The 54,888-nt window shown below is 73.0% G+C and carries 58 protein-coding genes, 1 tRNA gene and 6 pseudogenes; 41 read left to right on the plus strand and 24 right to left on the minus strand.

All coding sequences use genetic code 11. From position 1 onward, the window contains the following. Positions 1 to 498 (plus strand): annotated as a pseudogene (locus MCAG_RS17980) (DNA-3-methyladenine glycosylase I); the annotation flags it as partial. 13 nt (positions 499 to 511) lie between these two features. Further along, positions 512 to 1,159 carry a hypothetical protein gene (locus tag MCAG_RS17985; RefSeq protein WP_007074402.1) on the plus strand — a complete coding sequence of 216 codons (648 nt, stop codon included), beginning with the start codon at positions 512 to 514 and terminating at the stop codon, positions 1,157 to 1,159. A 179-nt stretch (positions 1,160 to 1,338) separates the two neighbouring features. On the opposite strand, the gene MCAG_RS17990 is transcribed toward MCAG_RS17985, so the two are convergent. Both MCAG_RS17990 and MCAG_RS17995 read right to left on the minus strand, forming a co-directional pair. Beyond that, the gene (locus tag MCAG_RS17990) at positions 1,339 to 2,130 is read right to left on the minus strand and encodes an enoyl-CoA hydratase/isomerase family protein (protein ID WP_007074403.1); all 792 of its coding nucleotides are present in this window, start codon (positions 2,128 to 2,130) and stop codon (positions 1,339 to 1,341) included. A 1-nt stretch (position 2,131) separates the two neighbouring features. Continuing rightward, positions 2,132 to 2,944, minus strand: coding sequence for a PaaX family transcriptional regulator C-terminal domain-containing protein (locus tag MCAG_RS17995; protein ID WP_007074404.1), 813 nt, complete (start codon positions 2,942 to 2,944; stop codon positions 2,132 to 2,134). Between the two features lie 190 nt (positions 2,945 to 3,134). Between MCAG_RS17995 and MCAG_RS31060 the strand changes: the two genes are divergently transcribed. Both MCAG_RS31060 and MCAG_RS18000 read left to right on the plus strand, forming a co-directional pair. Beyond that, a complete protein-coding gene (locus MCAG_RS31060; RefSeq protein WP_007455245.1) occupies positions 3,135 to 3,302 on the plus strand; it encodes a DUF3117 domain-containing protein in 168 nt (55 codons plus the stop codon). 143 nt (positions 3,303 to 3,445) lie between these two features. Next, positions 3,446 to 4,921 (plus strand): M17 family metallopeptidase, encoded by a 1,476-nt coding sequence (locus MCAG_RS18000; protein ID WP_007074406.1) that lies wholly within the window; start codon positions 3,446 to 3,448, stop codon positions 4,919 to 4,921. A gap of 1 nt (position 4,922) precedes the next feature. Here the strand turns inward: MCAG_RS18000 and MCAG_RS18005 are convergent, their stop codons facing one another. After that, positions 4,923 to 5,573 carry an O-methyltransferase gene (locus tag MCAG_RS18005; protein ID WP_255349016.1) on the minus strand — a complete coding sequence of 217 codons (651 nt, stop codon included), beginning with the start codon at positions 5,571 to 5,573 and terminating at the stop codon, positions 4,923 to 4,925. 240 nt (positions 5,574 to 5,813) lie between these two features. On the opposite strand from MCAG_RS18005, the gene MCAG_RS18010 reads away from it, so the two are divergent. Continuing rightward, positions 5,814 to 7,163 carry a S1C family serine protease gene (locus tag MCAG_RS18010; protein WP_198141754.1) on the plus strand — a complete coding sequence of 450 codons (1,350 nt, stop codon included), beginning with the start codon at positions 5,814 to 5,816 and terminating at the stop codon, positions 7,161 to 7,163. A gap of 70 nt (positions 7,164 to 7,233) precedes the next feature. Next, positions 7,234 to 7,665: a hypothetical protein gene (locus tag MCAG_RS18015; protein ID WP_007074409.1), complete on the plus strand. Its 432-nt coding sequence runs from the start codon at positions 7,234 to 7,236 to the stop codon at positions 7,663 to 7,665. A gap of 109 nt (positions 7,666 to 7,774) precedes the next feature. On the opposite strand, the gene MCAG_RS18020 is transcribed toward MCAG_RS18015, so the two are convergent. The 3 genes from MCAG_RS18020 to MCAG_RS18030 all read right to left on the minus strand — a co-directional run bounded on the left by MCAG_RS18020 (position 7,775) and on the right by MCAG_RS18030 (position 11,019). Further along, positions 7,775 to 8,923 carry an Mrp/NBP35 family ATP-binding protein gene (locus MCAG_RS18020; RefSeq protein ID WP_007074410.1) on the minus strand — a complete coding sequence of 383 codons (1,149 nt, stop codon included), beginning with the start codon at positions 8,921 to 8,923 and terminating at the stop codon, positions 7,775 to 7,777. Positions 8,924 to 9,122: 199 nt separating this feature from the next. Then, positions 9,123 to 9,740: a DUF1003 domain-containing protein gene (locus tag MCAG_RS18025; protein ID WP_007074411.1), complete on the minus strand. Its 618-nt coding sequence runs from the start codon at positions 9,738 to 9,740 to the stop codon at positions 9,123 to 9,125. Then, a complete protein-coding gene (locus MCAG_RS18030) occupies positions 9,733 to 11,019 on the minus strand; it encodes a magnesium transporter MgtE N-terminal domain-containing protein (protein WP_007074412.1) in 1,287 nt (428 codons plus the stop codon). The genes MCAG_RS18025 and MCAG_RS18030 overlap by 8 nt, the downstream gene beginning before the upstream one ends. Before the next feature lie 33 nt (positions 11,020 to 11,052). Here MCAG_RS18030 and MCAG_RS18035 point away from each other — a divergent pair, with 33 nt between their 5' ends. Further along, on the plus strand, positions 11,053 to 11,922 hold the full coding sequence (locus MCAG_RS18035) for a PhzF family phenazine biosynthesis protein (protein ID WP_007074413.1): 870 nt from the start codon (positions 11,053 to 11,055) through the stop codon (positions 11,920 to 11,922). Positions 11,923 to 12,136: 214 nt separating this feature from the next. Continuing rightward, a pseudogene (locus MCAG_RS18040) lies at positions 12,137 to 12,636 on the plus strand (hypothetical protein). Between the two features lie 42 nt (positions 12,637 to 12,678). On the opposite strand, the gene MCAG_RS18045 reads toward MCAG_RS18040, so the two are convergent. Continuing rightward, the gene (locus MCAG_RS18045) at positions 12,679 to 13,377 is read right to left on the minus strand and encodes an HAD family hydrolase (RefSeq protein WP_036374033.1); all 699 of its coding nucleotides are present in this window, start codon (positions 13,375 to 13,377) and stop codon (positions 12,679 to 12,681) included. Positions 13,378 to 13,477: 100 nt separating this feature from the next. On the opposite strand from MCAG_RS18045, the gene MCAG_RS18050 reads away from it, so the two are divergent. After that, positions 13,478 to 14,533 (plus strand): DMT family transporter, encoded by a 1,056-nt coding sequence (locus MCAG_RS18050; protein ID WP_050778003.1) that lies wholly within the window; start codon positions 13,478 to 13,480, stop codon positions 14,531 to 14,533. Here MCAG_RS18050 and MCAG_RS18055 read toward each other — a convergent pair. Further along, on the minus strand, positions 14,428 to 15,252 hold the full coding sequence (locus MCAG_RS18055) for an SDR family NAD(P)-dependent oxidoreductase (protein ID WP_083802306.1): 825 nt from the start codon (positions 15,250 to 15,252) through the stop codon (positions 14,428 to 14,430). The genes MCAG_RS18050 and MCAG_RS18055 overlap by 106 nt on opposite strands. 146 nt (positions 15,253 to 15,398) lie before the next feature. On the opposite strand from MCAG_RS18055, the gene MCAG_RS18060 reads away from it, so the two are divergent. Further along, a complete protein-coding gene (locus MCAG_RS18060) occupies positions 15,399 to 16,355 on the plus strand; it encodes a CoA ester lyase (RefSeq protein ID WP_007074418.1) in 957 nt (318 codons plus the stop codon). 67 nt (positions 16,356 to 16,422) lie between these two features. Here MCAG_RS18060 and MCAG_RS18065 read toward each other — a convergent pair whose 3' ends face one another. Continuing rightward, positions 16,423 to 16,938, minus strand: a complete 516-nt coding sequence (locus MCAG_RS18065) for a DUF4190 domain-containing protein (protein WP_007074419.1) — start codon at positions 16,936 to 16,938, stop codon at positions 16,423 to 16,425. A 187-nt stretch (positions 16,939 to 17,125) separates the two neighbouring features. On the opposite strand from MCAG_RS18065, the gene MCAG_RS18070 reads away from it, so the two are divergent. Then, entirely contained in the window at positions 17,126 to 17,962 is an 837-nt protein-coding gene (locus MCAG_RS18070; protein WP_198141755.1) for an SDR family NAD(P)-dependent oxidoreductase, read from the plus strand. Positions 17,963 to 18,018: 56 nt separating this feature from the next. Here the strand turns inward: MCAG_RS18070 and MCAG_RS18075 are convergent, their stop codons facing one another. Then, on the minus strand, positions 18,019 to 18,435 hold the full coding sequence (locus MCAG_RS18075) for a DUF4190 domain-containing protein (protein ID WP_007074421.1): 417 nt from the start codon (positions 18,433 to 18,435) through the stop codon (positions 18,019 to 18,021). Positions 18,436 to 18,608: 173 nt separating this feature from the next. On the opposite strand from MCAG_RS18075, the gene MCAG_RS18080 reads away from it, so the two are divergent. Next, positions 18,609 to 19,805: an acyl-CoA dehydrogenase family protein gene (locus MCAG_RS18080; RefSeq protein ID WP_007074422.1), complete on the plus strand. Its 1,197-nt coding sequence runs from the start codon at positions 18,609 to 18,611 to the stop codon at positions 19,803 to 19,805. Between the two features lie 103 nt (positions 19,806 to 19,908). Here MCAG_RS18080 and MCAG_RS18085 read toward each other — a convergent pair whose 3' ends face one another. Together MCAG_RS18085 and MCAG_RS18090 are read right to left on the minus strand one after the other, a co-directional pair. Beyond that, entirely contained in the window at positions 19,909 to 20,316 is a 408-nt protein-coding gene (locus MCAG_RS18085; protein ID WP_007074423.1) for a CoA-binding protein, read from the minus strand. 26 nt (positions 20,317 to 20,342) lie between these two features. Continuing rightward, positions 20,343 to 21,389, minus strand: coding sequence for an Rv2578c family radical SAM protein (locus MCAG_RS18090; protein ID WP_007074424.1), 1,047 nt, complete (start codon positions 21,387 to 21,389; stop codon positions 20,343 to 20,345). A 91-nt stretch (positions 21,390 to 21,480) separates the two neighbouring features. On the opposite strand from MCAG_RS18090, the gene MCAG_RS18095 reads away from it, so the two are divergent. Further along, entirely contained in the window at positions 21,481 to 21,861 is a 381-nt protein-coding gene (locus MCAG_RS18095; protein WP_007074425.1) for a thiol-disulfide oxidoreductase DCC family protein, read from the plus strand. Positions 21,862 to 22,042: 181 nt separating this feature from the next. Here the strand turns inward: MCAG_RS18095 and MCAG_RS18100 are convergent, their stop codons facing one another. The 3 genes from MCAG_RS18100 to trxA all read right to left on the minus strand — a co-directional run bounded on the left by MCAG_RS18100 (position 22,043) and on the right by trxA (position 23,989). Then, the gene (locus tag MCAG_RS18100) at positions 22,043 to 22,996 is read right to left on the minus strand and encodes an HTTM domain-containing protein (RefSeq protein ID WP_036374039.1); all 954 of its coding nucleotides are present in this window, start codon (positions 22,994 to 22,996) and stop codon (positions 22,043 to 22,045) included. Then, positions 22,993 to 23,433 carry a hypothetical protein gene (locus tag MCAG_RS18105; protein ID WP_007074427.1) on the minus strand — a complete coding sequence of 147 codons (441 nt, stop codon included), beginning with the start codon at positions 23,431 to 23,433 and terminating at the stop codon, positions 22,993 to 22,995. Before MCAG_RS18105 ends, MCAG_RS18100 begins: the two co-directional genes overlap by 4 nt. A gap of 193 nt (positions 23,434 to 23,626) precedes the next feature. After that, positions 23,627 to 23,989: a thioredoxin gene (gene trxA / locus MCAG_RS18110; RefSeq protein ID WP_007074428.1), complete on the minus strand. Its 363-nt coding sequence runs from the start codon at positions 23,987 to 23,989 to the stop codon at positions 23,627 to 23,629. 546 nt (positions 23,990 to 24,535) lie between these two features. Here trxA and MCAG_RS18115 point away from each other — a divergent pair. From MCAG_RS18115 to MCAG_RS18160, 11 genes are all read left to right on the plus strand, one after another. Then, a complete protein-coding gene (locus MCAG_RS18115) occupies positions 24,536 to 25,051 on the plus strand; it encodes a MaoC family dehydratase (RefSeq protein WP_036374042.1) in 516 nt (171 codons plus the stop codon). A gap of 73 nt (positions 25,052 to 25,124) precedes the next feature. Beyond that, entirely contained in the window at positions 25,125 to 25,652 is a 528-nt protein-coding gene (locus MCAG_RS18120) for a hypothetical protein (RefSeq protein ID WP_007074430.1), read from the plus strand. A 67-nt stretch (positions 25,653 to 25,719) separates the two neighbouring features. Next, positions 25,720 to 26,343, plus strand: coding sequence for an RNA methyltransferase (locus MCAG_RS18125; RefSeq protein WP_036374044.1), 624 nt, complete (start codon positions 25,720 to 25,722; stop codon positions 26,341 to 26,343). A gap of 177 nt (positions 26,344 to 26,520) precedes the next feature. Then, positions 26,521 to 27,204, plus strand: a complete 684-nt coding sequence (locus MCAG_RS18130; protein WP_369751369.1) for a DUF6758 family protein — start codon at positions 26,521 to 26,523, stop codon at positions 27,202 to 27,204. 133 nt (positions 27,205 to 27,337) lie between these two features. Continuing rightward, on the plus strand, positions 27,338 to 27,496 hold the full coding sequence (locus tag MCAG_RS33760; RefSeq protein ID WP_165878125.1) for a hypothetical protein: 159 nt from the start codon (positions 27,338 to 27,340) through the stop codon (positions 27,494 to 27,496). Positions 27,497 to 27,502: 6 nt separating this feature from the next. Continuing rightward, positions 27,503 to 28,381, plus strand: coding sequence for a PH domain-containing protein (locus tag MCAG_RS18135; RefSeq protein ID WP_007074433.1), 879 nt, complete (start codon positions 27,503 to 27,505; stop codon positions 28,379 to 28,381). A gap of 106 nt (positions 28,382 to 28,487) precedes the next feature. Further along, on the plus strand, positions 28,488 to 29,333 hold the full coding sequence (locus MCAG_RS34975; protein WP_007074434.1) for a SigE family RNA polymerase sigma factor: 846 nt from the start codon (positions 28,488 to 28,490) through the stop codon (positions 29,331 to 29,333). Between the two features lie 56 nt (positions 29,334 to 29,389). After that, positions 29,390 to 30,622: a hypothetical protein gene (locus tag MCAG_RS18145; RefSeq protein WP_050778004.1), complete on the plus strand. Its 1,233-nt coding sequence runs from the start codon at positions 29,390 to 29,392 to the stop codon at positions 30,620 to 30,622. A 171-nt stretch (positions 30,623 to 30,793) separates the two neighbouring features. Further along, positions 30,794 to 31,675, plus strand: coding sequence for a PHP domain-containing protein (locus MCAG_RS18150; protein WP_036374046.1), 882 nt, complete (start codon positions 30,794 to 30,796; stop codon positions 31,673 to 31,675). Positions 31,676 to 31,707: 32 nt separating this feature from the next. Then, positions 31,708 to 32,322, plus strand: a complete 615-nt coding sequence (locus MCAG_RS18155; RefSeq protein WP_007074437.1) for a MarC family protein — start codon at positions 31,708 to 31,710, stop codon at positions 32,320 to 32,322. A gap of 242 nt (positions 32,323 to 32,564) precedes the next feature. Then, positions 32,565 to 33,386: a PD-(D/E)XK nuclease family protein gene (locus MCAG_RS18160; RefSeq protein WP_007074438.1), complete on the plus strand. Its 822-nt coding sequence runs from the start codon at positions 32,565 to 32,567 to the stop codon at positions 33,384 to 33,386. Between the two features lie 29 nt (positions 33,387 to 33,415). Here MCAG_RS18160 and MCAG_RS18165 read toward each other — a convergent pair whose 3' ends face one another. After that, positions 33,416 to 34,267, minus strand: coding sequence for an oxygenase MpaB family protein (locus MCAG_RS18165; protein WP_007074439.1), 852 nt, complete (start codon positions 34,265 to 34,267; stop codon positions 33,416 to 33,418). Positions 34,268 to 34,321: 54 nt separating this feature from the next. Next, positions 34,322 to 34,750, minus strand: a complete 429-nt coding sequence (locus MCAG_RS18170) for a Fur family transcriptional regulator (RefSeq protein ID WP_007074440.1) — start codon at positions 34,748 to 34,750, stop codon at positions 34,322 to 34,324. Positions 34,751 to 34,960: 210 nt separating this feature from the next. Between MCAG_RS18170 and MCAG_RS18175 the strand changes: the two genes are divergently transcribed. Then, positions 34,961 to 35,443 carry a DUF2231 domain-containing protein gene (locus MCAG_RS18175; RefSeq protein WP_036374052.1) on the plus strand — a complete coding sequence of 161 codons (483 nt, stop codon included), beginning with the start codon at positions 34,961 to 34,963 and terminating at the stop codon, positions 35,441 to 35,443. 21 nt (positions 35,444 to 35,464) lie between these two features. On the opposite strand, the gene MCAG_RS18180 is transcribed toward MCAG_RS18175, so the two are convergent. Further along, the gene (locus MCAG_RS18180; RefSeq protein WP_007074442.1) at positions 35,465 to 35,821 is read right to left on the minus strand and encodes a hypothetical protein; all 357 of its coding nucleotides are present in this window, start codon (positions 35,819 to 35,821) and stop codon (positions 35,465 to 35,467) included. Positions 35,822 to 35,887: 66 nt separating this feature from the next. Between MCAG_RS18180 and MCAG_RS33765 the strand changes: the two genes are divergently transcribed. Then, on the plus strand, positions 35,888 to 36,073 hold the full coding sequence (locus MCAG_RS33765; protein WP_036377433.1) for a hypothetical protein: 186 nt from the start codon (positions 35,888 to 35,890) through the stop codon (positions 36,071 to 36,073). Positions 36,074 to 36,135: 62 nt separating this feature from the next. Here the strand turns inward: MCAG_RS33765 and MCAG_RS18190 are convergent, their stop codons facing one another. From MCAG_RS18190 to MCAG_RS18200, 3 genes are all read right to left on the minus strand, one after another. After that, entirely contained in the window at positions 36,136 to 36,648 is a 513-nt protein-coding gene (locus tag MCAG_RS18190; RefSeq protein WP_036374055.1) for a hypothetical protein, read from the minus strand. A 158-nt stretch (positions 36,649 to 36,806) separates the two neighbouring features. Continuing rightward, complete coding sequence (locus MCAG_RS18195; RefSeq protein WP_007074444.1) at positions 36,807 to 37,229, minus strand: FmdB family zinc ribbon protein; 423 nt, start codon at positions 37,227 to 37,229, stop codon at positions 36,807 to 36,809. Between the two features lie 18 nt (positions 37,230 to 37,247). Beyond that, positions 37,248 to 37,934, minus strand: coding sequence for a 5-formyltetrahydrofolate cyclo-ligase (locus MCAG_RS18200; RefSeq protein WP_083802307.1), 687 nt, complete (start codon positions 37,932 to 37,934; stop codon positions 37,248 to 37,250). Between the two features lie 83 nt (positions 37,935 to 38,017). On the opposite strand from MCAG_RS18200, the pseudogene MCAG_RS18205 reads away from it, so the two are divergent. From MCAG_RS18205 to MCAG_RS18230, 6 genes and pseudogenes are all read left to right on the plus strand, one after another. Continuing rightward, positions 38,018 to 40,295: pseudogene (locus MCAG_RS18205) on the plus strand (diguanylate cyclase). Positions 40,296 to 40,304: 9 nt separating this feature from the next. Then, the gene (locus tag MCAG_RS18210; protein WP_007074447.1) at positions 40,305 to 41,306 is read left to right on the plus strand and encodes a UTP--glucose-1-phosphate uridylyltransferase; all 1,002 of its coding nucleotides are present in this window, start codon (positions 40,305 to 40,307) and stop codon (positions 41,304 to 41,306) included. Beyond that, entirely contained in the window at positions 41,303 to 42,616 is a 1,314-nt protein-coding gene (glp, locus tag MCAG_RS18215) for a gephyrin-like molybdotransferase Glp (RefSeq protein ID WP_007074448.1), read from the plus strand. The genes MCAG_RS18210 and glp overlap by 4 nt, the downstream gene beginning before the upstream one ends. Positions 42,617 to 42,710: 94 nt before the next feature. Then, the gene (locus MCAG_RS18220) at positions 42,711 to 43,319 is read left to right on the plus strand and encodes a GNAT family N-acetyltransferase (protein ID WP_050778203.1); all 609 of its coding nucleotides are present in this window, start codon (positions 42,711 to 42,713) and stop codon (positions 43,317 to 43,319) included. Positions 43,320 to 43,498: 179 nt separating this feature from the next. Then, entirely contained in the window at positions 43,499 to 44,287 is a 789-nt protein-coding gene (locus MCAG_RS18225; protein ID WP_198141579.1) for a hypothetical protein, read from the plus strand. Positions 44,288 to 44,563: 276 nt separating this feature from the next. Then, positions 44,564 to 44,637: transfer RNA gene (locus MCAG_RS18230), tRNA-Ala, on the plus strand. Positions 44,638 to 44,715: 78 nt separating this feature from the next. Here MCAG_RS18230 and MCAG_RS35760 read toward each other — a convergent pair. Next, entirely contained in the window at positions 44,716 to 44,847 is a 132-nt protein-coding gene (locus tag MCAG_RS35760) for a hypothetical protein (RefSeq protein ID WP_255348996.1), read from the minus strand. A 396-nt stretch (positions 44,848 to 45,243) separates the two neighbouring features. Between MCAG_RS35760 and MCAG_RS18235 the strand changes: the two are divergent. Beyond that, positions 45,244 to 45,899 (plus strand): annotated as a pseudogene (locus tag MCAG_RS18235) (C39 family peptidase). Positions 45,900 to 46,037: 138 nt separating this feature from the next. Here MCAG_RS18235 and MCAG_RS18240 read toward each other — a convergent pair. Beyond that, positions 46,038 to 46,940, minus strand: a complete 903-nt coding sequence (locus tag MCAG_RS18240; protein WP_036374063.1) for an AraC family transcriptional regulator — start codon at positions 46,938 to 46,940, stop codon at positions 46,038 to 46,040. Between the two features lie 100 nt (positions 46,941 to 47,040). Between MCAG_RS18240 and MCAG_RS18245 the strand changes: the two genes are divergently transcribed. From MCAG_RS18245 to MCAG_RS18260, 4 genes are all read left to right on the plus strand, one after another. Continuing rightward, positions 47,041 to 47,661 carry a DsbA family protein gene (locus MCAG_RS18245; RefSeq protein ID WP_036374066.1) on the plus strand — a complete coding sequence of 207 codons (621 nt, stop codon included), beginning with the start codon at positions 47,041 to 47,043 and terminating at the stop codon, positions 47,659 to 47,661. Positions 47,662 to 47,704: 43 nt separating this feature from the next. Next, entirely contained in the window at positions 47,705 to 48,355 is a 651-nt protein-coding gene (locus tag MCAG_RS18250; protein ID WP_007074455.1) for an NAD(P)-dependent oxidoreductase, read from the plus strand. A 476-nt stretch (positions 48,356 to 48,831) separates the two neighbouring features. Further along, positions 48,832 to 49,584: a MerR family transcriptional regulator gene (locus MCAG_RS18255; RefSeq protein ID WP_007074456.1), complete on the plus strand. Its 753-nt coding sequence runs from the start codon at positions 48,832 to 48,834 to the stop codon at positions 49,582 to 49,584. Next, positions 49,581 to 50,327, plus strand: coding sequence for a hypothetical protein (locus tag MCAG_RS18260; RefSeq protein ID WP_007074457.1), 747 nt, complete (start codon positions 49,581 to 49,583; stop codon positions 50,325 to 50,327). The genes MCAG_RS18255 and MCAG_RS18260 overlap by 4 nt, the downstream gene beginning before the upstream one ends. A gap of 105 nt (positions 50,328 to 50,432) precedes the next feature. On the opposite strand, the pseudogene MCAG_RS32690 reads toward MCAG_RS18260, so the two are convergent. After that, a pseudogene (locus MCAG_RS32690) lies at positions 50,433 to 50,633 on the minus strand (Tn3 family transposase); the annotation flags it as partial. 5 nt (positions 50,634 to 50,638) lie between these two features. Here MCAG_RS32690 and MCAG_RS35765 point away from each other — a divergent pair. From MCAG_RS35765 to MCAG_RS18270, 4 genes and pseudogenes are all read left to right on the plus strand, one after another. Continuing rightward, the gene (locus MCAG_RS35765) at positions 50,639 to 50,917 is read left to right on the plus strand and encodes a low temperature requirement protein A (RefSeq protein WP_050778005.1); all 279 of its coding nucleotides are present in this window, start codon (positions 50,639 to 50,641) and stop codon (positions 50,915 to 50,917) included. Continuing rightward, positions 50,914 to 51,156, plus strand: a pseudogene (locus tag MCAG_RS36295) (low temperature requirement protein A); the annotation flags it as partial. The gene MCAG_RS35765 and the pseudogene MCAG_RS36295, both read left to right, overlap by 4 nt. 31 nt (positions 51,157 to 51,187) lie before the next feature. Next, positions 51,188 to 51,553, plus strand: coding sequence for a low temperature requirement protein A (locus MCAG_RS36300; protein ID WP_157548119.1), 366 nt, complete (start codon positions 51,188 to 51,190; stop codon positions 51,551 to 51,553). Positions 51,554 to 51,917: 364 nt separating this feature from the next. Then, entirely contained in the window at positions 51,918 to 54,317 is a 2,400-nt protein-coding gene (locus tag MCAG_RS18270) for a non-reducing end alpha-L-arabinofuranosidase family hydrolase (protein WP_036374068.1), read from the plus strand. Positions 54,318 to 54,888: the final 571 nt, after the last annotated feature.

Here is a 54,888-nt window from a genome sequence, read left to right on the forward strand (position 1 = left end):
CCGGGAGTGGGGGCGAGGCCTGCGCGGCGACGACGCGCTCTACGAGCGGATGACCCTGGAGGCGTCCAGTCGGGGCTGTCCTGGCTGACCATCCTGCGCAAGCGCCCCGCGTTCCGGCTCGCCTTCGACGACTTCCGGATCGAGGCCGTGGCGACCTACGGCGAGGCCGACGTGAGCCGGCTGCTGGCCGACGCCGGCATCGTGCGCAACCGGGCCAAGATCGAGGCGGCGATCGCCAACGCCCGGGCCGCCCTGGAACTGCCCGAGGGGCTCTCCGCCCTGCTCTGGTCGTTCGCGCCGCCGCCCCGGGCCGCCCGGCCGACGTCGTTCGCCGAGGTGCCGGCGCTGACCCCGGAGTCGACCGCGCTGGCCAAGGCGCTGAAGAAGCGGGGGTTCCGATTCGTCGGCCCCACCACGGCGTACGCGCTCATGCAGGCCACCGGCATGGTCGACGACCACCTGGCCGGCTGCCACGTCACCGGTTCGTCCCCGGCGTGATGGGATTGACCCCATGACCGACACCGACGACCGCACCGGCACGGTCCCCGGCCGGTTCGACGGCGGGCGGGGCGCCGCCGCCTGGGCCGTGCTCCTCCCGCCGGGCCGGTACGACGCCGAGCGGCTCGTCCACCACGACACGCTGGAGCTGACCGGGCTTGACACCCCCGCCGGGGCCACCGACCCCACCGGCCCCCGGCCGGGCGACCCGGTGGTCGTGCTGACCGAGGGGCCGCTGCGGCTGGTGGCGGTGGGTCGGGTCGCCCGGCCCACCGCCGAGCGCCGGGAGGACCCGGACGACCCGCAGTCCGACCCGGTCTCCGGCGCGTTCGTGGTCGCGTACACCCGGCGGGCCTTCGACGAGCCGGTGCCGGCCGAAGGGCTGGCCCTCGACGGGCCGGTCACCGCGCTTTCCGCCGACGCCTACCGGGCGCTGCTCGGCCTGCTCGGGCCGCCGCCGGCCCGACGGTCCTGGCTGGTCAGCCTGGATCTCCCGATCGAGGCGGCCACCCCGGCGGAGGCCGTCCGGCTGTTCTGGTCGTACGTGCGGGACCTCGGCCCCCGCGAGCTGCCCACCTTCGTCTCGCCGTCGCACGACGAGCTGGCGATGCAGGCGTTCGTCCTGGGTGCCGAGTCGAACCAGGACCCGGAGGAGGACTAGTCGATCCACGCCGGCCCTCCACGCACCGGGCCGCGGCCGAGTCCGGCGGGCCCCGCGCGGCGTTCCGGCCGGTCACCGCCACGGAGGCGGCCGCGCTGCGGGCCCCGGCGAGCAGCGGCGGCGGCTCGCTCGATCCGGCCGGAATGCGATTCGGTGTCCCGCTTGTCTAATGGCTGCGTTCAGCGTCCCTCGAAGACGGGTTTCTGCTTGTTGACGAAGGCCATGGTGGCGGCCCGGTGGTCGGCGGTCGCCCCGCAGATCGACTGGGCCTGCGCCTCCGCGGCCAGGGCGTCGGCGAGGGTGCCGGCGTCGGCGATGGAGAGCTGCCGCTTGATCGCCCCGTACGCGACGGTCGGGCCGGCGGCGAGCCGGGCGGCCAGCTCCTGCGCGGTCGGCAGCACCTGCTCGTCGTCGTCGACCAGGCGGGTCAGCAGGCCAAGCCGGCTGGCCTCGTCAGCGCTGACCGGCTCGGCGAGCATCAGCAGCTCGACGGCCTTGGCGTGGCCGACCAGCCGGGGCAGGGTCCACGAGGCGCCGGTGTCGGCGGCGAGTCCCACCCCGGCGAAGGCCATCAGGAAACGGGTCTTCGGCCCACCGACGCGGAAGTCGGCCAGGAAGGCCAGCGACGCCCCGGCCCCGGCGGCCATGCCCCGCACGGCGGCGACCACCGGCTTCGGCAGGTTGGCCAGCCGGGCGGCGATCGGGTTGTAGTGGGTTCGGACGGTGTCCAGCGGGTTCGCGCCGGGTGACTCCAGGACCTGCACGTGCTCGCGCAGATCCTGGCCGGCGCTGAACGAACCGCCCGCCCCGGCGAGCACCACGGCCCGGCAGGACCGGTCGGACTCCAGGGCGGCCAGGGTGTCCCGGAGCGCCTCCTTGAGCGCCACGTCGAGCGCGTTCATCGCCGTCGGGCGGTTCAGGGTCAGGGTGACGACGGCGTCGGTGTGGTCGACGAGCAGCGGCTCGGTCACGTCAGACGACCCTTCTTTCGCGGTTGGTGGCGTCGAGGCAACGCTCGACGTACCGGTCGGCGGCCGGCCGCAGCCGGGCCGCGTGCCGGTCGAAGAAACTGGCGGCGGCGGTGCCAGGCCAACGCTCGGGCAGCAGCGCCGGGGGGAGCTGCGGGTCCCGGAACAGGAAGGTACGCCACGCGTGCACGAGCCGGAACCGGGCCGCGTACGCCTCCTCGTCGTCGCTGCGCACCGTGACCGCCGCCAGCAGCGGACGCTGCTCGGCGACGAACCGTTCGTAGGCGTGCCCGATCTCTGTGAGGTCCCAGGCCCGGCGGACCACGCCCATCGCGCCGGGGGTGCCGCCGGCGTGCGCGGCGTTGAACCGCTCGTACCGCACGCCGGCATCTTCGAGCAGGACGTCGACGTCCTCCGCCGGGCGAGTGGCCACCCAGGTCTGCTCGTCGAGCGCGCCGTAGCCGAGGAAGCTCAGGTTGGCGGCGAGCCGCTGCCGCTCCCGGCGGGAGGCGGGGTTCTCCAGGAGGAGCATGTCGAACCGTCCGTCCCAGCTGACCCGGCCGGTCCGGTAGATCCGGGCGGCTGTCTCGTCGAGTCGCCTGGCGGCTTTCGGTGTGATCGAATAGCCCGGACCCGAGGCCAGCCGGAGCGGGTCGAGCCAGCCCTGGCGGACCATCCGACTGACCGCCGTGCGCACCGCCGGTGGGGCGATCCCCAGCGGCGCGAGCAACTTGACCAGGGCGGCGACCGGTGCGCGGCCACCCCGGGGTCGGAGGTGGTCGCCGTACAGGTCGAAGAGTGCCGACCGTGCCTGCATGACCGCACATTGTGACAGGCGTCCTCAAGATAAGCTAGGTCCTGTTACATCAATGCCGCTTCGGTTTGGGTCCGGCGGTGTTCATCAGGGAAAATCGTTGGTCGACACCGCCGCGCACGTTGCGGTGGGTGATGGCGAAGAGGCTGTGGGGCAACCCACCGACCCTGTTGCAGGTCTGAGGGGAGACAACATGGCGGCGATGAAGCCGCGGACGGGCGACGGTCCGCTGGAAGTCACCAAGGAGGGCCGGGGCATCGTCATGCGGGTCCCGCTGGAGGGTGGTGGCCGGCTCGTCGTCGAGATGACTCCCGACGAGGCCAACGCGCTCGGTGACGCACTGAAGGCAGCCGCCGGCTGACCGAGGAACGGTCCGGGCGGCGGCTGTCGCGCGGGCGCTTCATAAATCCCTGAGCCACCGGCCCCGCCGGTGGCTCAGGGCCTTTACCCTGGGCTCGCTCGCGTCCGGGCCCCTCTTCCGACCCTCTTGGAGGTCGTACCAGCGTGCTTGCCATCCGCCTGGTGGGCGGGCCCGAACGGTCCGACGCCCTGGCCCTGCCCCTCCGATCCGCCCGGGCGACCGAGGACGGGGCCACCCGGGCCACGCTCGCGTCCGGCCTGCCGGCGCTCGCCGACGACGTGTTGGCCGAGGCCGCCGCCCTCGTCCCGGCGACCCGGGCCACCGGGCGGGCCGGCGAGGCGCACGTCCACTTGCGGCCGGGGCGCACTCCGGGCCGGCTGCTGCTGGCCGGGACCGGTGAGGGCGACGAGCCAGGCTGGCGGGCGGCGGGGGCCTCGCTGGCCCGGGCGGCGTCCGGTGAGACGCATCTCACGATCATGATACCGGTCGATGCGTCGGTCGATGTGGTGCGCGGGCTCGTCGAGGGGCTGCTGCTGGCGTCGTACCGGTTCCGGCTCACCGAGGCCGGCGAGGCCCCGGCGCTGACCGGCGTCGACCTCGCGGTCGGCGACCCGGCCGGGTACGCGGACACGGTCGAACGGGCCGAGGTCACCGCCCGGATGACCCACCTCGCCCGGGACCTGACCAACACCCCGTCCTCGGTGAAGAACCCGCAGTGGTTCGCCGAGCAGGTCGAGGCTGCCGTGGCCGGCCAACCCGATCTGCGCCTGCGGGTCCGACAGCCCGACGAGCTGGCCGCCGAGGGCTTCGGCGGCATCCTCGCCGTCGGCGGCGGTTCCGCCAGCGGCCCGCGCCTGGTCGAGCTGGACTGGCACCCCGCCGAGGCGCGCACCCACGTCGTCCTGGTCGGCAAGGGGATCACCTTCGACACCGGGGGGATCTCGATCAAGCCGGTGCCCGCGATGAAGCTGATGCGCAAGGACATGGCCGGTGCCGCCGCCGTCGTCGCCGCCACCCTGGGCGCGGCGGCCCTGCGACTGCCCGTCCGGATCACCACCCTCGCGCCGCTGGCGGAGAACGCGGTAAGCGGTTCGGCGTTCCGCCCCGGCGACGTCGTCACCCACTACGGCGGCGTGACCAGCGAGACCACCAACTCCGACGCCGAGGGGCGACTGGTGCTCGCCGATGCGCTGGCGTACGCGGTGGCCGAGCTGAAGCCCGATCTGCTGATCGACCTGGCGACCCTGACCGGGGCGAACATGGTGGCACTCGGCAAGCGCACCGGCGCGCTCTACTCCGACAACGACGAGCTGGCCGCCGGCCTGCTCGCCGCAATCGACGCGGCCGGCGAGTCGGCCTGGCGGATGCCGCTGCCGGCCGACTACGTCGAGTACCTCGGCAGTGACGTGGCCGACCTGTACAGCGCCCCGAACCAGGGCGGCGGCTCGGTGCTGGCCGCGCTCTACCTGCGCGAGTTCACCGGCGACCTGCGGCAGCGCTGGCTGCACGTCGACATGTCCGCGCCCTCGTGGGCCGACGGCGACGCCGCCGAGCTGACCCGGGGCGCCACCGGTTGGGGGGTGCGCGGCCTGCTGCGCTGGCTGACCACCCTCGGGTGACTCAGCACTTCACGGCGGCGAGCAGGCCGTGACCGACCGAGAGCAGCGCCGGCGTCCAGTTCTCGGACTCCCGGATCGCCTTGATCGTCTCCCGGGTGGTCACCGTCTCGACGTCCCGGGCCGCCGGGTCGCCGATCCGGCCGTCGGCCAGGGTGCCGTGCAGGGCGAGCACCCCGCCGGGGCGCAGCAGCCGTAGCGCCGCGTCCACGCAGGAGCTGAAGCTGGTGGCCTCGGCGTCGACGAACACCATGTCGTACGCGCCGTCGGCGAGCCGGGGCAGGACGTCCAGCGCCCGACCGGTGATGATCCGGGTGCGCCCGGCGGGGAAGCCCGCCTCGGCGAAGATCCGGCGGGCGATCCGCTGGTGCTCCACCTCGACGTCGATGGTGGTGAGGACGCCGTCGGCGCGCATGCCGCGCAGCAGCCACACCCCGCTCACCCCCGTGCCGGTGCCGATCTCCACCACCGCCCGCGCGCTCCCGGCGGCGGCGAGCAGCCGCAACGCCGCCCCGGTGCCCGGGGTCACCGCGTCGAGGCCCACCTCGCGGGCGAGACTGCGGGCGGTCCGCAGCACGAGGTCCTCGGTGACGTACGACTCGGCGAACTGCGACGCCGGGGTCGTCGAGCTGCCGGAACTGGCGGCCGTGGCGATGGGACACCTCCGTCGGGGGCGGGTTGGCGGTATGAGCCTAGAGGCGGGAGCGGATGGACGCAGCCGCGAGTCCGGTGCCGGACGATCACGGTGGAATCCGCCCGGCCGGGCGGTTCCCACCGAACGGTCACGCACCGCAACCACTGACTGCACTAGCGGCATTCGTGTAATCCTGGAGGCGGTATCCCCGTCGTCGGACCGGCCAGCCCTGCCGGCCCCGGGGCGTGGGGCCGGGGACGACTGGGAGGCACCGACGTGACCGACGGCTGGGACTGGCGCCAGCCCGGGGGAGCTCCGACTCCGGCGGCACCGCCGGGGGCCGGTGCGCCGCCGGCCGGGCCGTCGACGGCGTCCGACGGCGCCCACCGGGGCTCCCCGACTTCGCCCTGGTGGTCCGATGCGCTCGCCGACCCGTGGCGCGACCCGTACGCCCCGGCCGCCGTGGTCGTGCCCGGCCCCGTCGACGGCGCGGCGGAGCCGGAGCCGGTCGTCGACCCGGACGCGCCGGGCCGGCCGCCGCTGCGCCAGCTCCTGCTCATCCCGCTGATCACCGCGCTGCTCGCCGGGACCCTCGGCGGTGCCCTGGGGTACGCCTTCGCGGTGCGCGGCGGCGCGGCCGGCGGCCCGGCGCTCGGCGCCGGTTCCGCCGAGGCCCCGGCGCTGGCCCAGCGCAAGCCGGAGTCGCTGGCCGGGGTCGCCGAGCGCGTCCTGCCCAGCGTGGTGACTGTCCGGGTGGCCAGCATGAGCGGGACGAGCGAGGGCTCCGGCTTCATCGTCAGCGCCGACGGGCACGTGGTCACCAACGACCACGTCGTCGCCGGGGGCAACGGCAAGGCGACGGTGGTGTTCAACGACGGCAGCACCGCTGGCGCGAGCGTCGTCGGCCAGGACCCGGAGTCCGACCTTGCGGTGATCAAGGTGTCCTCCGCCACGGGCCTGCGGCCGGTGGAGTTCGGCGACTCCGACGCCCTCGCGGTCGGCGACCCGGTGCTGGCCATCGGCTCGCCGCTGTCCCTGGCCAACACGGTGACCGCCGGCATCGTGAGCGCCCTGGACCGGACGATGCAGGCCGGTGAGCCGGGCGGTCCCACCCGCTACTACGCGGCCATCCAGACCGACGCCGCGGTCAACCACGGCAACTCCGGCGGCCCGCTGGTGGACTCGGCCGGCCGGGTGATCGGGGTCAACTCGACGATCAAGTCGCTGGTGGCCGACGGGCAGGAGGCCGGCAACATCGGACTCGCCTTCGCCATCCCGATCAACCAGGCCAAGCGGGTCACCCAGGACATCATCGGCACCGGCAAGGCCCGCCGTACGGTGATCGGCGCGCAGGTCGGCGGTGCCGGCGGGTCCAGCGGCGGCGCCGGCGGCGTACGCCTGGCGTCGGTGGAGCCGTCGGGCCCGGCGGCCGGGGCCGGGCTCCGGGCGGGCGACGTGATCCTGCGGCTCAACGGCCGCCCGATGACCGACCCGACCGACCTGATCGCCCTGGTCCGCAAGTTCGCCCCGGGATCCGTGGTGACGGTGGAGTACCGGCGCGGGGCGAGCCGGCAGAACGCCTCGGTGACCCTCGCCGCAGACGCCAAGTGAGAGCCGGCCGGCCCTCCCCGACCAGCCGTCACGTGCGTAGTCTTGGCCTGACCGACGAGGAGGCCCAGCGGTGTTCGAGAACCTCAACTGGTGGGAGATCGGTGCGCTGCTGCTCCTGGCGCTGCTGATCTTCGGTGACCGGCTGCCCAACGTCATCAGCGACGGGCTGCGGATGGTGCGCAACCTGCGCGCCATGGCCCGCAACGCGACCGGCGACCTGAGCCGCGAGCTGGGCACCGACATCCAGCTGGAGGATCTGCACCCGAAGGCGTTCATCCGTAAGCACCTGCTCAGCGAGGAGGACGAGCAGGCGATCCGGAAGCCGCTACAGGGTGTCTACGACAGCCTGCGCTCCGACGTCACCGGCGTGCACGACGACCTCAAGGACGTGGCCCGGTCGGCCGACCTGCGGGCGAGGACCCCCGGCGCGGCCACGGCCACCTCCGGCGGCGCGGCCATGGCCCCCGCCCCCCGCACGGCCAGCTACGACGACGCCACCTGAGCCCGCCGCCCGCCCCGCGTACGCCTGATGGGGCAGCGCGCCGGAAACGGCGGGGGCGGCGCCCCCGCGTTCGGAGCGCCGCCCCGCCGTACGCCGACAGGCGGCCCGGTCAGCGGCCGGCGGGCTTGAGGCCGAGCGGCTTGCCGAGCAAAGACTCCCGCCGCACCGCGAGCCGGTCGGCGACCTGACCGAGGGCCCTCGCGGCCGGCGACTCCGGCTCGGCCAGCACGATCGGGTTACCGGCGTCACCGGCCTCCCGGACCCGGGTGTCCAGCGGGATCTGGCCGAGCAGCGGCACCTGGGCCCCGATCGTCCGGGTCAGCGACTCGGCGACCATCTCGCCGCCGCCGGAGCCGAAGATCTCCATCCGGGAACCGTCCGGCAGCTCCAGCCAGGACATGTTCTCGATCACGCCGACCACCCGCTGGTGGGTCTGGAGCGCGATCGCGCCGGCCCGCTCGGCCACCTCGGCCGCGGCGGCCTGCGGTGTGGTGACCACCAGGATCTCCGCGTTCGGCAGTAGCTGGGCCAGCGAGATGGCCACGTCGCCGGTGCCCGGGGGCAGGTCGAGCAGGAGCACGTCCAGGTCGCCCCAGTAGACGTCGGCGAGGAACTGCTGCAACGCCCGGTGCAGCATCGGGCCGCGCCACACCACGGCCGCGTTGCCCGAGGTGAACATGCCGATCGAGATGACCTTCACGCCGTGCGACTGCGGCGGCATGATCATGTCTTCCACCCGGGTGGGGCGGCCGTCCGTGCCGAGCATCCGGGGCACCGAGTGGCCGTAGATGTCCGCGTCGACCACGCCCACGCTCAGGCCCCGGGCGGCCAGCGCGGCGGCCAGGTTCACCGTGACGCTGGACTTGCCGACGCCGCCCTTGCCACTGGCGACCGCGTACACGCGGGTGCGGGAGCCGGGCTGGGCGAACGGGATCACCGGTTCCTCCGTGGCGGAGCCGCCGCGCAGCTTCGCCTGGAGGCCCTGGCGCTGCTCGGGACTCATCACCCCGAACTCGATCTCCACCCCGGTCACCCCGGGCACCGCGCCAACGGCGGCGGTGATGTCGGCGCGCAGCTTGTCCTTCAGCGGGCAGCCGGCCACGGTGAGCAGCAGCTCGACCCGGACCACCCCGTCGTCGCCGACCTGGGCGGAGCGGACCATGCCGAGGTCGGTGATGGGCCGGCGGATCTCCGGGTCGTCGACGGTGGCCAGGGCGGCCTGGACGGCGTCCTCGACGGTGCTGACGGGTGCTGACATGCCCGCAATGCTACGTCGGGGGTGATAGGTGCCGGCCGCCGGCGGCCCGGTGTGAGCGAGTCGATGGCGGCGGCCCGGCCGGTCAGTGCGGCCCGGCCGGTCAGTGCGGCCCGGCCGGTCAGTGCGGCCCGGCCGGTCAGTGCGGCCCGGCCGGTCAGTGCGGCCCGACCGGGCTCGTCGCCGCATCGAAAACGGGTGGTCAGCGCGGGCCGGCCGGCCCCTCCGGCCGGCCGGCCCGGGCGATGTCGCCATCCATCTCGTCGAGGGGCTCGTCGAGGTGTGGCCCGCCGCGCGGCGACGGCCGTCCCTGCTGCCGGCGTTCCAGCTTCTGTCGGCGCTGGGCGGCCTCGTCCAGTTCCTCGGCCAGGCGGGCGAGCTCCGTGCGGAGGAAGTCCCGCGTCGCCACCTCGCCCAGCGCGATCCGCAGCGCGGCGACCTCCCGGGCCAGGTACTCGGTGTCCGCCTTCTGCATACCCGCGCGCCGCCGGTCCTCCTCCAGCGCCACCCGGTCCCGGTCGGTCTGTCGGTTCTGCGCGAGCAGGATAAGCGGCGCCGCGTAGGACGCCTGGAGGGAGAGCACCAGGGTCAGGAACGTGAAGGTGTACGGGTCGAAGCGCAGGTTCGCCGGGGCCAGGGTGTTCCAGCCGAACCAGGCGGCGATCACCACCGTCATGTAGACGATGAAGTTCGCCGTGCCCATGCCCCGGGCGATCCCCTCGGACCAACGGCCGAACGCCTCCGGATCGAACCGGGGCAGCTTCACGCCCCGGGGCTCGCGAGGCTGGTCCAGCCGCTCGGCCCGCCGCTGCTCACTCATTGGCGCCGTCCAGCACCTCGTGCGCGGGCGCCGGGGCGGTCGGGGCGTCCCGGTCGCGCCAGTCGCGCGGCAGCGAGTGGTCCAGCACGTCGTCGACGGTGACCGCGCCGACGAGCCGGTTGTTGCGGTCCACGACCGGCATGGCGACCAGGTCGTAGGTGGCCATCCGGCGGGTGATCTCCGGCAGCGGGGTGGCCGGGCGCAGCGGGTCGATGTCGTTGACCACCACCCCGCCGAGTAGGTCGGCCGGGGGCTCCCGGAGCAGCCGCTGGAAGTGCACCATGCCCAGGTACCGGCCGGTCGGGGTGGTCAGCGGCGCGCGGGCCACGAAGACCTGCGCGGCCACCGCAGGGGAGAGCTGCTCCTCCCGGATTCGGGCCAGGGCCTCGGCGACCGTGGCGTCCGGCGGCAGGATCACCGGCTCCGAGGTCATCACGCTGCCCGCCGTCCCCGACGAGTACTTCAGCAACTGGCGTACGGGGTCGGCCTCGTCCGGCTCCATCAGGTCCAGCAGCACGTCCTGCTCGGTCGGGGGCAACTCGTTGAGCAGGTCGGCGGCGTCGTCCGGGTCCATCTCCTCCAGCACGTCCGCGGCCCGTTCCCGGTCCAGCGCGGCGAGGATCTCCACCTGGTCGTGCTCGGGCAGCTCGCTGAGCACGTCGGCCAGCCGCTCGTCGTCCAGCGCCGCCGCCACCTCGTTGCGCCGGCTGTCCGGCAGGTCCTGGAGGACATTGGCCAGGTCGGCCGGGCGCATGTCCTCCAGGACGGCGAGCAGGTTCGCCGTACCCCGGTTCTCGCCGATGTCACTGAGACCGCGTACCCGGTCCCACTCGACCTGGTGCAGGTGGCCGCGGCGGGTGAGCCGACCGGTGTGCTCGCGGACGGCGACGCGGGCCAGTGACCACTCGCCGCCCCGGCTGCGCTCCATGGCCACGTCGACCACCGACCCGGGCTGGCCGCCGGGGTCGAGCTGCACGCGCCGGTCCAGCAGCTCCTGGAGCACCAGCAGCTCGTTGGGGCGCTTTTCGAACCGGCGTAGGTTGAGCGTGCCGCTGCCGAGCACCACCGCCTCGGCGTCGATGCTGGTGATCCGGTTGATGGACAGGAAGATCCTCCGGCGCATCGGCATCTCCGCGACCAGCCCCACCACCTCCGGCGGGCGCTGGGTGGGCCGCAGCCGGGCCACCGCGTCGCGCACCCGACCCACCTGGTCACCGTTGGGGTCGAAGACGGCGACTCCGGCGAGTCGGGCGATGTAGACCCGGTTCGGCGTGCTCACGGCCACCAGCCTAAGCGCCTACTGTCTATCAACATGTCGACCTTGGCCTACGAGATCGTGGACGTCTTCACCGACCGCCCGTTCGCCGGCAATCCGCTGGCTGTGGTGTTCGGCGCCGAAGGGCTGGCCACCGAACAGATGCAGTCGCTCGCGCTGGAGTTCAACCTGTCCGAGACGGTGTTCGTGCTGCCGCCCACCCAGGTCGGGGCCACCTACCGGGCGCGGATCTTCACTCCCACCGACGAGCTGCCGTTCGCCGGCCACCCTAGCGTCGGCGCGGCGGTGACCGCGAGCCGCCGGGGGATGTTCGGTGTGGGGCAGGTCACCCAGGAGTGCGGGGTCGGCGTGCTGCCGATCGAGGTCACCGCGACGAGCGCGACGCTGACCGGCGGTGTGCCCACGCTCGGCCCCGAGCTGGACCTGGAGCCGCTGCTGGAAGTGGTCGGCCTCGCCGTCGCCGACCACGCCGGCCCGCCGCCCCGGGTCGCCGGGTGCGGGCTGGAGTTCCCGTTCCTGCCGGTGCGGGGGGAGGCGGTGGCCCGCGCCCGGGTCGACTCGGGCGCGGCGCAGCGGTACGGCATCGAGCACGTCAGCATCTTCTCCTGGGACGCCGACTCGCAAACCGCGCATGCCCGGGTCTTCGTCCCCGGGCACGGCGTGCCGGAGGACCCGGCGACCGGATCGGCCGCCCTCGGGCTCGGCGTGTGGTTGGTCGCCAGTGGGCTGCTCCCCGGCGAGGGCCGCTCCTCCTACACCGTCCGGCAGGGCGCCGAACTGCGCCGTCCGTCCGTGCTGGCCTGCACGGTCACCGCCGTCGGCGGCGCGGCGGTCGGCGCGACCGTGAGCGGCGACGTGATGTCGGTGGCGCGCGGCGAGATCGCCGTCCCACCCTTCGTGGGCTAGGTGCAAGGAAGGGCCCTGTTAACGCCTGCGGTAGAGAAGGGCACCCCTCTCACCGCCTCGGAGCGCGGGCCGGCGCACCTCGGAGCGCGTACCGGCGGGCGTACGGCTCGGAGCGCGCACCGGCCGGCCGACCGGCGTACGGTCGCGTGGGCCGGCAGCAGTGCGGGAGGATGCGCAGGTGACTGACGAGGTGGACGAGCGGGTCGGCACGCCGCTGCTCGACGAGGCGGTGAAGCTGGTCGACGAGGCGGTGAAGAAGGCCGCCGTGGCCTGGGTGGGCGTTGTGGGCGGGCCGGGACGGGCGCTGTGGTGCGTACCGTCGGAGGGGTCGCTGCTGGTCGTGAGCGGCCCCGGCGAGCAGGCCGCGCCCGGGCTCGCGGAGCGACCGAGGCGCGGGTGACCCTGGCGCGGCGATCACGGCGGGCGGATCGTCACCTGGCCCGCCCGGTGACCCGGCTGGCCCCCGGTACCGAAGAGTGGACGGCCCTGGCCCCGACGGTGGCGGCCAAGCGGCTCAACGCGCCCGGCCCCACGGCCGATCTGGTGGCCCGGTGGGTCACCGACGGCTGCGCCCTGGTCCGGCTCACCCCGGCCGGCGATCCGGCCGCCGGCGACCGGTTGCCGGACGCCTCGCTCGCCGAGCCACCCCGGGCGGCCCCGGTGGTCCGGGCCACCCGCAGGCCGTTCCGGCTGCACCGCGTCCGGCGCCGCTGACGGGCCCGAGCCGGCCGCGCCGCGCGCTGCGGCGACCGGGGGTCAGACCGGTTCGGCGACCGGTTCCACCAGGTCGAGGACGTCGCTGAGCGAACCCAGCTCCGGCCCGTCCCAGGCCGGTTCGGCGTTGAAGACCATGTGCTCGACAAGGTCCGGGGCGGCCAGCCGCACCGCCGTCATGCCGGCCCGCCGCGCGCCCGTGAGCTCCTGGCTGCCGCCGTCGCCGACGTACAGGCAGTCGCCCGGGGACAGCCCGAGCGGGCGACACGCCGAGAGGTAGAGCGCCGGATCGGGCTTGCAGCGGCCAAGCTGCACCGAGAACACCCGCACGTCGAGCAGTGGGGCCACGGCCAGCTCCGGCAGGAACGCCGGCAACTCGTGGGTGCAGTCGCTGACCAGGCCGGTGCGTAGCCCCCGCTGGCGCAGCGCCGCCAGCACGGGCACCGCCTCGTCGCGCAGCCGGGTGTCCGCGCGGATCGCCCGGTGCCGGGAAGCGACCGCCGCACGCAGCGCGCTCTTCGGCGGGTGTACGCCGGCCTGCGCGCATACCCAGCGCAGGGTCGCCTCGGCGTCGCCGAACCGGCCGCTGGCCCGCTGGTAGTAGCTGCGGTCGAGCACGTCGACGAGCGCGTCGACCGGGCAACCGAGCAGCTCGGCGGTGGACCGGTGAGCCGTGCCACGTTGCACGGAACAGGTGAGCGTGCCGAAGAAGTCGAACAGCACCGCGCGAAAGACGGGCATGGGGAAGTGCCTCCGGACGTCGAGGGGGAGGGCCGCCGGCGGAAATTCCATGATCGTAACCGAGTGCTGACGTTCCGTGTCGACGGGTGTCATGTGAGGATTGCTTCCCGTGTCCGTACCTCAGCACCACCGCCCGGTGGACCCGCTGACCGGCGGGGTCGTCGCCCTGGCCGTTCTCGCGGTCTCGTCGTCCGCGCCGCTGATCGCCTTCGCCGCCGCGCCGGCCCTGGCCATCGCCTTCTGGCGGAACCTGCTCTCGGTCGGTGCGCTCGTCCCGTTCGCGTTGACCCGGCGGCGGGTCGAGTTCCGGGCGCTGACCCGGCGGGGCGCCGACCGTGACGGGAGCCCGCCGGTGGGCGCGGGTCGCCGCGAGGGTTGGTACTGCGTGCTGTCCGGGGTGGCGCTGGCCGCCCACTTCGCCACCTGGATGCCGAGCATCCGGCTCACCTCAGTCGCCGCCGCCGCGGCCCTGGTCGCCACCCAGCCGGTCTGGCAGGGGCTGATCGCCCGAGGTCAGGGCCGCCGGCTGCCGCCGGCCGTGTGGGTCGGCATCGGGGTGGCGGTCGGCGGGGCGGCCCTCGCCTCCGGGGCCGACTTCGTCGCCTCCGGGCGGGCGTTCGCCGGTGACCTGCTCGCGGTGGCCGGCGGCCTCTTCGCGGCGGTCTACACCGCCCTCGGCGAGCGGGCCCGGATCGCCATCAGCACCACCACCTACACCACCATCTGCTACGGGGTGTGTGCGCTGATCCTGCTGGCCGTCTGCCTGGTCGGCGGGGTGCCGCTGGGCGGGTACGACACCAACACCTGGCTGGCGATCCTCGGCCTGGTGGCGGGTGCCCAACTGCTGGGCCACTCGATGTTCAACTACGCGCTGCGGCGGATCTCCGCGACCACGGTCAGCGTGCTGATCCTGCTGGAGGCGCCCGGCGCGGCCCTGATCGCCTGGGCCTGGCTCGGCCAGCTACCCCGGGCCGGCGCGGTGCCCGGGCTCGCGCTGATCCTGGTCGGCGTCGCCGTGGTGGTGCTCGGCGGAGCCCGGACCGGCCGCCGTCACGGCTCGACGCCGACCGCCTTCGCGCTGGCCGTCCAGAGTCGGGCGGCGAGCTGGGGGTCGCTGGCCTTGCGCATCGGTCGGCGGAGCCGGCGGTCACTGTAGTAGCCGCCGTCGACCAGCCGGGCCGGGTCCTGGTTGGCCAGCCAGACCAGGGTCTCCGCGCCCTTCTCGGGGCTGCGGAACGGCAGGACCCGCAGGCCGAATGCGACCAGCGGGCTGTCCGCGCCGAAACGGGTCCGCACCACGCCGGGGTGGAAGCAGTACGCCGGGATGTCCGGCCAGCGCCGGGCCGCCTCGGCGGTGAACAGGATGTTCGCCTGCTTGCTGGTGCCGTACGCGCGTATCCGCCCGTAGTCACGCAGGGCGGCGTTGAGATCGTCGGGGTCGAGCGCGCCGCTGCGGTGCGCGCCGGAGGCGGTCACCACCAGCCGACCCACCCGGTCCCGCAGCAGGGTGCTGAGCAGGAACGGGGCCAAATGGTTGGCCTGCATGGAGAGCTCGAACCCGTCGACCGTGGTCACCGGACGCAGCACGATCGCGCCGGCGTTGTTGGCCAGCACGTCGATCCGGTCGTACGCGGCGCGCAGCCGCTCGGCCAGCCCGCGCACGTCGTCGAGGACCGCGAAGTCGGCCCGGAACAGCTCGGGCCGCTCGCCGCTGGCCTCCCGTACCCGCTCGCCGGCGGCCCGGAGCCGGGCCGGGTCCCGCCCGACCAGCACGACCTCGTCGCCCCGGCGGGCGAGGTCCACGGCGGCGGCCAGCCCGATGCCGGAGCTGGCCCCGGTCACGACCACGATCCGCCGCCCAGTGAGATCTTCCACAGGCCCATTCACCCCAGTCACGGCACGAGGTTACCGTGGCGTCACAAACGCCTTTGCGATCGTTAAGTTCTCCGGTTGTCGTACCAGTGGCGTCTTTCCTGCGGGTGGCGTCGGCCCGCCCGCCGGATGCCGGAAGGAGCGCACCCATGACCGCCGCCGGTCGTCCCCGCCGGTCCTGCCTCGCCGTGCCGGGCTCCAGCGTCAAGATGCTCGGCAAGGCCCAGGGCCTTTCCGCCGACCAGGTCTTCCTCGACCTGGAGGACGCCGTCGCCCCGCTGGCCAAGCCGGACGCGCGCAAGAACGTCGTGGCCGCGCTCAACGAGGGCGACTGGGCCGGCAAGACCCGGGTGGTCCGGGTCAACGACCTCACCACCCCGTGGACGTACCGGGACGTGATCGACATCGTCGAGGGGGCCGGCGCGAACCTGGACTGCGTCATGCTGCCGAAGGTGCAGAACGCCGCCCAGGTGCAGTGGCTGGACCTGACGCTCACCCAGCTGGAGAAGGCCCTCGGCCTGACGGTCGGCCGGATCGGCATCGAGGCGCAGATCGAGAACGCCGCCGGCCTGGTCAACGTCGATGCCATCGCCGCCGCCTCGCCCCGGGTCGAGACCATCATCTTCGGCCCGGCAGACTTCATGGCCTCGATCAACATGAGGTCGCTGGTGGTCGGCGGGCTCATCCCGGACTACCCGGGTGACCCGTACCACTACATCCTGATGCGCATCCTGATGGCCGCCCGGATGTACGACAAGCAGGCCATCGACGGCCCGTTCCTACAGATCCGGGACACCGACGCGTTCCGCGAGGTGGCGAAGCGCTCGGCCGCGCTGGGCTTCGACGGCAAGTGGGTGCTGCACCCCGGCCAGATCGACGCCGCGAACGAGGTCTACTCGCCGGCCCAGGCCGACTACGACCACGCCGAGCTGATCCTCGACGCGTACGAGCACTACACCTCCGAGGCCGGCGGCAGGCTCGGCGCGGTGATGCTCGGCGACGAGATGATCGACGAGGCGTCCCGCAAGATGGCTCTGGTGATCGCGGCCAAGGGCCGGGCGGCCGGGATGACCCGCACGTCGAGCTTCACGCCTCCCGCGGAGTGAGGGCCGTCTGCGGGATTGGGAGCCGCCGGGGCCGGTGCCGCCCCGGGCCGGGGCGGCACCGGGCGGGTCAGTAGCCGCTGCTGCCGGTGTCCATGGTGATAGCGAGGACGATCATCACCACGTAGAAGGTGATCAGCAGCACCAGCAGGCCGGTGAGGATCCAGCCGACGATGATGGCCGCCTGCGCCATCCCCGCGCCGCCCTCGCCGGTCTCGCGGATCTGCTTGCGGGCCACGTGCCCGAGGATCGCGCCGATCGGCGCGGTGATGCAGGAGGCGACCCCGACGAGGGCGAGCACCAGCGCCGCGACCGCCATCCCGTTGGTCCTTTGCGCCGGCGGGTACCCGTACCCCGGGTAGCCCGGCGCCGGGTAGCCGGCCGGGGCGTAGCCGGGTACGGCGTACGGGCCGGCGACCGGCGCGGCCTGCTCCATCTTCATCCCCGCGTACGGGTCGACGGGCGCGGGCGCGTACGGGTCGCCGCCGGTGGGCTGCCCGCTCACCGGCAGGGTCGGGTCGACCGGCGGCGTGGACGGCTGGGACCAGGGGTCGTTCGGGCCGCCGGCCGGTGGGGGGTATGTCATGGATTCTCTCCGCGTCTCGTCGAGGGTGCGCGGTCAGGGTAGCCAGGGTGGCCCAAAACGCAGCACCGTTACCGGGTGCCGCGTTGCCCGGGGCGGGACGAACCGGCAGGATCGCGGCATGGCAATCGACGCGCGCGCCGCAGACCGTTCCGGCAGCCGACCGCGACGGGACGTGAGCCGCCCCGGCCTGGCTCGGCGCAGCCGCTCCGCCGCCGGCACCGGCCCGACCGACCAGGACGCCCCGGTGCCGCTGGCGGACCCGGTCACCATGCGGCTCGACGGCAGGGTCGCCCTGGTCACCGGCGCGGGCAGCCCCGACGGCATCGGGTACGCCACCGCCCGCCGGCTGGCGGACCTGGGCGCCCGGGTAGCCATCGTCTCCACCACCCGGCGCATCCACGAGCGGGCCGGCGAGCTGGGGGTGACCGGATTCGTCGCCGACCTCACCGACGAGTCGGAGGTCGGCGCGCTCGCCGACGCGGTGACCGAGCAGCTCGGCGACGTCGAGGTGCTGGTCAACAACGCCGGCCTGGCGAGCCGGGCCAGCCCGGAGGTGCTGCGCCCGGTGGCCCAGCTCAGCTACGACGAGTGGCGCGGCGAGATCGACCGGAACCTGACCACCGCGTTCCTGTGCAGCCGGGCGTTCATCGGCGGGATGGCCGAGCGCGGCTGGGGGCGGATCGTCAACCTCGCGGCAACGGCCGGCCCGGTGAACGCGCTGCCCACGGAGGCGGCGTACGCGGCGGCGAAGGCGGGAGTAGTGGGCCTGACCCGGGCACTGGCGATGGAGATGATCGCCGACGGGGTGACGGTGAACTCGGTGGCCCCCGGCACCATCCACACGGCGGCGTCCACAGTGGCGGAGATCCGGCAGGGCCTCGGCACGCCGGTGGGCCGCCCCGGCACCCCGGACGAGGTGGCCGCCGCGATCACCTTCCTCTGCTCGCCGGCCGCGTCGTACATCACCGGGCAGATGCTGGTGGTCGACGGCGGCAACAGCGTCCGCGAGGCGCAGTTCCGCTGACTGTCTCCCCCGGGGAATCCGCTGTCGGCTCCCGGGAAAGATCGGCTCCCGGGAAATCAGTTGTAGGAGCTGCCGTCCATGGAGCGGCCCCAGATCGCCAGCCCGATCCAGCCGCAGCAGGCGACCAGGCCGACCACGGTGAAGACGTAGCTGAGGATCAGCCCCCAGGTGGCGAGCTGGTCACCCTCCTCCCCGGTGCGCTGGATCTGCCGCTTGGCCACGTGGCCGAGCACGATTCCGGCCGGCGCGAAGACGAACGCGAAGACCAGCGACAGCACGGCGAGGACGTTCGTGCCCCGGCCCTGCCCCGACGGGCCGTACTGGCCGTAGCCCGGGGGCGGGCCGTACTGCCCGTACTGCTCCTGGCCCGAGGGTGGGCCGTACTGCCCCTGGCTCTGGGACGGGCCGTGCTGGCCGGGCGGCGGCTCGTACGGCGACGGCGGCTGGTCCGGCTCCTGCGGTGGATAACTCATCCGGCACCTTCCGCTACCCGTCGTGACCTGGCCTATCGCGGACGCTACCCGCAGCGGTGAACCTTTTCACAGCGGTTGTGTGGACTGGTCGCCTTGGCGTCGTCGCCCACGCGGCCGATACTGACCGAGCGTTCAGTTACCCATGAGTAATGCGCTTGTCCCCGGAGGCTGAGATGGCTCGACTCGCCCAGACGCCCGGCCTGACCGACGTACAGCGGTCGATCCTGCAAACCGTCCGGGAGTTCGCCGACAAGGAGATCATCCCGCACGCGCAGCGGCTGGAACACGCCGACGAGTATCCCACCGACATCCTCGACGGAATGCGCGAGATGGGGCTGTTCGGCCTCACCATCGACGAGGAGTTCGGCGGGCTCGGCGAGTCACTGCTGACGTACGCCCTGGTGGTCGAGGAGCTGTCCCGGGGCTGGATGTCGATCTCCGGCATCGTCAACACGCACTTCATCGTGGCGTACCTGATCTCCCAGCACGGCTCCGCCGAGCAGAAGGCCCGGCTGCTGCCCCGGATGGCCACCGGCGAGGTGCGCGGCGCGTTCTCCATGTCGGAGCCGGAGTGCGGCTCCGACGTCTCGGCGATCAGGTCGAGGGCGGTCCGCGCCGGCGACAACTACGTGCTCGACGGCCAGAAGATGTGGCTGACCAACGGTGCGTACTCCTCGGTGGTCGCCACCCTGGTCAGGACGGACACCGGCGCCGAATCCGTGTACGGCAACATGAGCACCTTCCTGCTGGAGAAGGAGCCGGGCTTCGGCGAGACCGCCCCCGGCCTGACCATCCCCGGCCGGATCGACAAGATGGGCTACAAGGGCGTCGAGACCACCGAGATGGTGCTCGACGGCGTCACCGTCCCCGCCTCCACCGTGCTCGGCGGTGCGGAGCAGGTCGGCCGTGGCTTCTACCAGATGATGGACGGCATAGAGGTGGGCCGGGTCAACGTCGCCGCCCGTGCCTGCGGCATCTCGATCCGCGCCTTCGAGCTGGCCGTCGCGTACGCCCAGCAGCGCAGAACCTTCGGCCAGCCGCTCGCGAAGCACCAGGCGATCGCGTTCAAGCTCGCCGAGATGGGCACGAAGATCGAGGCCGCGCATGCCCTCATGGTCAACGCCGCCCGGCTCAAGGACGCCGGCCAGCGCAACGACGTCGAGGCCGGGATGGCCAAGCTGCTCGCCTCCGAGTACTGCGTCGAGGTCGTCCAGGAGGCGTTCCGCATCCACGGCGGCTACGGCTACTCCAAGGAGTACGAGATCGAGCGGCTGATGCGGGAGGCCCCGTTCCTGCTCATCGGCGAGGGCACCTCGGAGATCCAGAAGACCATCATCTCCCGCGGCCTCCTGCGCGACTACAAGCTCTGACGGTGCAAGGAAGGGCCCCCTGTTAACGCTTTCGGTATAGGAAGGGGCCCCTGCAAACCAGCACGCCCACACCCGAGCCGACGCCGGCCGGCGGGAGCGGCAGTCAGCCGAGGCGGCTCAGGTTGGCGGCGGCCCGCTCGATGATCAGGCACCGGTCCTCGACGTAGTCGACACCGGCCTCCTCGGCGATCCGGCGCGCCTCGAGCGAGACGATCCCGAGCTGCAACCAGACCGCGGGCGCGCCGATGGCCACCGCCTCGCGGACCACCTCGACGGCGTCTCGGGCCGGACGGAACACGTTCACCAGGTCCACCGGGTGCGGGATGTCGGCCAGGGACGCGTACGCCCGCTCGCCGAACAGCTCGTCGACCGTCGGGTTGACCGGGATGATCCGCCAGCCGTACCGCTGCATCCGCGCCGGCACTCGGTGCGCGGGCTTGCCGGGGTCGCGGGACGCGCCCACGACGGCGATCACGGCGGCTTCGGCGAGGATCTGCTGGGCGCTGCGCACCCCGCGACTCTAGCCGGCCGCCCGGCTCAGAGCAGGGTGAGCTGCTCGGCGGGCGGCGCGACCGGCTTCGCGACCGGCCGCCGGTGGTCGCCCGCTTCGGGGCGGATCAGCCCGTGCCGGCGGGCGGCGATGCGCACCCGGGCGGCGAGTTCCCGCTGGTACGCCTGCGGCGCGTACGCACCCGCCCGGTAGAGCTCCCGGTAGCGGGGGACGAGGTGCGGGTGCTCCCGGCCGAGCCAGCGCGCGTACCACTCGCGGGCACCGGGGCGCAGGTGCAGGGCCAGCGGCGTCACGCTGGCCGCCCCGGCGGCGGCGATCGCCGAGACGGTGGCGTCGATCGACGCGTCGTCGTCGGAGAGGCCGGGCAGGATCGGGGCCATCAGCACGCCGACGGAGAAACCGGCGTCGGTCAGCGCCCGGACGGCCGCCAGCCGGCGGCGCGGGCTCGGGGTGCCCGGCTCCACCGCCCGCCACAGCGCCTCGTCGAGGAACCCCACCGAGTACGCCAGGCCGACCTGGGTCACCTCGGCGGCGCGGCGCAGCAGCGGCAGGTCCCGCAGCAGGAGCGTGCCCTTGGTCAGGATCGAGAACGGGTTCGCGAAGTCGCGCAGCGCCGCGATGATCTGCGGCATGAGCTGGTATTTCCCCTCGGCGCGCTGGTAGCAGTCCACGTTGGTGCCCATCGCCACGGGTGCCCCACGCCACCGGGGCGCGGCCAGCTCCCGGCGCACCAACTCGCCCGCGTTGACCTTGACGATCACCTGCCGGTCGAAGTCCGCCCCGTCGTCGAGGTCGAGATAGGTGTGCGTGTTGCGGGCGTAGCAGTAGACGCAGGCATGCGAACAGCCCCGATACGGGTTGATCGTCCACTCGAAGGGAACGCGGGACGCGCCCGGCACCCGGTTGATGATCGACTTGGCCCGCACCTCGTGGAAGGTCATCCCCGCGAAGCCCGGGGTGTCGAAGGTGCGGGTGATTGCGCCGGGCAGCGCCAGCGGCAGGGGTGGAGCCGCCGGCGCTGCCCGCTCGGAACCGGCCTCGTCCGGGGGAGCGGAGAGGTTGCCCCAGCGCATGACCCACATTCGAACACATGTACGAACGGCGCGCAAGTGACCTGCCGGACACCGGTGTGCGGCGGGCCGCGGCCGGGGGGAGGATGGCAGCATGGAGAGGTCGACCTTCGTCTACGACGGCGACTGCGCGTTCTGCACGAGGTGCGCGGAGTTCATCGAGCGCCGCATCCCCACCCGGGCGCGCGTGCTGCCCTGGCAGTTCGCCGACCTCGACGCGCTGGGCCTGAGGGAGGCCGAGTGCGAGGAGGCGGTGCAGTGGGTCGGTGCGGACGGCTCCCGGGCCGCCGGGCCGGACGCGATCGCGAAGCTGCTCGGTGAAAGCGGATTCCTCTGGCGGGTCGCCGGGTCCGCCCTGCGCTTTCCGCCCGCCCGCGCGGTGGCTTGGCCCGCGTACCGCTGGGTTGCCCGCAACCGCCACCGGCTGCCAGGTGGCACGGCCGCCTGCGCCGTGCCCTCGGCCCGCCGGGACTGACCTCTCACATCGCCCCCGAGCGCGGCGAGCAGCCGTTCCAACGAGGGCCGTCCGTCGCGAGACGGCAGTCCCCACACCTCGACCAGTCCCGCGCGACGCAACCCGTCGGTTAGCACCCGGACGGCATCCGCCGGCAGGTCCAGGTCGGTGGCGATGTGGCGGGAACGCGCGGAGGACGCCCCTACGGCTGGGGCAGCGGCGCGGGGCGGAGGTCGTCGCCACCAGTTGCGAGGGGCTGATCGTCGAGCTGGCCGGGCCGCCCCGGCGTAGTCGCCCCGGCGGGCCGCCCCGGCGGATCGCCCCGGCGTAGTCGCCCCGCGCCTGCCTGCCGCAGCCAGCCGACCGGGCGTATCCGCTCCAGCGGCAGGAAGCTGGCCATCGCCACCAGGTGCGGGGCGAACGAGATGGTGATCATCGCCATGGTGACCAGGTGGAACGAGTAGAAGAAGCCGACCATGGCCAGCCGCCAGCGTGCCGGCAGCACGAAGACCACCGGGCTGAGCAGCTCGAAGGCGAGGATGCCGAACTGCGCCACGAGCAGCAGGTACGGCACGCCGGCGATCAGGTCGGCCAGGTCGGTGCCGCGCCGGATGATCGCCTTGGCGAGCACCGAACCGGTGGCCCAGTCGAGGCCTCCGAACCGGAACTTGGCGAAGGCGGCCAGGAAGTACGTGCAGATCACTGCGATCTGGGTGACCCGCAGGGCCCAGCCGCCGGCCTCGGTGCGGGTCGGGTCGCCGTGCCGGGCCCGGCCGGCGGTGGGCAGCGCGGCGAGCGCGACGAGCAGGCCGAACCGGTCGTGGTCGACCTTGCCGTAGCTCATCGCGATGATCATCCACTCCAGGTAGAGCGCGAAGACCGACCAGCCGAGCAGGCGGTGGGCCCGGCCGGTCGCGGCGAGCAGGGCGAGGACCAGCAGCACCCAGAAGATCACGCTGACCAGCGCCGGGGTGGGGGTCGGCAGCGGGAGCACCCGCCCGACGAGCAGCGGCTGGTAGAGGTCGCCGGGCACGCTCGCGCGGGCGCGTACCCAGGGGGTGAAGACCACCAGGTCGGCGGCGACGAACAGGTAGACCAGGGTGCGGAAGGCGGCCACCCGGCCCCGGGGGACCGCCTCGGTGAGCCAGCGGGTCACCCGTCGGCCCGCCAGCTCACCACGGTCTCGTCGGTCCAGCGCCCGGTCGGCCGGCCGGTCTCGATGCCGTACCAGCGGATCACGATGCGCACCTCGACCAGCGCGGCGGCGTCGGGGTGACGTTCGGCGTACGCGTCGGCGACCTGGCGCAGCCGGGCCGGATCCTCGACGTACCGGCTCTGCTGGCCCTCGATCTCGGCCCGGCGGATGCCGGTGGCGTCCTGGCCGAGGTCGACCACGGCGCCGGTGCGGTCGACGCCCTCGATGCGGGTGTCGGGGGCGGGGGCGTCCGGCGGGTCGGACGTGGAGTACATCCGGAACGGCCCGAACGGGAAGTCGTCGTCGGTGCCCCAGGCGGTGCCGGCGAGCAGCACGGCGAGGCCGAGCGCGGTGGCGCCCAGGCGGGCCCCCCGGCCCCGGCGGGTCAGCGTCTCCATCGGTTCACGACGGTACGGGATGGAGGGGCCGCGTCGGGTCCCTCCATCGGCCGGCGTGCCCCGGCCGCACCGGTTACGTGGGGACGGTGACGCGGCGACGGCCGGACCCGTCGTGGGTCCGGCCGTCGGCCGGCTCGGCGCTTGGTGCCTGTGGCCGGCGCGGTGCCTGCGCGCAGTGCTGGTGGCTCGGTGCTCAGTGCTGGTGCTCGGCCAGCTTCTTGCGCACGTCGTCCATGTCGAGGCCCTGGACCTGCTCGATGAGGTTCTCCAGTGCCGACTCGGGCAGCGCCCCAGGCTGGGCGAAGACGATCACGCCGTCCCGGATCGCCATGATCGTCGGGATCGAGCGGATGTCGAACTTCGCGCCGAGCTCCTGCTGGGCCTCGGTGTCGACCTTGCCGAAGACGATGTCCGGGTGCTTCTCCGAGGAGCGCTCGTAGACGGGGGCGAACCGCTTGCACGGGCCGCACCACTCCGCCCAGAAGTCGACGAGGACGATGCCGTCGCCGCCCGTCACCTCGTCGAAGTTCGCCGTGGTCAGCTCAACGGTTGCCATGTGGACTCTCCGATCACCGCGGAATCACCTACGCCTCCTGGAACCAGGACGGAGCCCGTCGAATTCCCGGGCGTCCGTCCCCGAAACCCGGCGGGGCCAGGGACGGGGCGCCAGCGCATCGACCTTCGTCTGTTGACAGCGTGCGTGCACGTGCACATGCATGACGCATTTGCGTGACCAGCCGTAATGGGAGCGTTTCCACAGCTAGCGCCCCTGATTGCTGATCAACTTCGATGATTTGATGCCTGACAAGCACCGATTCGACCTGTGGAGATCGCCCCGACACCCATTGATCGTCACTCTTCGTATTGTTACGAAAAGATAAATGTGACGTCGGTCTCTGTTGGTCGGGCGTCCCCGTGCGGCAGAATCTTCCCCATCAGAGCGTGGGCGGCGGGTGCCGGGGAGGGCCCCGCCGCTCATTGCGTCTCCCCCCGGGTGTGCGGCCGGTGTGGCATTTCCGCGGCAGGCCCGACCCCGGCGTCGCCTTAACCCTCGATAAGGCATGCTGGCCCGAACTCCGTCGCCGCCGTGAAGGGGACACCGATGCAGTTCGGCCGCTACTACGAGGAGTTCGAGGTCGGCGCGGTCTACCGGCACTGGCCGGGCAAAACCGTCACCGAGTACGACGACCACCTCTTCTGCCTGCTCACCATGAACCACCACCCCCTGCACCTCGACGCGCACTACGCCGAGTCGGCGAGCCAGTTCGGGCGCAACGTCGTGGTCGGCAACTACGTCTACTCCCTGCTGCTCGGCCTCTCCGTGCCCGACGTCAGTGGCAAGGCCATCGCGAACCTTGAGGTCGAGTCGCTGCGGCACGTCGCACCGACCTTCCACGGCGACACCATCTACGGCGAGACCACCGTCCTGGACAAGCGTGAGTCCGAGTCGAAGCCGGACCGGGGCGTCGTGTCGGTGGAGACCCGCGGCTACAAGCAGGACGGCACCATGGTCTGCGTCTTCCGCCGCCGGGTGATGGTCCCCAAGCGGGCGTACGCCGCCACGACCGTCGCAGCGGGCGTCGACCCGGAGCGGCCGAGCTTCCCCGAGCCGCGCTGACTCCTTCCGTGCGCCGTCCCGTCCTTTCCGGCGCCGTTGCGGCGAAGGGGCCCGGCGTGCCGGACGGGGCCATATGCTGGCGCCGGAGGTCCCCATGAGCCACTCCGTCGCCGGAGAGCCGCCCTCTGCCGGCCGCCGCGCCGTACCGTTGACCACCGCCGTCTACTCCGCCGCCGAGTGGGACCTGCTGACCGGCCTCCCCGGCCGAGTGCTCGTGGCCGCCGCCGCGCCCGCCCCTGGCGACCCGTCCCGGGGCGTCGCCGCCGGGCTGGCCGGCCTGGACGCCGTGGCCGCCGGTCGCGCCTCCGACAGCGACCTGGTCCGCGCCGTGGTCGCCGCCATCTACGCGCGGCACGACGGGACGGCCGCACCGGCCGACCGGCTCACCGACCCGGTCGACCTGCTGGCCGCCTGCCGGGCCACGGTCCGGCTGCTGCGCCAGCGGGCCGACCCCGCCGACTCGGCCGCGTACCGGCAGTGGGTGCAGTCGGTGGCGGCCCGGGTCCGCCGGGCTGCCGCCGGGGCCCCGGCGGGCATGGCCGCCACGCCGGCCGACCTGCGCTTCCTGGACCGGCTCGGCGGCGCCCTAGACCTGGGCTGACCCGCCCGACCAGGCGGCCCGGCCCGCCGCGCCCGGCGGGCCGGGGTGTCCGTACGCTCTGCAGACCGTGACCGGTGACCAGCTCGACGTCGGCGTGGGACCGTGGATCGGCGATCCCCCGGACGATCCGCGCTACGACCCGGAGTTGCTCGCCGGGGGCGACCGGCGCAACGTCGTGGACCGCTACCGGTACTGGCGGCGCGAGGCCGTGGTGGCCGACCTCGACCGACGCCGGCACGACTTCCACGTGGCGATCGAGAACTGGCAGCACGACCTCAACATCGGCACCGTGGTCCGCAACGCCAACGCCTTCCTCGCCGCCGAGGTGCACATCGTCGGGCGGCGACGGTGGAACCGGCGGGGTGCCATGGTGACCGACCGGTACCAGCACGTCCGGCACCACGAGACGATCGAGGAGTTCGCTGCTTGGGCGGCGGGCCGGAACCTGCCGGTGGTGGGCATCGACAACCTGCCCGGCTCCCGCCCGCTGGAGACGACGAGCCTGCCGCGCCGCTGCGCGCTGCTCTTCGGCCAGGAGGGTCCGGGGTTGTCCGACGCCGCGCGGGCCGCCTGCGACCAGCTCTTCTCCATCGCCCAGTACGGCTCCACCCGGTCGATCAACGCCGGGGTGGCCAGCGGCATCGCCATGCACGCCTGGATCCGCGCCCACGCCGGCCCGCCGCCCGCCTGACCGTCCGCTGCTGATCGCCCGCCCCTGACCAACCGCCCGCCCGTGACCGCCGACCCCTGACGGTCCGGCCCTGACCGCCCGCGGCGTGGCGGCGGGGCACCGCGACCAGCCGGGGAATTGGCAGCTCGACTTGACTATGGGGCTAGCCGGGGCGACGGTGGAAACGTGAGTGTCGTGGTGAGTTGCCCCAGGTGTGGTGGATCCGTCCGGGAGCCGGGCCTGATGCACACGGAGTGGCGGTGCCTGCGCTGTGGACCCGTGCCGCCGCTGCACGTGCCCGAGCACATCGGAGCGGAGATCGTGGCCAGCGTGGTCCACCGGGTAGCCGCCACCGGGCCCGCCGACGGCCCCGTCACGCCGGTCTGGTGCCCGTGGCCGCTGCCGCCCGGCTGGACCCTCACCGGCATGGCGTACGCCGGTGACGACCGCACCGGAGTGCGCGCCACCGCCGTGGCCCTCACCGGGCCCGAGCCGCTAGGCGGCGGCCCGGCCGACCTGGTGTTCGTGGCCGAGGAGCCGGGCGTGGGGCTGGGCACCCGGTTCGCCGGGATGGCGGGCCCCGACCCGGGCCCGCAACTCGCCGAGGCGCTGGAGGATCCCGGCCCCGGGCATCCCGGGCATGTCGGGCAGGCCAGGATCCGCGCCGCCGGCCACCCGACTCCACTGTGGCTCGTGAATTCTCCGACGGATCGAAGCGCGTACGCCGGCGAGGCTCGGGGAATGTGGCTTCATGCGATAGCCTGGCCGGCGAGCGCGGGACATCTGCTCGCCGAGGACGTGGAACTGCACGACCTCACCGAGTGGATGCCGTCCGAGCTCGTGTACGGCGCTCCGTCTCCGTACCTGCACGGGAAGGCCTGACAAGCGGACAAGCTTGGCGAGTCTCCCGTTCTGTCGGAGAACGGACGCAGAGATTCACTGTACGACACCTTACTGATACTCTGGGTGCCGCTGCGGTAAATGGACCCGGCGCCGCGCGAGAGGATGGCCCGCCATGGTCAAGAAGGTCCTCACCTGGGCCGGTATCGCATTCTTGATCTTCTTTGTTGCGTACCGGCCGAACTCCGCCGCAGACGTCTTCAAGTCGATCGGCGGCGGCATCATGGACATCGCCCAGGGGTTCGGCGACTTCTTCACCAGCCTCATCGCCTAGCCGCCGATGGGAAGCCCCTCCGGTCCGCCGTTCGACCCCGACGACCCAGACCGGGAGCGCCGGGATCGAGACACGGAGCCGATTCCCCGAATCCGGCCCGAGGACGGGCCGGCCTCCGGCCAGGGGCCGGGCTTCTCCAGTGGTCCCCCCTTTTCGGACGATGTCGGCTACGGCGACGGCCCCTTCGCGGGCCAGGCGCGCTCCGGGCGGGCCTGGGTCCGTGACCCGGAGGCCGACTACCAGCCGCCGCAGATCTCCGAGGACGAGCTCGCCGGGCTGCGGGTCGACGCCTCCGGGATGCCGCTCGGTCCCCGGCGGGTCCTGCCGCTGGAGGACGAGCCCAGCTCCCTGGTGGCGCGCTACCTCTTCCCCACCGAGCGGTACCGGGGGGAGTGGAAGCGGCACTGGATCCACCTGACCACGCCGATCCTCGTGGGCATCGGGGCGACCTTCGTCCTCGGCTATCTCTCCGGCTTCCTCGCCGGGCGGGACGTGAGTGCGCTGACCACCGTCGCGGTGCTGCTCTGGTTCGCCGTGATGGGGTGGGTGGCCTGGAAGGTCGCCGACTGGTGGTACGACCGGTTCATCCTGACCAACAAGCGGGTCATGGTGGTCACCGGCATCATCACCCGCAAGGTGGCGATGATGCCGCTCGCCCGGGTCACCGACATGAAGTACGAGCAGAGCCCCGCCGGTCGTGCCCTGAACTACGGCACGTTCGTGCTGGAGTCCGCCGGCCAGGACCAGGCGCTTCGGGAGATCAAGAACCTGCCCAACCCGAACGAGCTCTACCTGCGCGTCGTCGAGGAGATGTACGAGCCGCAGGCGGTCGAGGCCCGGTTGGGCAAGGAGGCGGACGAGGCCAAGGCCGACGACGGGGCGTGAAGCTTTCCGTCCGAACATCGGAGGAACGCCGCACCTTTTGCCGTCGCCCCGCCCCGCCCCGGCATGAAAACCTGCCATGCAGGCACGGGGGTGCGGGAGGTGAGCGGTGGCCGCGAAAGACCCGCTGGAGGAGGAGTTCCGCGAATTCGTCGCGGCCCGCTCCGGAGCGCTATTGCGCACCGCGTACCTCCTCACCGGCGACTGGGCCACGGCAGAGGACCTGCTCCAGACGGCGCTGACCAAGACGTACCTGGCCTGCAGGCGGCTCGGCGGCATCGAGGCGATCGAGCCGTACGCCCGCCGTGTCATGGTCAACACGTCGACGAGTTGGTGGCGGCGGCGCTGGCACGGTGAGCGGCCGACCGAGGTGCTGCCGGAGCGGGCCGCAGTCGACGAGATCGAGCAGCAGCTCGACCGGGACGTGCTCTGGCGGCAGCTCAGGGCGTTGCCCAGCCGGCAGCGGGCAGTGCTGGTGCTGCGCTTCTACGAGGACATGTCGGAGGCACAGACCGCCGCGCTGCTGGAGATCTCTCCCGGCACGGTGAAGAGCCAGACCTCCCGGGCGCTGGCCACCTTGCGCCGGCGGCTGGGCGACCAGGCGGCCCTGGGCCTGGCCGACGGCCGGGCGCAAACGCGGCCCGAGGGACGGGTGGAGGAACGCCCCGAGGGGCGGGCGGGCAACCCGTCCGCCGGCCGGGCCCGGACGAGAGCCGGGGACGTACCCCGCCACCCCGACCGGCGCGCCGCCGCGCCGCGTCCCGCCTCGGCGGCGATGCCCGACGTGCCGCGTCCCGGCCGGACGGCGGCGACCGACACGCCCGCGCCGAGCGGGTCCGGTCCCCGTCCCGCCCCGGCGACGCCGCGACGGCCGGCCCCGGCCGTCGGCGGCCCCCCGGCAGGTGACACCCCGCTCGTGGTGCCGGCTGAGGCCGTCGGCGCGGAGCGGAGGTGAGTGCGGTGCCCGGCCCCGCTGACAACCGGACGGCCGTTCCCGCGCGTCCAACAGGCATGACGGCGGACCAACTGGAGCGCGCGATCCGGGAGACCCTCTCCCGGCAGGCCGCCGTGCCGCGCCCGTGCACCGTCGACCCGGCCGGCCTGGCCATCCGGCGGGCCACCCGGACGCGCCGCCGCCGGTTGTTCACCGGCACCGCCCTGGCGGGTATGGCCACGGTGCTGGTCAGCGTCGGCATGGTGCAGCTCAGTCCGCAGGCGGGTCACCCCACCCCACCGACGGTGGTGCTCGGCGACCCGCGCGACTCCTCCTGGCCGGCTCCGGAACCGGTGCCGAGCCCGTCGGGTGGAACGTCGCGACCGTCCCTTGGGCCGGCCGGCGCCGCGGTGGACCTGGTCGTCAACGGAACGCTCTACACCAGCGGTAAGACGGGCATTCCCCTCGGGGTGGTCGTCGCCGACCGAGCTCAGCGCGTACCGGATCGGGGCGGCTGGCTGGTGGTGGGCGCGCCCACCGTCGCCGGCCGGGCTCTGCTGTCCGTGCACCCCGACGGCAGCACGCGGGTGCTGCTCGCCGGCGCGGAGGCGATCGCCGTCGCCCCCGACGGGGGCCAGGTGGCCTGGCGCGACGGCGACCGGCTCTCCATCGGCGGCATCGTCGGCGACCAGCTCGTCGCGGTCGCCGGCACGTCGGCACCCGGCGCGGCCGTCCCGGTCGGCTTCGCCGGCAACTCCGTCCTGGTGCGCCGCGATCCGGCCCGACCCGGGTACGCGCTCTGGCACCCGTCCGTGGGCGGGCTCCCCGCCGACGGCTGGCGCGACGTCATCGCCGTCCACGGGGCGCTGCCGGACGGCCGGCTCGTCGGCATGGTCCCCACCGGTACGCCCCGACGCCCCTGCCTGGCACTGCTCGACCCCAACCGCGCGCTGGCCACGATCCGTACCGCCTGCGGCCCGAACCTCAGCCCCGACGGGCCCGGTGGGGTCTCCACCGACGGCCGCTGGCTGCTGGTGAACGGCCGTACCGGCTCGTCCGGCCCCGTCGGGACGCTCCTGATCGACCTGGCCACCCTCGACGGGACGCCGGCCGCCCGCCCCGCCGGCCCGGCGTTGGCCGGCGCGGTGTCCTGGACGCCGGCGGGCACCGCCTGGTACGTCGACGCGCGGGGCGGGCTGGTGCGGGTGCGGCCCGACCGGGTGGTCGCCGGCGAGCGGGCTGCCGCCAGCCCGGTGACCGGCGTCGAGCCGACCGGCCGGCCGGTCGTCGTCACCGACCCGGCCCCCTGACCGGCGCCGAGCCCTCGCCACCGCGACCGGGACAGCGGCCCGCCGGTCGGCCGGATGCCGCAGCGGGGTCGGCGGGTCTGACCGGCGGGGGGGGCGGCGGGTCTGGCCGGCGGGGGGTCGGCGAGCACGCTCGGCGGGGGCGGTGGGCGGCCCGGCGGGTAGCGTCGGGCGATGACCACCCGCGAGGTGCCGGCCGCCACCCGGATCGACCTGCACGCCCACTCGACGGCCAGCGACGGCACCCTCACCCCGGCCGAGCTGGTCCGGGCCGCCGCCGACGCCGGCCTCGACGTGCTGGCGATCACCGACCACGACACCACGGCCGGGTGGGCGTCCGCCGTGGCCGCGCTGCCCCCGGGCCTTGCCCTGGTGCGCGGCGCGGAGATCTCCTGCCGCTGGCACGGTGCCGACCCGCCGGTGGCGCTGCACCTGCTCGCGTACCTCTTCGACCCGGAGGAGCCGGAGCTGGGCGCGGAACTGGCCCGGGTGCGGGCCGCCCGCGAGGTGCGCGGGGAGCGGATCGTCGCGCTGCTGCGCGCCGACGGCGTCGAGCTGAGCTGGCCGGAGATCCTGGCCGGAGCAGGCGGTGGGACGGTGGGCCGCCCGCACATCGCCCAGGCGTTGATCCGCGCCGGGCTGGTGGCGACCACCACCGAGGCCTTCGGGCCGCAGTGGCTGGGCCGGCGGTACCGGCTGCCCAAGGACGACATCGACGTGTTTCGGGCGGTTCGGCTGGTTCGGGCCGCCGGCGGCGTACCGGTCTTCGCCCACCCGAAGGCGAGCCGGCGGGGCCGGGTCGTGCCCGACGAGCTGATCGTCGAGCTGGCGGCGGCGGGGCTCGCCGGCCTGGAGGCCGACCACGAGGACCACTCTGCGGCCGAGCGGGCGCACGTCCGGGCGCTCGCCGCCGAACTGGACCTTCTCGTTACCGGTTCGTCGGACTTCCACGGCACGCACAAGACCGTCCGGCTGGGCGCGTTCACCACGTCGCCCGAGGCGTACGGGCGGATCGTGGCCGAGGCCACCGGCGTGACCCCCGTCGCTTCGGCCTGATCCGCCTCCACCTGCGCGGCTACCGTGTCCGGGTGGATCTGAAGCTCTTCGGTGAGGTCTTCGTGACCCTGCTGGTCATCGTCGACCCGCCGGGCATGATGCCGATCTTCCTCGCGCTCACCGGGCCCCTGCCCGCCCGGGACCGCAACCGGGCGGCCTGGCAGGCGGTGGCCCTGGCGCTCGGGGTGATCGTGGTCTTCGCCGTGGCCGGGCGGACCCTGCTCGCCTACCTGCACGTCGACCTGCCGGCGCTCCAGGCGGCCGGCGGCCTGCTGCTGATCCTCGTCGCCCTGGAGTTGCTGACCGGCAAGGCCGATGACCCCACCCAGCAGGCCACCTCCAACATCGCCCTGGTGCCGCTGGGCACCCCGCTGCTGGCCGGGCCGGGCGCCATCGTGGCGACCATGCTCTTCGTCCAGCAGGCCGACCGGGTGGTCGACTATGGCGCCATCGCGGCGGCCATCGTGGCGGTGATGCTGACCGTCTGGGTCGTCCTGCGCTTCTCCGGCGGGATCGTCAAGATCCTGCGCCCCGGGGGGATCGAGGTGCTCACCCGGATCGCCGGCCTGCTGCTCGCCGCGATCGCCGTGCAGCTCATCGCCGACGCCATCGCGGCCTTCGTCACCCAGTACACGAGCACGACCTGACCCGGAGCGCGAGCACGGCTCACCGGGCGGCGCGCGCACAACCTGACCCGGCGACGCGACCCGCCGACCGGGTCAGCCGGACCGTCGCACCCGGGTGGCAGGATCGCGGGGTGCCAGCCTCCTCATCCGGCCGCCCCGCCGGTCGACCCGCCGCCGGGGCGGGCCGGGCCCCACGGCCCCGCGCCGGCCAGTCCACCCCGTCCCGCCAGTCCGCCCAGCCCGAGCAGCTCGGCTTCGACGGCATGCCGGAGCGGCTGTTCGTGTGCACCCCCAGCAAGCTCGGCGCGTACGCGGACTGCCCCCGCCGCTACCGCTACTCGTACGTGGATCGGCCCGCGCCGCCGAAGGGCCCGCCGTGGGCCCACAACTCGCTTGGCGCGAGCGTGCACAACGCCCTGAAGAACTGGTACGCCCTGCCCGCCGACCGCCGCCGCCCGGAGGCGCTGGCCGGGCTGCTCAGGGGCACCTGGGTCCGCGACGGGTTCCGCGACGACGAGCAGGAGCGCGACGCGTACCGGCGGGCACTGGCCTGGCTGGAGTCCTACGTCGATGCGCTTGATCCGCAGGCCGACCCGGTCGGGGTCGAGCGGGTGGTGGCGGTCAAGACGGCGGTGCTGGCGTTCAACGGGCGCGCCGACCGGATCGACTCCCGCCCCGGCCCGAGCGGCCCGGAGTTGGTCATCGTCGACTACAAGACCGGCCGCGCGGGGCTGGACGCCGACGACGCGCGCGGCTCGCAGGCGCTGGCCCTGTACGCGTACGCCGCCGAGCGCGTGTTTCGCCGGCCGTGTCGCCGGGTGGAGCTGCACCACCTGCCCACCGGCACGGTCGCGGCGCACGAGCACACCGCCGAGTCGCTGGCCCGGCAGGTCACCCGCGCCGAGGAGACCGCGCGGGACATCATGGCCGCCGAGCGGGCCGTCGCCGACGGCGCGGATCCGGACGACGCCTTCCCGGCCGAGGCCGGGCCCCGCTGCGGCTGGTGCGACTACCGCCGTGCCTGCCCGACGGGGTCGCAGACCCCGGGCAAGGACCCCTGGGCGGCGATGGAGCGCCGAGACTGATTCGCCCGCCGCCTGCTGGCAGGGCCGGGTCAGCGCAGCGCCACGCGGGCGGCCCGTTCCTTCGCCGCCTGCTGCAACGGGCCTTCCCGCCAGCGGCGGGGCAGGGCCGCCAGGGCGAGCCGCAGGGCGCGGACGGTGAGGTCGGCCGACAGTTCGGTGGTCGGCAGCCCCAGGCCGCCGTACAACCGGCGCGCCCAGGGCGGCAGCAGCGCGAACGCCGTGCCGGCGACGCCGAAGTACGCCAGCCGGGCCGGCCCGAGGTTCAACCCGACCCGGGCCGGGAGGTTGAGCTTCCACGGCAGGGGCGGGGCGGTGAGGAAGACGGCCGTCTCCGCCGCCTCCCGGGTGATCCGCAGGTCCGGCCGAACCTGCCGGTAGTACTCCGCGACCTCGGTCGCCGTGCCCGGCACGTCCGCCGGGTCCAGCCCGACCAGGGCCGCCGCCCGGCGCTGCTCGGTGTAGTAGCCGTCGACCTCGGCGTCGGTCAGCGGTAGCCCGGCCCGGCGGGCGGTGCTGAGGAACGACTCGATCTCGGTGACGTGCACCCAGCGCAGCAGCTCCGGCTCGTCGATCCGGAACTCCTCCCCGGTGTCGGGGTCGGTGGCCCGCATCCGGCCGTGCAGCCGGCGCAGTCGGGCCCCGGCCGCCTCGGCCTCGGCGGTGGTGCCGTAGATGGTGGTGGCGACGTAGGTGGCGGTCCGGACCAGCCGGCCCCACGCGTCGGTGCGGTAGTTGCTGTTCTGGGCCACCCCGGCCATGGCCCGGGGGTGCAGCGCCTGGAGGTAGAGCGAGCGCAGGCCGGCGACGATCAGGATCGGCTCCTCGTGCACCTTCCACGTGACCGATCCCGGACCGAACAGGCCGAGGTCATCGGAGTCCACCCGACCAAGGGTGCCATGCCCGGCCGCGCGCCCGGGCGGGCCGGGGCGCCGGTGTCAAATGTCGGCGCGGCGGCGGGCCTGGCAGGTGGGGCAGAGCCCCCAGAAGGTGACCTCCGCCTCGTCCACCTCGAAGCCGTGGGCGATGTTCGGGTCGAGGCAGGGCTTCTCGCCCACCGCGCAGTCGATGTCGGCGATCTCGCCGCAGCCCCGGCAGACGACGTGGTGGTGGTTGTCGCCGGCCCGCGCCTCGTATCGGGCGGGACTGCCGGCCGGCTCGATCCGGCGGGACAGCCCGGCCCGGGACAGCGCGCCGAGAACGTCGTACACGGCCTGGGTGGAGACGGAGTCGAGGCGTTCCCGCACCCGCCGGGTGATCTCGTCGACCTCCAGGTGGCCGCCGGCGGCGAGGACGTCCAGCACGGCGAGGCGCGGCCGGGTGACCCGCAGGCCCCTCGACCGGAGCAGTTCCTCGCCACTGGACATGAGACCAATGACAGCACGGGGGTCACCGGCCGACAAGCGAGCTCATGACCTGGGTGGCCGGGGCCACAGCCACGGGCCACCCGGTGCGCCCTCCGACGGGAGCGGCCGGGTGGGCGCACCGGGTCACCCGATGATCGCCAGGGCGGCCGCTGCGGTTGACCCCGGCGTACGCTGGCGGCCGCGGGGATCGCGTCCACTGCGGAGGTGTCAGTGTTCAGGGAGATCAACGGGTTGCCGAGTCACATCCTGGTGATCCATGCGGCGGTGGTGTTCGTGCCGCTGCTGGCGCTGCTGGCCAGCGCGTACGGGCTGGTGCCGAGGTGGCGTCCCCGGCTGGGCTGGGCGGTGGTCGGCCTCGCGGTGCTGACCCCGATCGTCACCTGGGTGTCGACCGAGACGGGCGAGGCCCTGGAGGAGGCGTTCCAGCAGAAGGGCTTCGACCCGGCCCTGCTCGCGCAGATTCAAGAGCACGCCGAGTACGCCGGGACGCTGCTCTGGTTCACCGTGGGGCTCGCCGTGGCCGCCATCGCACTGCTGCTGGTGACCCGCGACGACGATCGGCCGTCCCGCCTGCCGTCCTGGCTGCCCCTGCTGCTGACGGTGGTCGTGGTCGCGCTGGGCGTGGCCTCGCTGGTCTACGTCTTCCTCACCGGCGACTCCGGTGCGCAGGCGGCCTGGGGTCGGGTGCTCTGAGCCGCCCCGCCCTGGGCCCGGTCAGAAGAACGCCCGGGAGCACAGCAGGCAGAGCAGGGCCAGCAACACCACCCCGGCGACCGCGCCGACGCCCCAGGTGACGTGCTGGGCCCGCTGCTCGACGGCGTCCAGCCCCGCCATGTCCTGCGGCGGTAACTGGCGGGGCGGTGCCGCCCGCACGTGCAGCGGGGGACGCCAGCCGGGCGGCGGCAGGGTGGTGGGCGGTGGCCCGTCGTATTTCGCCGCCGGGTCGGTGCTCGCCGCGCCGGGGGCCGGTGGGCGCGGGGGCACCGGGCCGCCGGCCGCGCCGTCGCCGGTCTGGTCCGGCGGGCGACGCCAGTAGTCGTCCTCGGGGCGGTCACCGCTGGGCGTGGTCACGCCGACCGACGCTACCAACCCTTCGGCCGCGTGGCCGGTCGGACGCGGGCCGGGTCCCGGGTAGTCTTGCCGCTCGTGAGCATCGACCCGGTGGCGCAGGCGCGCGGCGACGACGACCGCGCCGTCGACCTGAGCGAGGACTTCGTGGTGCTGCCCGAGCAGACGGCCGACGACACGGACCGGGGCTGGGGCGAGACGTCCGGCGGCAACGACGATTGGCTGCTCGCCGAGCGCCCGCCGCACTGGGCCTGACCGCCGCCCGCCGGCGACCCCGGGAGCCGCGACGCCGGTTGCGCGGCCGTGCCGCCCGCCGTTCACCCTCGGACCACGATCGCGAAGCGGCTGCCCTCCGGGAGCCCGACGGCGCGCTGCGCCTGCTCCGGCCGCAGCGCCAGGTACAGGGCCGAGGAGCCGTCCGTCGTGCCGGCCCCGACCACGTCGAGCACCAGCGCGCGGGGCGCCAGCAGGTCGGCCTCGGCGGCCGGACCGCCGGCCGGCACGGCGAGCAGGTCGACCCGGGCCCCCGGGCGGACGACCGCGAGCGCGGCTGGCTCGGCCAGCCGGATCGGCACCCCGACGGCCCCGTCGGGCAGTGGCAGGGCGGACGGCGGCGCGGCGGGGCCGGGAGCCGCCCCGGCGGGCGCAACGGCCGGGCCGGGAGATCGGGAGCCGGCCGGTGGCGGGCAGCCGGACGGCGTCTGGAGGACCGCCGCGGCGAGCCCGAGCAGGGTGGCGACCAGCACGGCGCGCAGCAGTGTCGCGGGCCCCGGCAACCGTGGCCGGCGCACCGGCCGCAGTGATCCCGTGCCCGCACCGGCGTTGCGCATCCGGCCCTCCTGCCCCGTCCCGCCGCCACCATGGCGTCGGGAGCAGCACATTAGGCCGAACGGGGGCGGTCCCGCCCGGGCCGGGACGGGACCTGTGGACAACGGGGCCGCCTGTGGACAACCCCCATCCGGCCCGGTGATCTGCTAGGGCGCTTCGGTCAGGAGGCGCTGGAACCGCTGGCTGCCGGTGCCTTCGCCGCGCCGCCCGAGGAGGACGCCCCCGAGCCGCTCGACGAGGACCCCGACGACCCCGAGGACGACCCCGACGGTGCCGAGGAACCGCCGCTCGCGCCGCCGGACCCGTTCGACGAGCCGGAGTCGCCGCCGGTGGACGAGTCGGACGTGGCCGGCTTGGCGGAGCCGTTCTTGGCGGCGTCCGAGCCGGAGCGGGAGTCGGTGCGGTAGAAGCCCGAGCCTTTGAAGACGATGCCGACGGAGTTGAAAACCTTGCGCAGCCGCCCCGCACACGCCGGGCACTCGGTCAACGGCTCGTCAGAGAAAGACTGCACCGCCTCGAGTTGCTGGCCGCACGCGGTGCAGGCGTACTGGTACGTGGGCACGTTCTCCTCCGGATCTGGCACGGCCGGTTGGCACTCGACTCATTCGAGTGCCAATGGTGCGTCATCGGACCCGGGTTCGTCCAGCGGTAGTGCCAGGACCGACACGGAGCCGCCCGTCAGCGTACGCAGCCCGCCGGAGGGAGTGACCACCGCGCGGACGGGCCGGTCGTGCGGCTCGGCGGGGAGGTGTTCGACCAGCTCTCCGTCGTGCAGCAGGGCCACCGTCAGGGCACCGTCGGCCACCCGGGCCAGCGCCCGGTCGTAGCTGCCGCCGCCGCGTCCCAGCCGCCGCCCGAGCCGGTCCACCGCCAGGGCCGGCACCACCACCAGCCGCGCGTCGGCGATCGCCGCCCGGCCGAGCCGGGGCCCGGTCGGCTCCCGCAGGCCCCGGCCGGCCGCGACCAGGCAGCCCGGCCCGGTGTACGCGGCCCAGTCCAGGTCGAGGTCGTCGCGCAGCACCGGCAGCAGCAGTTCGCCGCCCGGCGGCAGCGCCATGCGCAGCACCTCCGGCAGCTCCGGGCCGCCCGGCTCGGAGCCGACCGGCACGTACCCGGTCACCCGGGCCGGGCGCAGCCGGCGTACCAGACCGGTCAGTGCGGCCCGCACGCGCGCCGCGGCCCGCGCCCGCGCCGGGGTGGACAGCGCGCGGCGGTGGGCGAGCAGATTCACCCGCGCGCTCCGCTTCGCCTCATGGGCAACTTCCGCTCCATCAGAAAAATCTGGCACACAACACTCCTGACGCAACGTTTGTCTCACGGTCGCACTGTGTCAGCATCGCTACATCGGGCGCGGAACTTCCGGGGGGAGTGTTGACGCTACGCGGGCGGTTGACGGCGGCCTTCCTCACGGTGGTGCTCGGCCCGGTCCTGCTCGGGGCGTTCTTCGTCGGCCTGACCATGACGGCCGTGGACCGCAACCGCGCGGCCGAGCGGCTCGGCCTGGCCGTCGCGACGGTGCGCACCTCGGTCGACGCCCTCTGTCAGCAGTTGCGCGCGGCGGCCGACGCGGTCGCCCTGGCCCCCGACGCGGCGGGGCGGGCGGGCACCGCCGGGCAGGTGGTCAGCCGGGGCCTCGCCGCCGCGGTGCTGGTCACCGACGTGTCCGGCGTCCCGGCGTACGCCACCCCGGGCGCCCCCGCCCAGCCCTGGCGGGACTGCGCCGCCGCTCCGGCCACCGGCCCGGTCGAAGCGCTCGCCGCCCGCGTGGTGCTGCGTGACCGGGCCGGCGGGGACCTCGGCACGGTCGCCGCCGCCCAGCCGGTCGACCCGGGTTTCGTCGCCCGCCTGGCGGCGGTCACCGGCGTCGCGGGTCACCCTCCTCGACGACGCGCCCGGGCCCGTCGGGGTCGCGCACACCACCGAGGCCCCGGCCGTACGCGACGGGGTGCTCGCCGCCGCGCGCCGGGCCGCCGGCGACCGGGTCACCGGTACCGGCGACGGCCGGTACGTCTCTGCCGTTGTCCTCCCCGGGCCGGGCCAGCCCCTGCCGCTGGTGCTCTCCGTCCCCAGCGAGCAGCCCCCCAACCTGTACGCCTCGCTGGTCGGCGCGGTGGTGCTGGCCGGGCTGCTGGCGGTGGCCGCCGCGTGGCGGCTGGCTCGGGTCACCACCCGCCCACTGGTGGAGCTGGCCGGCGCGGCGGACCGGGTAGCCCACGGCGACCTCGGCACCCGGGTGCCGGTGCGCAGCCGCGACGAGCTGGGCCGGCTGGCCGGCGCGTTCAACCGGATGACCCGCGAGACCGGCATCTACGTGCAGGCGCTCACCAGCAGCCGGGACCAACTGCGTGGTCACCTCGCCGTGCTCGGAGACACCCTGGCCAGCACCCACGACCTGCAACGCATCCTGCGGGTCATCCTGCACAGCGCGATCGCCGCCACCGGGGCCCGAGCCGGGGCGGTGCTGCTGGTCGACGGCGGTGTGCTGGTCGGCCAGTGCGCCGAGGGACTCGACGGGCGTTGGTCGCCCGACGCCGGGGCGGAACCGGAGGCCACCGGCGCGGCCGGCCTGCGGGTGCCGGTCGGCGGCGGGATCGTCGGCGCGGTGGCGGCGACCGGTCAGCCGCGCCGGGGGCGGGCCGACCCGGCGACGGACCCGATCGGTGAGCCGCGCTGCGAGACGTACGTCGCGGTGCCCTTCGCCAACCCCGGCGGCCCGGCCGACCCGGCCACCCGGCCCGGCGCGGACCAGGGCGGACCCGGCGGCCCGGCGGCGGCGCTCGGCGTGCTGGTCCTCTACGACCGGCTCGGCGGGGACGAGTTCGACGACGACGACCTGGACACCCTGCGGACCTTCGCCGGGCACGCGGCGGTGGCGGTGGACAACGTGCGGGTGCACGAGGAGGCCCAGCGACTGTCGCTGACCGACCCGCTGACCGGGCTGTGGAACTACCGCTACCTGCGCGAGTCGATCCGTCGAGAGGTGGAGCGGGCCAGCCGGTTCGGCCGGATGCTGAGCGTACTCGCCCTGGACCTGGACCGGTTCAAGGAGGTCAACGACACCTGGGGGCACGCTGCCGGGGACGCCGTGCTCGCCGAGTTCGCCCGCCGGGTGCGGGGCGAGATCCGCGAGGTGGACCTGGCCTTCCGCCAGGGCGGAGAGGAGTTCGTGGTGCTGCTGCCGGAAACCGACGCGCGGGGCGCGGCCATCGTCGCCGAACGGCTCAACGCGGCGACCCGGGACGCCCCCATCCCGGTGGGCACCCACGGCGGGGTGCGGATCGGGGTGACCGTCTCCGTCGGCATCGCCGTGTACCCGGATCACGCCTCCACCGGCCAGCAGGTCCTCGACGCGGCCGACGACGCCCTGTACGCGGCGAAGGCGGCCGGTCGCGACACCTGGCGGTTGGCCGAGGTCCGGCCCTGGCCCCCGGTGGAGGAACTGGCCGTGCCGGCCGGTTCGGTCAGCCCCGCCGACGGGCTGCCCCGGGCGGGTGCTCCGATCGGCCCGCCGGACGCCCCGCACCGGGCCGGGGTGGCCGACCACCCGGCCGACCTGGACGCCGGGTGGTCGGACGCGCCGGTGGCGCGGTCCGGGCCGGGCGGCGCGTCTTCCGGTCCTCACCCGTCGCAGCACGGCCGTGGCCGATAGTCTCGCGACATGTCGGAGCACTCAGCGAACCCCTCAGCGGCCACCGCAACCGGTCGTTCCCGCGCGGTCAAGGCAGTCATCCCGGCCGCCGGCCTGGCAACCCGGTTCCTGCCGGCCACCAAGGCGGTGCCCAAGGAGCTACTGCCGGTCGTCGACCGGCCCGTCCTCCAGTTCATCGTCGAGGAGGCCACCCAGGCCGGTATCGGCGACGTGCTGCTGATCACCGGGCGTGGCAAGACATCGATGGTCGACCACTTCGATCGCCGGCCCGACCTGGAGGCCCGGCTGGAGTCCAAGGGCGACACCGAGCGGCTGGCCGCAGTGCGCGGCCCCAGCGAGCTGGCCGAGATCTACACCTGCCGGCAGCCGGAGCAGCTCGGCCTCGGCCACGCCGTCGGGTACGCCGAGTCGCACGTCGGCGACCAGCCCTTCGCGGTGCTGCTCGGCGACGAGTTCGTCAAGCCGTCCGAGCCGCTGCTGCCGGCGATGCTGGAGCTTCAGGCCCGCACCGGCGGCATCGTGCTGGCCTTCTTCGAGGTCGACCCGGCCGAGACGAAGCGCTACGGCATCGCCTCGGTCGAGGCCGCCGAGCCGGAGCTGACCGACATCGGCGAGGTCGTGAAGGTCACCGGCATGGTCGAGAAGCCCAAGCCGGAGGACGCCCCCAGCAACCTCGCCGTCCTCGGCCGGTACGTGCTGCCGGGGCGGATCTTCGACGCGATCCGCCGCACCGAGCCGGGCAGCGGCGGCGAGATCCAGCTCACCGACGCGATGGAACTGCTGCGCACCGAGGGCGTCCCGGTGCACGCGATCGTCTACCGGGGCACCCGCTACGACACCGGAATGCCGCTGGGATACCTCCAGACGGTGGTGCAGATCGCCTGCGAGCGCGAGGACCTCGGCGCGGAGTTCCGCAAGTGGCTCACCGAGTTCGTCAACAACGGCGACGAGACCGTCACCGCGGCGATCCTCAACGGGATGCGCGACGGGTCGGACGGTCCTAGTACATGACCGCGACGGCCGACGCCGAGGCGGCCGCGAACGAGTTGACGCCGCTCGCCGACTACCTGGGCAGCGTGCTGCGCAGGTTACGCGCGCTGCCTCCGCTCGACCTCGACCTCACCCAGGCGTACGGCAACGTCCTCGCCGAGGACGTCGTCGCGCCGCACTCCTACCCGGCCTTCGACCAGGCGGCCGTGGACGGGTACGCGGCCCGCTGGGAGGATCTCTCCGGCGCGAGCCGGGCGGCGGGCGGGTACGCCGGCCGCTCCGGCCCGTCCGGGTCCCGCACGGTGCGGCTCAACGTGGTCGGCGACCTCGGCGCGGCGAGCTGGCGGCCGGTCAGGCTCACCCCGGGGGCCTGCTTCTCGGTCGCCGCCGGCGCGCCGCTGCCGATCGCCGCCGACGTGGTGGTGCCCGTGGAGTGGACCGACCAGGGCATGGCCGCCGTGGAGATCTTCCGCACCCCCAAGCGGGGGTACGGGGTACGCCGCGCCGGTGAGGAGCTGCCGGCCGGCACTCTGCTCGCCCGCGCCGGCACGTACGTCTCCCCGGCCCTGGTCGCGGTCTTCGCCGCCACCGGCATCGGGCACGTGGTGGTGCGGCCCAGCCCCCGGGTGGTCATAGTGGCCACCGGCGACGAGCTGGTCGACGTGGGCCGGGGCAGCCAGCCCGGCCAGGTGGTGGACGCGAACTCGCACGCCCTGACCGCCGCCGCGGCCGAGGTGGGCGCGCTGGCGTACCGGGTGGGGATCTGCGACGACGACCCGGAAGGGCTGCGCGGTCTGCTGGAGGACCAGACCCTGCGCGCCGACCTGATCATCACGACCGGCGGTACCGGCACCGGGCCGGGCGACATGGTGCGGCGCATCCTGTCCCGCCGGGAGGGGGGCCGGGCCGGGCCGGTCACCTTCACAGAGGTGGCCCTCTATCCCGGCACCGCTCTCGGGTTCGGTACGGTCGGCGCCGAGGAGGTGCCGGTGGTCTGTCTTCCCGGTGAGCCCGGCGCGGCGTTGATCGGCTTCGAGGTGCTGGCCCGGCCCGCCATCAACCTGCTGGCCGGGGCCGAGCCCGTGTTCCGGCCGAGCGTGCGCGCGCACCTGCTGGAGACCATCACCTCGCCCGGTGGGCTGCGCGAGTTCCGCCCCGCGCACGTCGCCGAGCGGCGTGGCGGGGGCTACACCGTTCAGCCGCTGCCGGGCGGCAAGTTCACCCTGTCCGGCCTGGCCGAGGCGAACGGGCTGATGGTGCTCGGCGAGCGGGTGACCATGGCCGCCGCCGGCTCCACCGTGGACGTCCTCCTGCTGGACCGGCGCCGGTGAGCGCGAGGAGTGAGCTTGCGAGCCCCGCAGTCGCGAGCGGAAGGCAGGTCCGGTGAGCGCTCTGTGGTCGGGGCGGTCGCCGGGCTGGCCGGTGGTGCTCGCGGACGGCCCGGTGCTGCTGCGGCCGTACCGGCGTTCGGACGCGGCGGCCTGGTCGGAGGTGCGCCGCGCCAACCGGTCCTGGCTGGCCCCGTGGGAGTCGGCGCTGCCGGGCGGCTGGGACGAGCTGAACTCGCCGGCCGCGTTCCGTTGGGTTCACAAGGACCAGCGCCGCTCGGCGCGCACCGGCGAGGGGATGCCGTTCGCGGTCTGCCTGCGCGAGCACGGCGGGGAGCGGCTGGTCGGGCACGTGAACATCGGCAGCATCGTCCGGCGGGCGTTCTGTTCGGCGTACGCCGGGTACTGGGTGGACTCCCGGGTCGCCGGGCAGGGGGTCATCCCCACCGCACTGGCGCTTGCCGTGGACCACGCGTTCGGTCCGGGCGGGCTGCACCGGATCGAGGTGAACATCCGGCCGGAGAACAAGCCGTCCCGCCGGGTGGTGGAGAAGCTCGGCTTCCGCGAAGAGTCGTACCACGTGCGTTACATGCACATCGACGGTGCGTGGCGCGACCACATCGGATACGCCATGACCAGCGAGGAAGTGGCCGCCGAGGGCGGCCTGCTGGCCCGCTGGCACCGGCTGCGCGCCACCAGCGGGTGAACCCTCCCACCCCCGCTTGATCGGCGCGGCGCACAATCAACGTGGTCGGTGGCCCGTAACCTCAAGTAACTGCAAGCTGCGGCGAGCGCTGCGTGACCGTATGATCGACCGCCCGGAACGGGGTTCGTCGAAGATCCTGCGGCCGTACGGCGGTTGCCCCGAACTCGGTGACGGGAGGGGTGAGGGTGCCGACCTCGGTGCTCCTCGCCGTCCTCGCCGCCGCCGGTCTGCTCGCCCTCGCGCCGGCGCTGGTTCGTCGGTACGATGCCGCCGAGCGGCTGGTGGCGGAGCGGGCGCAGTCGACGGCGCGGGTGCTCCAGCGCCGCCGGCGGCGACGCACTGTCCCTGGTCGCCGGCCGGTCAATCCTTCCCGCAACCTTGTCGTCACCCTGAGTGAGGGTGCGAGTGCAGGCAGCCTCTCCGCCCCCGTCTCCGCCCCGGCCCGCCGGCGAGGCCGGCTGCGTGCCGTCCCGCCCGCCGCGAAGTCCCGTCGACGGGTCGCGCCTCGCCGCCGCCCGCACACCCCGGCGATCTACCGCAGGCGGCGGGTGCTCGCCGCGCTGCTGCTGCTCAACTTCGTCGAGCTGATCGGGGTGGCCGTGGTCGGCCCCGGCTTCTGGATCGGCTTCTCGGTGACCGCCACCCTCCTGCTGACGTACGTGGTGCACCTGCGTAAGCGGGCGCTGACCGAGCGCCGCCGCCGGCGCGCCCAAGCCCGGGAGACAGCCTGGCTGGCCGCCCGCCAGGCCGAGGTGCGCCGGGAGCAGGCCCGCCGCGCGGCGGCCCGCCGGGAGGCCCAGCGCCGCCTGGCGGCCCAGCGCGAGGCGGTACGCCGCACGGCGATGGGCCTGGACCGTCCCGCCGACCTGCCGCCGGCGGCCAGCGGCGGCGGTTCCGTGTCGTACCGACGTACGGGCGGGCTGCGGGGCCGCCCGTACCAGTCGGGCCGCACCTCCCACTCGGCCTGACCGCCGCTCGCTCGACCGACTCCGGCTTGACCCGCGTACCGGGCCGCTCGCCGGCTGAGGCGGCTCGGCTTAGTCGACTCCGTGTCGGCGACATGGCGGTATCCCGACCCGTCGGACCCCGCCACGTCGCCGACATGGTGGGCGCTAATCAGGCCCCTGGACAGGCGCTAACCAGGTCGACGGGGTGGATTCGCTTGGCGGGCGGGTGTGCTGTTAGTCTTGTCGCCGGCCCGCCCGGTGAAAGCCGGGTGGGACCGAAGCCGGTTCGCCGGTGGAGGGGCTGTGGCGCAGACCGGTAGCGCACCTCGTTCGCATCGAGGGGGTCAGGGGTTCAAATCCCCTCAGCTCCACCCAGTTCAAAGGCCGTTTCCGGTAGTCGGAGACGGCCTTTTTCGATCTTGTGCAGCAACGGAGTACAGCAACGGCGCTCAGGTGTCGAAGTGCTCGCCGAGGCGCTTGAGGGCGGTTTGGGTGGCTGTCGAGGTGGCCTCGCTGTAGATGTTCATGGTCACGGCGATCTGGCTGTGCCGGAGGATCTGCGTGGTGACCCGGGGGTGCACGTCGAGGGCCTCGGCTCGACCGGCGTGCCGAGCCGGGTGGTGAAGACCAGGCCGTTGTCCTGCCAGGCCCGCCCGGCATGCTCGCGGTGCCGCTGCTGATCGTCCCAGCGGGAGCGCAGGGCGGTGGCGCAGATGGCGGGCAGGGGCAGGGTCGCGTCCGACGCCGCTGGAGTCACCTCGCCCCCCGATCGGGGCGGGTGTCCGGTTTGTCAGGCGGTGTCCGGTGGGCCGGGTCACCGTGGCGGTGGAATCGGGTCGGGGGTCGGGGCGTTGTATCTGGCATACGACCGCCGGTCTTCTGGCCCGCCTGGTCGTCTCCCTTTTCTTGATGTGTTCGCGGTGCCGCCGCACCCCCTGTTGGTGGCGCCGTTTTCCCCCGAGCAGAGGAGCACGCGCATGCGTACCGATCTGATTCGTAGGACCGCCCTGATCGTTGCCGGTATCGCCGCCACCGCCGGTGGGATCGCCGGCCCCGCGCTGGCCGCGCAGGCCACTCCCGCCGAGCGGGCCGCCACCGTGCAGGCCGAGCGCCGCCCGGCCGGCGACCGCGAGCTCGACGTGCGCTACGAGGCGCAGCCCAACTTCTACTACTGCGCCCCGCCGCCGCCCGCAACGCCCTGAGCGTGCAGGGCAAGGACATCGACGTCGACACCATGGCCAAGCAGATGGGCACCACCGAGGCCGGCACCAACTCCATCAACGACATCACCCCCGTGCTGAACAAGGAGACCGGCAAGGCCGACGCCTACCGCAGCGTCGAGATCCGCACCGGCAAGGCCGACGACAAGCAGACCAAGACCCTGCGCGCCGACATCGTCCGCACCATCGACGACGGCCGGGCCGTGGTGGCCAACATCGCCGGCACCGCCACCGACACCGACGGCGTCAGCCACTCCTTCGCCGGCGGCCACTACATCAGCGTCGTCGGCTACCGCGACAACGGCGACGTCGTGAAGATCGCCGACTCGGCCAACCCCGACCAGGCCAGCTACTGGATCACCGTTGACCACCTCGCCGACTGGATCGCCACCCGCGGCTACGCCACCTCCTGACCCACAGAGAAGGGCCGGCCCCCACCGGGGCCGGCCCTTTCGCGCTGTTGATCCGCAAGGTGGTGGGTCGCCGCGCCGGAACGGACACGGACGGTGAATGTCTCCGTTCGGCTCGGTCGACGCGACCGCGGCTGGCGGTCATCGGCTGTTGTGGTCGGTGCCGCGGACCGCGGTTCGGAAGGCGATGGGGCTGAGGCCGGCGCGTTGCTGGAAGTATTTGCTGAAGTTGGTGGCGTCGGCGAAGCCGAGCTGGGTGGCGATCTGGGCTGCGGTGCGGTTGCTGTGGGCGAGCAGGCGTTTGGCTTCCAGGATGATGCGCCGGTCGATGAACTTTTTGGCGTTGAGGCCGGCGGCGGCGAGGGTGGCCCGGGACAGGGTGCGGGGTGAGTAGCCGAGCTGGTGGGCGTAGTCCTCGACGCGGCGGCTGGTGGTGAAGTTCTTCTCCAGTAGGTCGCGGAAGTCGAGGAAGAGGCCAGGCTGCTCTGCGACGCTGCTGCCCACGTGATCGCTCGGTGCGGTCAGGCGCAGCACGAGGGCGGCTAGCAGGTGCCGGAGCACCGCTACGTGGACTGCCGGCGCCGCCCGGTGCCCGTGCTGCAGTTCGTGCTGCAGGTGCCGGGTGGCCAGGTCGAGGGCCTGGTGGTCGTTGCCGGTGGTGGGATGCAGGACCAGGGCGTGCGGGTCGTGCAGGGCGACGGCGTCGGCGGTGGCCGGGTCGAGGAAGTCGGGCTCGAACAGGATCAGGGTGCCTTCGGCCTGGCGCAGGTCGTGCCATTGCTGGACCTGGCCGGGGCGGACCCAGAGCCAGGATCCCGGTTCGAGGGCGTAGCCGGCGAAGTCGACGGTATGCCAGAGCACCCCGGTGTTGATGGTGAGCAGGTGATGGAACGTCGGCCGCTGCGGCTTCAGCAGGATGTCGCTGCCGGCGGCTCGGTCGCGCAGCTGAGCCAGCGACAGCAGCTCCACGCCGAAGGAGGCGCCCGCCGGCGCGGCGAACCCGACCTCCCGAATCAACCCCTCGCCATGTCGCTTTTTCACCATCACCAGTCCGTCACTGATCTGGGATCTGCACTGGCCGAACCCTACCTTAGAGAGGTCACACGGAGCAGTGCACCAGTAGCTGACGGAAAGAGGCAATACCATGGGCGATCGCATCAAGCTGACGTACGCGTTCGACGCCTACTGCGGCTGGTGCTACGGCTTCGGCCCGGCACTGCACGAATTCGCCGAGGCCAACGCCGAACGCATCGACCTGCGGGTGCTCTCCGGTGGCCTGTTCACGACCGGAGCACCGATCGCCGCGTACCCGCACATTTCGGAGGCCAATGACCGGATCAGCCAGCTGACCGGCGTCACCTTCGGCGAGGGCTATCTGCGCCTGCTCGCCGAGGGCAGCGCGGTGATGGACTCCACCGACGCCGCCACCGGCCTGGTCGCCCTCGGGCACAGCTTGGACGCGGCCGCAGCGTTGCAGCGGGCCTGGTACCGCGACGGCCGTAGCCTGTCCGACCCGCAGGTGTACCGCGACCTCGCCGCCGAACTCGGCCTGGACTCCGATGCGGTCGCCGCCGCCTACGCGAACCCGGCCACCCGGAACACGGCCCACGCCGATTTCCGCGAGGTCCGCAAGCTGGGCGTGCAGGGCTACCCCACGCTGTTGCTGCACACCGAGCACGGCACGCACCGCCTCGGCGGCCCGACCTCGACCGCGAGCAAGCTCACCCGCGCGCTCGAACAGCACCTCGCCACGCAGCAGGCCTGACCGCCTGGCCGCCACCGAACAGCTCACCGTTAGGGAGAAACCCTTGACGAACATCGTCGTCTTCGGTGCCGCCGGCACCATCGGCTCCCGCATCGTGCGTGAAGCCCTCGAGCGCGGTCACCAGGTCACCGCCGTGGTCCGCGACCCCAGCAAGATCACCGAAACCCATCCGAACCTCACCACCCGCACCGGCGATGTCCTCGACCCTGTCTCGGTCGCCTCCACCGTCGCCGGACACGACGTCGTGATCAGCGCCGTCGGCGGTGGCGACGGCGCCGCCCACCAGGCCACCATCAAACCCTCCGCCGTCGCCCTCGTCGACGGCCTGCGCACCCTGGGCGACAAGGCACCCCGCCTGATCTCCGTCGGCGGTGCCGGATCCCTGCGCACCCCCGACGGCGGCCAGGTCTGGGACGCCCCCGGCCTGCCCGAAGAACTGCTGCTGATCATGCACGCGCACGGCGACGCCCTCGACCACTACCGCACCGTCACCGACGTCGGCTGGTGCAACATCAGCCCCGCCGCGAAGATCGCCCCCGGCGAGCGCACCGGCACCTACCGCACCGGCTTCGACGACCTGCTCACCGACGAAACCGGGAAGAGTTTCATCTCCGCCGAGGACTACGCCATCGCCGTCCTCGACGAAATCGAAAACCCCAAGCACCACCAGCGCCGCATCACCGTCGCCTACTGACCACCATCGGCCACCCGGCCCGCCTGGCGTGTCAAGCCCGGGCCGGGTGCCGACGGTCTGCGGTCAGCTTGTTAGCCCTCGACGGCGGCTACACCGCAACCTGAGCCCACGTCGCGTCTCTGTACCGGCTTGGCGCCACGGCTGGCGACGACTGCGAAGCTCAGGCCGATGCCGTCGATGACCGGCGCGGCGCTACCGAGCGTGCGTGGTATGCCGCTCGGCAGGCCGACGACGCGTCAGGGCGTTGATCTCGGTGGTCGTCGCAGGAAAGTCGCTCCGCTGCCGCTGATGCAGACTCACCGCAATCGATCGTCCACGCATTTCCCGGCCCTGAGGCATCCCTCCACGGCTGCCAGTCAGCACTCCGGCGTCGGGGTGGGCAGCCTCTGCTGTTCACGGTCGGTAGCCGGTGCTCAAGCGCTGACTGGGGCCGGGCGGCTTGACCTTGACCTAACGTCAACGTCTCTAATAGGGCCATGCGGATCGGCGAGCTAGCCGCGCTGGTCGGAGTGACCACCCGTACCGTGCGCCACTACCACCGCCTTGGGCTGTTGCCCGAGCCGGAGCGGACCCTCGGCGGGTACCGCGACTACCGGCTGCGCGACGCGGTCCTGCTCGCCCGGGTCCGCCGTCTCGCCGAGCTCGGTCTGTCCCTCGATGAGATCCGCGACGTGCTCGCCGACGACCAGGGCCGTGAGCTGCGCGAGGTACTCACCGATCTGGATGCCGACCTGGCCCGCCAGCAGGACGCCATCGCCGCCCGCCGGGCCCGACTGGCCGCGCTACTGGCCGAGGCCGACCTCAACCTCGACACCACGGTCGCCCCCGACCTGGGGGACCTGCTGCAGGACATCCACCCGGCCGGCTCCGCGTTCGCCGCGCTCGATCGCGACATGTTGTCGCTGATCGACACCGGCGCCGACCCGGCCGCCGGGGAACAGATCATGGCGATGCTCCAGCCGCTCACCGCATCGGACGCGCGGGGCCGGGGCCATGCCCTGACCGCGCGGATGGACGCGATTGCCGGTGCGGACCCGTCCGATCCGCGGGTCGCCGCGCTCGCCGCCGAGTTCGCGGCCCATCTGCCCGCCGAGATGGCCGCGGCGATGGTGGCCAGCCTCGAACAGGCGGAGAGCAGCCACTGGCTGGACCTGATGGCCTCTGAACTCGCCCCAGCCCAGGTCGAGGTGCTGCGCCTGATGGTGACGACACTCAAGAAGCGCGCATGATGCTGAAGTTCGCCCGAGCGGCTCTGTTCGCGATCCTGCCGGCGGAGGTGATGCTCGCCGTCCTGCTGGTCGCCGGCGTCGCGGCTCTGCGCGGCGTATACGAGCAGATCGTGCCCGAGAAGGTGCGGCGGATCATGGGTTTCGAGGCAAAGGGCATGGCCAGCCTGGTGCTCTGGGTCGGTCGTCGCCGACACGGGGTGCCGCCGGGCGCCGTGACACTGTCGTATCACCGTGAGCAGACGGGGCTCATGTTCGGGTTCCTGTTCGCCTGCGTGATCGAGCTCGTATGCGTGGAGATCCTGCTGCGCGCGCTGGACGCCCCGACTGGGCTGCGCGGGGTGGTACTCGCGCTCGACGCGTACGGCATCCTGATCGCGCTGGCCGTCATCGCCAGCTACATCACCCGCCCGCACGTCGTCACCGCAGATGAGCTGCGCGTCCGCTACGGCGCGTTCTTCGATCTGCGCATCCCTCGTCACCTCGTCGCCGGGGTGCAGCACAAGCGCAACTACAACGAGACCGGCATGATAAAGACGGACGGTGATTGCCTGGCCTTGGCTGCGAACAGCCAGACCAACCTGATCGTCGAGCTCGCCGAGACCGTTGTCGCGGTACGCCCGCTGGGGCGGCGCGAGCATGTCCGCGTACTGCGGTTCTTCGCCGACGACCCGTCGGCCGCCGTCGAGGCGCTACGGCCGTCCCGGGACTCGGCTGCCATCGGACCAGCCGGTCGGGCAAAGTAGCGGGCGCCACCTGGTCTCCGCGCCGAGGCCGCCCGGCACGGTAGGCGACCCGCCCGACGACGTCATGGCGTCCGTCGTTCCCCGAAGACGTACTCCCGACCAGCCCACCGGCACCACGAACCGGACCCCATCCACCGCGGCGACCAGCCCACCACCCCACGCCTGCGCCAGCCCGATGCCGGCCTGCGCGTCGATGAGCACCGCATTGGCCGCCGCCTACGTCTCCGGGCGTAGATAGTGCTGGTCGACGTGAACCAGCCGGCCCCGGGTCAACGCCGCGATCTGCTCGTCGACCACCGGGGACAGGCGAGGTGCAGCCGCCCGCCGGCGTTCACGCTCAGGCTGGCGTTGCCATCCAGGCCACGTCCCAGACGGCGCTGTTGTTGCTGGCCCTGTTGATGATCTGGATTTACTGCACGTTGATAACTAGCAGGTATGAACCGGGACATCCGGCGTCCAGCTGGTTGATCTTCGGCACCATTTCGCCAGCCTGGTCATGGGCCGTTCCGGTTCCCGAGGCGTTCGGTGAGCGAGGTCTGGCCTTCGCCGGCGCGTACGTCGCTATCCAGGTTGGCCGTCCACTGATGTGATTGCCCTGCGTGGCCACGAACGGCGAGTCATCCTCGTGAAGGTCCTCCTCTGGGCGATGGCATCCGCCGTGCCATGGCTCGCCGGGGCTCTTTTCCTCCAGGGTGGTGGGCGCGCGTCAGTGTGGACGCTGGCGTTGGCAATAGATTATCTGGGATTCGTACTCGGGTGGCCCACACCGCGGATTGGCGGCGGGCGTGTCCGGACATGGGAATTCAGCGGCCGGTATATGGCCGAGCGTTACCAGCAGTTGCTCCCACCACGGTGCTGCTGTGGCGGATCTACTTCTACCGTGCTGGGACGGTGCTGGCCGAGGCATCGAGTCCTCTTCAAAGCCAGCTCGACTCGGCCGGTCTGTGCCCTACACTCACCTGGTCATGGCGGCCGGCGTCATCTTGACCGGCGTCGGCTACGAACTCGTCATCGACCATCCGCTCGGACATCTGAATCCGGGGTGGCTGGCGGCCATCTTCGGTGGACCCGTGCTGTTCCTGGCCGGACGTTCCGTTGTCGAGTACGAGGTGTTCGCCCGGTGTCCCGATCCCGGATCATCGGCCTGTTCTCGTTGGCTGCCCTGGCGCCGGCGATGGTCCCCCTGCCGCCGTCGACGGCTGCTACGAGCGTCACCCTCGTTTTGACGGGCGTTGCCGTCAACGCGATACGCGCGTCGAAAGCCCCACCGGAGGCGCCGTCGCCACCCAGGTAGCGGCTTCTCCGCTGCTCGTAGAACCCCACGTCGCCCCCTTGTAGGCCAACATCACTGGGATACCCACTTTCGATCACCCATGACCGGCCTAACGCCGCTACCGCCCGGCGGTCACGATCAGCATTCATCTTCTAACTATCTGCTGCCCTGGCGTAAGATTTGTTTCCGAAACTTTTCCGAAACATGTTGCCCGAAACAGGGCCGGATGGCAGCATTGGCATTGATCAATGTTTAAACAAGGACGTCCAGTCGTCCCGCCAGGACGGCTCGGGCGCTGGCCAGAAAAGGAGGCCAAGGTGGCTACAGGTCCCTCCGCCCATCGGGGCGGGACCCGGCGGAACAGATCGCCCATCGTCAAAGCGGTGGTCGCCGGCGTGGTCGGTGTCGTGGTGGTGGCCACGGCCGCGGTGATGATGCCGTCGGCGAACGCGGCGGAGAGCACGCTGGGTGCTGCGGCCGCGCAGTCGGGCCGGTACTTCGGCACGGCGATCGCGGGCGGCCGGCTCGGCGACTCGACGTACACCACGATCGCCGCGCGTGAGTTCAACATGATAACGGCCGAGAACGAGATGAAGATCGACGCCACCCAGCCCCAGCGCGGGCAGTTCAGTTTTGGTGCCGGCGATCAGATCTACAACTGGGCCACACAGCGCGGGCTGAAGGTGCGCGGCCACACCCTCGCCTGGCATGCCCAGCAGCCGGGGTGGATGCAGAGCCTGTCCGGCTCCGCGATGCGCCAGGCCATGATCGATCACATCAACGGGGTGATGGGCCACTACAGGGGCAAGCTCGCCGCCTGGGACGTGGTGAACGAGGCGTTCAACGAGGACGGCAGCCGCCGGCAGTCGAACTTGCAGAGCACCGGCAACGACTGGATCGAGGTGGCGTTCCGCACCGCCCGCGCCGCCGACCCGTCGGTGAAGCTCTGCTACAACGACTACAACATCGAGAACTGGTCGTACGGCAAAACCCAGGGCGTTTATCGCATGGTCCAGGACTTCAAGTCCCGGGGAGTGCCGATCGACTGCGTCGGGCTGCAGACCCACTTCACGGGCGGCAGCTCGCTGCCGAGCAACTTCCAGACCACGCTGTCCAGCTTCGCCGCCCTCGGCGTGGACGTGACCCTGACCGAGGTCGACGTGACCAACGCGTCGACGTCGCAGTACGCGGGGCTCACCCAGGCGTGCATGAACGTGCCCCGCTGCATCGGGATCACGGTGTGGGGCGTGCGTGACAGCGACTCGTGGCGGTCCAACGAGAGCCCGTTGCTGTTCGACGGCGGCGGGAACAAGAAGCCCGCCTACACGTCGGTGCTCAACACCCTCAACGCCGCCAGCCCGACCACCTCGCCGACCACGGGCCCGACGCCGGGCGGCGCCGGCAGGATCGTCGGGGTCCAGTCAGGCCGGTGCGTCGACGCGCCCAACACGAGCAACGGCACCCGGGTGCAGCTCTACGACTGTAACGGGCAGACGAACCAGCGATGGACGTACACCGCCGGTAAGCAGCTGACCGTGTCCGGCAAGTGCCTCGACGCGAACGCGAGGGGCACCGCGAACGGCACCGCGGTGATCATCTACGACTGCAACGGGCAGCCGAACCAGCAGTGGAACGTCAACTCCAACGGCACCATCAGCGGCGTTCAGTCCGGCCGGTGCCTGGACGTGTGGGGCACCGGCAACGGGCAGCAGATCCAGCTGTACGACTGCCACGGGCAGTCCAACCAGCAGTGGCGGACCGAGTTCAGTGGCCCCACCTCGCCGCCCCCGTCCTCGCCGCCCCCAGGTGGGTGTGCTCTTCCGTCGACGTACCGCTGGTCGTCGACCGGCGTGCTGGCGAACCCGCAGAACGGGTGGATCTCGCTCAAGGACTTCACCAGCGTCATCCACAACGGCAAACATCTCGTCTATGGGTCGACGGTCAACTCGTCGGGGCAGTATGGCTCGATGAACTTCGGGACCTTCACGAACTGGTCCGACATGGCCTCGGCCAGCCAGAACGGGATGAACTCCGGCACCGTCGCACCGACGCTGTTGTATTTCGCCCCGAAGAACATCTGGGTGCTGGCCTACCAGTGGGGGCCGACCTCGTTCAGCTACAAGACGTCGACGGACCCGACCAACGCCAACGGCTGGTCCTCGCCACAGACGCTATCCACCGCAACCCTTCCCGACGCCCCGTATGGCGTGATCGACCAGACCCTCATCGGCGACGACCAGAACATGTACCTGTTCTTCGCCGGTGACAACGGCAAGATCTACCGGTCGAGCATGCCGATCGGGAACTTCCCGGGCAGCTTCGGCTCGAACTACACGACGATCATGAGCGACACCACCAACAACCTGTTCGAGGGGGTCGAGGTCTACAAGGTCCAGGGCCAGAACCAGTACCTGATGATCGTCGAGGCGATCGGCTCGCAGGGGCGCTACTTCCGCTCGTTCACGTCCAGCAGCCTGAGCGGTTCGTGGACACCGCAGGCCGCAACCGAGAGCAATCCCTTCGCCGGCAAGGCCAACAGTGGCGCCACCTGGACCAACGACATCAGTCACGGTGACTTGGTCCGCAGCAACCCCGACCAGACCAAGACCATCGATGCGTGCAACCTCCAGTTCCTCTACCAGGGGAAGAACCCCAGCGCGGGGGGCGACTACAACCTGCTGCCGTGGCGGCCGGGTGTGCTGACCCTGCAGCGCTAGGGGCTGCTGACCCAGACAACCCCGTTCGCTGACCGCTCGGGTGTGTCCGGTGCCGACCGGCGCCGGGCACACCCTTCTTGGCCGGCCGGGAGCAGCCTCCCGCGCTCGGTCGTAGGGGCGTGCTCGGCCACGCCGTGCTCGGCGTCGGCGAGCACGACGTTGACCGTCGAGTTGGCACCAACCTGCGCCAGCAATCCTGCTTCCGCGCGACCCGGGGACATCGGGCACTGGCACCGGGTTCACACCCCCGTTTACCCCCCCGAAAACCCCTTCCAGTAGGTGACCACCGGTTACGAGCAATGACCACGGCCGGGCGAACCGTTTGGTGCAGATCCGGCGCAAGTCAGACCGGGAGCACCGTGTGGCGGCCCGACCGTGATCCGGACCAGCAGGCCGCCACGAAGTCCGGCCTGCCGCTTCGCCGCCGAGCTGGCCGTCCGATTCCCCACTGTGGAGCGCAGTCGGACCGTACGGCCCAACCTACCGCCGGCGTACGTGTGTCGCGGGTTTCGCGCGGTCACTTCGATTCGACGCCTTCCGCCGGTCGGCCACCCGAACTGAGCTTCGGGCC

The organism is Micromonospora sp. ATCC 39149, from assembly GCF_000158815.1.
In the GTDB taxonomy this organism is placed as follows: Bacteria; Actinomycetota; Actinomycetes; order Mycobacteriales; family Micromonosporaceae; genus Micromonospora.

Excerpts from the sequence above, each read along its gene's own strand:
- MCAG_RS17985 (WP_007074402.1), top strand. The coding sequence starts at position 512 with ATGACCGACACCGACGACCGCACCGGCACGGTCCCCGGCCGGTTCGAC.
- MCAG_RS17995 (WP_007074404.1), bottom strand. The coding sequence starts at position 2,944 with ATGCAGGCACGGTCGGCACTCTTCGACCTGTACGGCGACCACCTCCGA.
- MCAG_RS31060 (WP_007455245.1), top strand. The coding sequence starts at position 3,135 with ATGGCGGCGATGAAGCCGCGGACGGGCGACGGTCCGCTGGAAGTCACC.
- MCAG_RS18020 (WP_007074410.1), bottom strand. The coding sequence starts at position 8,923 with ATGTCAGCACCCGTCAGCACCGTCGAGGACGCCGTCCAGGCCGCCCTG.
- MCAG_RS18025 (WP_007074411.1), bottom strand. The coding sequence starts at position 9,740 with ATGAGTGAGCAGCGGCGGGCCGAGCGGCTGGACCAGCCTCGCGAGCCC.
- MCAG_RS18035 (WP_007074413.1), top strand. The coding sequence starts at position 11,053 with ATGTCGACCTTGGCCTACGAGATCGTGGACGTCTTCACCGACCGCCCG.
- MCAG_RS18045 (WP_036374033.1), bottom strand. The coding sequence starts at position 13,377 with ATGCCCGTCTTTCGCGCGGTGCTGTTCGACTTCTTCGGCACGCTCACC.
- MCAG_RS18060 (WP_007074418.1), top strand. The coding sequence starts at position 15,399 with ATGACCGCCGCCGGTCGTCCCCGCCGGTCCTGCCTCGCCGTGCCGGGC.
- MCAG_RS18065 (WP_007074419.1), bottom strand. The coding sequence starts at position 16,938 with ATGACATACCCCCCACCGGCCGGCGGCCCGAACGACCCCTGGTCCCAG.
- MCAG_RS18075 (WP_007074421.1), bottom strand. The coding sequence starts at position 18,435 with ATGAGTTATCCACCGCAGGAGCCGGACCAGCCGCCGTCGCCGTACGAG.
- MCAG_RS18080 (WP_007074422.1), top strand. The coding sequence starts at position 18,609 with ATGGCTCGACTCGCCCAGACGCCCGGCCTGACCGACGTACAGCGGTCG.
- MCAG_RS18090 (WP_007074424.1), bottom strand. The coding sequence starts at position 21,389 with ATGCGCTGGGGCAACCTCTCCGCTCCCCCGGACGAGGCCGGTTCCGAG.
- MCAG_RS18095 (WP_007074425.1), top strand. The coding sequence starts at position 21,481 with ATGGAGAGGTCGACCTTCGTCTACGACGGCGACTGCGCGTTCTGCACG.
- MCAG_RS18105 (WP_007074427.1), bottom strand. The coding sequence starts at position 23,433 with ATGGAGACGCTGACCCGCCGGGGCCGGGGGGCCCGCCTGGGCGCCACC.
- trxA (WP_007074428.1), bottom strand. The coding sequence starts at position 23,989 with ATGGCAACCGTTGAGCTGACCACGGCGAACTTCGACGAGGTGACGGGC.
- MCAG_RS18115 (WP_036374042.1), top strand. The coding sequence starts at position 24,536 with ATGCAGTTCGGCCGCTACTACGAGGAGTTCGAGGTCGGCGCGGTCTAC.
- MCAG_RS18120 (WP_007074430.1), top strand. The coding sequence starts at position 25,125 with ATGCTGGCGCCGGAGGTCCCCATGAGCCACTCCGTCGCCGGAGAGCCG.
- MCAG_RS33760 (WP_165878125.1), top strand. The coding sequence starts at position 27,338 with ATGGTCAAGAAGGTCCTCACCTGGGCCGGTATCGCATTCTTGATCTTC.
- MCAG_RS18135 (WP_007074433.1), top strand. The coding sequence starts at position 27,503 with ATGGGAAGCCCCTCCGGTCCGCCGTTCGACCCCGACGACCCAGACCGG.
- MCAG_RS18145 (WP_050778004.1), top strand. The coding sequence starts at position 29,390 with ATGACGGCGGACCAACTGGAGCGCGCGATCCGGGAGACCCTCTCCCGG.
- MCAG_RS18150 (WP_036374046.1), top strand. The coding sequence starts at position 30,794 with ATGACCACCCGCGAGGTGCCGGCCGCCACCCGGATCGACCTGCACGCC.
- MCAG_RS18160 (WP_007074438.1), top strand. The coding sequence starts at position 32,565 with ATGCCGGAGCGGCTGTTCGTGTGCACCCCCAGCAAGCTCGGCGCGTAC.
- MCAG_RS18170 (WP_007074440.1), bottom strand. The coding sequence starts at position 34,750 with ATGTCCAGTGGCGAGGAACTGCTCCGGTCGAGGGGCCTGCGGGTCACC.
- MCAG_RS18190 (WP_036374055.1), bottom strand. The coding sequence starts at position 36,648 with ATGCGCAACGCCGGTGCGGGCACGGGATCACTGCGGCCGGTGCGCCGG.
- MCAG_RS18210 (WP_007074447.1), top strand. The coding sequence starts at position 40,305 with ATGTCGGAGCACTCAGCGAACCCCTCAGCGGCCACCGCAACCGGTCGT.
- glp (WP_007074448.1), top strand. The coding sequence starts at position 41,303 with ATGACCGCGACGGCCGACGCCGAGGCGGCCGCGAACGAGTTGACGCCG.
- MCAG_RS18240 (WP_036374063.1), bottom strand. The coding sequence starts at position 46,940 with ATGGTGAAAAAGCGACATGGCGAGGGGTTGATTCGGGAGGTCGGGTTC.
- MCAG_RS18245 (WP_036374066.1), top strand. The coding sequence starts at position 47,041 with ATGGGCGATCGCATCAAGCTGACGTACGCGTTCGACGCCTACTGCGGC.
- MCAG_RS18255 (WP_007074456.1), top strand. The coding sequence starts at position 48,832 with ATGCGGATCGGCGAGCTAGCCGCGCTGGTCGGAGTGACCACCCGTACC.
- MCAG_RS18260 (WP_007074457.1), top strand. The coding sequence starts at position 49,581 with ATGATGCTGAAGTTCGCCCGAGCGGCTCTGTTCGCGATCCTGCCGGCG.